61 protein-coding genes, 5 tRNA genes, 1 other RNA gene and 1 other annotated feature (1 of these 68 only partly in view) are annotated in these 56,581 nt (G+C 37.7%); of the genes, 8 read left to right on the forward strand and 59 right to left on the reverse strand.

Annotated elements, in window-relative coordinates; genetic code table 11:
- The 16 genes from tsaD to HFC68_RS06230 form a co-directional block, all read right to left on the reverse strand.
- Nucleotides 1–351 carry the 5' end (the start) of a tRNA (adenosine(37)-N6)-threonylcarbamoyltransferase complex transferase subunit TsaD gene (tsaD, locus tag HFC68_RS06155; protein WP_011673688.1) on the reverse strand. 687 nt of this gene lie to the left of the window's left edge, so 351 of the gene's 1,038 nt are visible here — the first part of the coding sequence; it begins with the start codon at nucleotides 349–351; the stop codon falls past the left edge of the window.
- Entirely contained in the window at nucleotides 338–934 is a 597-nt protein-coding gene (rimI, locus tag HFC68_RS06160; RefSeq protein WP_002833279.1) for a ribosomal protein S18-alanine N-acetyltransferase, read from the reverse strand. Before rimI ends, tsaD begins: the two co-directional genes overlap by 14 nt.
- Entirely contained in the window at nucleotides 915–1,643 is a 729-nt protein-coding gene (tsaB, locus tag HFC68_RS06165; protein WP_002833278.1) for a tRNA (adenosine(37)-N6)-threonylcarbamoyltransferase complex dimerization subunit type 1 TsaB, read from the reverse strand. Before tsaB ends, rimI begins: the two co-directional genes overlap by 20 nt.
- A gap of 162 nt (nucleotides 1,644–1,805) precedes the next feature.
- Nucleotides 1,806–2,798 (reverse strand): UDP-glucose 4-epimerase GalE, encoded by a 993-nt coding sequence (gene galE / locus HFC68_RS06170; RefSeq protein ID WP_011673690.1) that lies wholly within the window; start codon nucleotides 2,796–2,798, stop codon nucleotides 1,806–1,808.
- Nucleotides 2,799–2,843: 45 nt separating this feature from the next.
- Nucleotides 2,844–3,581: an acyl-[acyl-carrier-protein] thioesterase gene (locus HFC68_RS06175; RefSeq protein WP_002833276.1), complete on the reverse strand. Its 738-nt coding sequence runs from the start codon at nucleotides 3,579–3,581 to the stop codon at nucleotides 2,844–2,846.
- A gap of 9 nt (nucleotides 3,582–3,590) precedes the next feature.
- Nucleotides 3,591–4,469, reverse strand: a complete 879-nt coding sequence (gene rsmI / locus HFC68_RS06180) for a 16S rRNA (cytidine(1402)-2'-O)-methyltransferase (RefSeq protein ID WP_011673691.1) — start codon at nucleotides 4,467–4,469, stop codon at nucleotides 3,591–3,593.
- 1 nt (nucleotide 4,470) lies between these two features.
- Complete coding sequence (locus HFC68_RS06185; protein ID WP_002833274.1) at nucleotides 4,471–4,812, reverse strand: DNA replication initiation control protein YabA; 342 nt, start codon at nucleotides 4,810–4,812, stop codon at nucleotides 4,471–4,473.
- 1 nt (nucleotide 4,813) lies between these two features.
- Nucleotides 4,814–5,830: a DNA polymerase III subunit delta' gene (gene holB, locus HFC68_RS06190; RefSeq protein WP_011673692.1), complete on the reverse strand. Its 1,017-nt coding sequence runs from the start codon at nucleotides 5,828–5,830 to the stop codon at nucleotides 4,814–4,816.
- On the reverse strand, nucleotides 5,830–6,165 hold the full coding sequence (locus HFC68_RS06195; protein WP_002833272.1) for a cyclic-di-AMP receptor: 336 nt from the start codon (nucleotides 6,163–6,165) through the stop codon (nucleotides 5,830–5,832). Before HFC68_RS06195 ends, holB begins: the two co-directional genes overlap by 1 nt.
- A gap of 15 nt (nucleotides 6,166–6,180) precedes the next feature.
- Entirely contained in the window at nucleotides 6,181–6,810 is a 630-nt protein-coding gene (gene tmk, locus HFC68_RS06200; RefSeq protein ID WP_002833271.1) for a dTMP kinase, read from the reverse strand.
- A gap of 164 nt (nucleotides 6,811–6,974) precedes the next feature.
- The gene (gene recR, locus HFC68_RS06205) at nucleotides 6,975–7,574 is read right to left on the reverse strand and encodes a recombination mediator RecR (protein WP_002833270.1); all 600 of its coding nucleotides are present in this window, start codon (nucleotides 7,572–7,574) and stop codon (nucleotides 6,975–6,977) included.
- A 26-nt stretch (nucleotides 7,575–7,600) separates the two neighbouring features.
- Nucleotides 7,601–7,915, reverse strand: coding sequence for a YbaB/EbfC family nucleoid-associated protein (locus HFC68_RS06210; RefSeq protein WP_002833269.1), 315 nt, complete (start codon nucleotides 7,913–7,915; stop codon nucleotides 7,601–7,603).
- Nucleotides 7,916–7,930: 15 nt separating this feature from the next.
- The gene (gene dnaX, locus HFC68_RS06215; RefSeq protein ID WP_011673693.1) at nucleotides 7,931–9,676 is read right to left on the reverse strand and encodes a DNA polymerase III subunit gamma/tau; all 1,746 of its coding nucleotides are present in this window, start codon (nucleotides 9,674–9,676) and stop codon (nucleotides 7,931–7,933) included.
- Between the two features lie 76 nt (nucleotides 9,677–9,752).
- Nucleotides 9,753–9,839, reverse strand: an RNA gene (ffs, locus tag HFC68_RS06220) — signal recognition particle sRNA small type.
- 49 nt (nucleotides 9,840–9,888) lie between these two features.
- Nucleotides 9,889–10,374, reverse strand: coding sequence for a nucleoside deaminase (locus tag HFC68_RS06225; protein ID WP_011673694.1), 486 nt, complete (start codon nucleotides 10,372–10,374; stop codon nucleotides 9,889–9,891).
- The gene (locus tag HFC68_RS06230; RefSeq protein WP_011673695.1) at nucleotides 10,367–10,972 is read right to left on the reverse strand and encodes a class I SAM-dependent methyltransferase; all 606 of its coding nucleotides are present in this window, start codon (nucleotides 10,970–10,972) and stop codon (nucleotides 10,367–10,369) included. The genes HFC68_RS06225 and HFC68_RS06230 overlap by 8 nt, the downstream gene beginning before the upstream one ends.
- Before the next feature lie 211 nt (nucleotides 10,973–11,183).
- On the opposite strand from HFC68_RS06230, the gene nrdH reads away from it, so the two are divergent.
- The 3 genes from nrdH (at nucleotide 11,184) to nrdF (ending at nucleotide 14,654) form a co-directional block, all read left to right on the forward strand.
- Entirely contained in the window at nucleotides 11,184–11,414 is a 231-nt protein-coding gene (nrdH, locus tag HFC68_RS06235; RefSeq protein ID WP_011673696.1) for a glutaredoxin-like protein NrdH, read from the forward strand.
- Between the two features lie 101 nt (nucleotides 11,415–11,515).
- Nucleotides 11,516–13,681, forward strand: coding sequence for a class 1b ribonucleoside-diphosphate reductase subunit alpha (gene nrdE, locus HFC68_RS06240; protein WP_011673697.1), 2,166 nt, complete (start codon nucleotides 11,516–11,518; stop codon nucleotides 13,679–13,681).
- A 19-nt stretch (nucleotides 13,682–13,700) separates the two neighbouring features.
- Nucleotides 13,701–14,654: a class 1b ribonucleoside-diphosphate reductase subunit beta gene (nrdF, locus tag HFC68_RS06245; RefSeq protein ID WP_002833261.1), complete on the forward strand. Its 954-nt coding sequence runs from the start codon at nucleotides 13,701–13,703 to the stop codon at nucleotides 14,652–14,654.
- Nucleotides 14,655–14,816: 162 nt separating this feature from the next.
- On the opposite strand, the gene rplL is transcribed toward nrdF, so the two are convergent.
- From rplL to HFC68_RS06320, 16 genes are all read right to left on the reverse strand, one after another.
- Entirely contained in the window at nucleotides 14,817–15,182 is a 366-nt protein-coding gene (gene rplL, locus HFC68_RS06250) for a 50S ribosomal protein L7/L12 (protein WP_002833260.1), read from the reverse strand.
- A gap of 41 nt (nucleotides 15,183–15,223) precedes the next feature.
- Nucleotides 15,224–15,730 carry a 50S ribosomal protein L10 gene (gene rplJ, locus HFC68_RS06255; protein WP_002833259.1) on the reverse strand — a complete coding sequence of 169 codons (507 nt, stop codon included), beginning with the start codon at nucleotides 15,728–15,730 and terminating at the stop codon, nucleotides 15,224–15,226.
- 25 nt (nucleotides 15,731–15,755) lie between these two features.
- Nucleotides 15,756–15,882: a sequence feature (ribosomal protein L10 leader region), on the reverse strand.
- 47 nt (nucleotides 15,883–15,929) lie between these two features.
- Entirely contained in the window at nucleotides 15,930–16,619 is a 690-nt protein-coding gene (gene rplA / locus HFC68_RS06260; protein ID WP_002833258.1) for a 50S ribosomal protein L1, read from the reverse strand.
- A 92-nt stretch (nucleotides 16,620–16,711) separates the two neighbouring features.
- A complete protein-coding gene (rplK, locus tag HFC68_RS06265; RefSeq protein WP_002833257.1) occupies nucleotides 16,712–17,137 on the reverse strand; it encodes a 50S ribosomal protein L11 in 426 nt (141 codons plus the stop codon).
- 128 nt (nucleotides 17,138–17,265) lie between these two features.
- On the reverse strand, nucleotides 17,266–17,811 hold the full coding sequence (nusG, locus tag HFC68_RS06270) for a transcription termination/antitermination protein NusG (protein WP_002833256.1): 546 nt from the start codon (nucleotides 17,809–17,811) through the stop codon (nucleotides 17,266–17,268).
- Nucleotides 17,812–17,904: 93 nt separating this feature from the next.
- On the reverse strand, nucleotides 17,905–18,075 hold the full coding sequence (secE, locus tag HFC68_RS06275; protein WP_002833255.1) for a preprotein translocase subunit SecE: 171 nt from the start codon (nucleotides 18,073–18,075) through the stop codon (nucleotides 17,905–17,907).
- Nucleotides 18,076–18,087: 12 nt separating this feature from the next.
- Nucleotides 18,088–18,237 carry a 50S ribosomal protein L33 gene (rpmG, locus tag HFC68_RS06280; protein WP_011673699.1) on the reverse strand — a complete coding sequence of 50 codons (150 nt, stop codon included), beginning with the start codon at nucleotides 18,235–18,237 and terminating at the stop codon, nucleotides 18,088–18,090.
- 55 nt (nucleotides 18,238–18,292) lie between these two features.
- Nucleotides 18,293–18,595, reverse strand: coding sequence for a hypothetical protein (locus tag HFC68_RS09350; RefSeq protein ID WP_256677779.1), 303 nt, complete (start codon nucleotides 18,593–18,595; stop codon nucleotides 18,293–18,295).
- A gap of 37 nt (nucleotides 18,596–18,632) precedes the next feature.
- Nucleotides 18,633–18,887 (reverse strand): hypothetical protein, encoded by a 255-nt coding sequence (locus HFC68_RS09355; RefSeq protein WP_256677780.1) that lies wholly within the window; start codon nucleotides 18,885–18,887, stop codon nucleotides 18,633–18,635.
- A gap of 117 nt (nucleotides 18,888–19,004) precedes the next feature.
- The gene (rlmB, locus tag HFC68_RS06290) at nucleotides 19,005–19,763 is read right to left on the reverse strand and encodes a 23S rRNA (guanosine(2251)-2'-O)-methyltransferase RlmB (RefSeq protein ID WP_002833253.1); all 759 of its coding nucleotides are present in this window, start codon (nucleotides 19,761–19,763) and stop codon (nucleotides 19,005–19,007) included.
- Nucleotides 19,756–20,169 carry a Mini-ribonuclease 3 gene (locus tag HFC68_RS06295; protein WP_002833252.1) on the reverse strand — a complete coding sequence of 138 codons (414 nt, stop codon included), beginning with the start codon at nucleotides 20,167–20,169 and terminating at the stop codon, nucleotides 19,756–19,758. The genes rlmB and HFC68_RS06295 overlap by 8 nt, the downstream gene beginning before the upstream one ends.
- Nucleotides 20,162–21,574 (reverse strand): cysteine--tRNA ligase, encoded by a 1,413-nt coding sequence (cysS, locus tag HFC68_RS06300; protein ID WP_011673700.1) that lies wholly within the window; start codon nucleotides 21,572–21,574, stop codon nucleotides 20,162–20,164. Before cysS ends, HFC68_RS06295 begins: the two co-directional genes overlap by 8 nt.
- Before the next feature lie 180 nt (nucleotides 21,575–21,754).
- Nucleotides 21,755–23,242, reverse strand: coding sequence for a glutamate--tRNA ligase (gene gltX, locus HFC68_RS06305; RefSeq protein WP_002833250.1), 1,488 nt, complete (start codon nucleotides 23,240–23,242; stop codon nucleotides 21,755–21,757).
- Between the two features lie 69 nt (nucleotides 23,243–23,311).
- Nucleotides 23,312–24,442: a PIN/TRAM domain-containing protein gene (locus HFC68_RS06310; RefSeq protein WP_011673701.1), complete on the reverse strand. Its 1,131-nt coding sequence runs from the start codon at nucleotides 24,440–24,442 to the stop codon at nucleotides 23,312–23,314.
- A gap of 17 nt (nucleotides 24,443–24,459) precedes the next feature.
- Nucleotides 24,460–25,830: a DNA repair protein RadA gene (radA, locus tag HFC68_RS06315; protein ID WP_002833248.1), complete on the reverse strand. Its 1,371-nt coding sequence runs from the start codon at nucleotides 25,828–25,830 to the stop codon at nucleotides 24,460–24,462.
- Between the two features lie 99 nt (nucleotides 25,831–25,929).
- On the reverse strand, nucleotides 25,930–26,463 hold the full coding sequence (locus HFC68_RS06320; protein ID WP_002833247.1) for a dUTP diphosphatase: 534 nt from the start codon (nucleotides 26,461–26,463) through the stop codon (nucleotides 25,930–25,932).
- A gap of 136 nt (nucleotides 26,464–26,599) precedes the next feature.
- On the opposite strand from HFC68_RS06320, the gene HFC68_RS06325 reads away from it, so the two are divergent.
- The 3 genes from HFC68_RS06325 (at nucleotide 26,600) to HFC68_RS06335 (ending at nucleotide 29,035) form a co-directional block, all read left to right on the forward strand.
- Complete coding sequence (locus HFC68_RS06325) at nucleotides 26,600–26,929, forward strand: GNAT family N-acetyltransferase (protein WP_002833246.1); 330 nt, start codon at nucleotides 26,600–26,602, stop codon at nucleotides 26,927–26,929.
- Between the two features lie 3 nt (nucleotides 26,930–26,932).
- On the forward strand, nucleotides 26,933–27,619 hold the full coding sequence (gene rpiA, locus HFC68_RS06330; protein WP_002833245.1) for a ribose-5-phosphate isomerase RpiA: 687 nt from the start codon (nucleotides 26,933–26,935) through the stop codon (nucleotides 27,617–27,619).
- Between the two features lie 69 nt (nucleotides 27,620–27,688).
- Entirely contained in the window at nucleotides 27,689–29,035 is a 1,347-nt protein-coding gene (locus tag HFC68_RS06335; protein ID WP_011673702.1) for an aminopeptidase C, read from the forward strand.
- Nucleotides 29,036–29,110: 75 nt separating this feature from the next.
- Here HFC68_RS06335 and HFC68_RS06340 read toward each other — a convergent pair whose 3' ends face one another.
- The 4 genes from HFC68_RS06340 to HFC68_RS06355 all read right to left on the reverse strand — a co-directional run bounded on the left by HFC68_RS06340 (nucleotide 29,111) and on the right by HFC68_RS06355 (nucleotide 32,718).
- Nucleotides 29,111–29,491, reverse strand: a complete 381-nt coding sequence (locus HFC68_RS06340) for a helix-turn-helix domain-containing protein (RefSeq protein WP_167399725.1) — start codon at nucleotides 29,489–29,491, stop codon at nucleotides 29,111–29,113.
- A 63-nt stretch (nucleotides 29,492–29,554) separates the two neighbouring features.
- Nucleotides 29,555–30,742 (reverse strand): MFS transporter, encoded by a 1,188-nt coding sequence (locus HFC68_RS06345; protein WP_011673704.1) that lies wholly within the window; start codon nucleotides 30,740–30,742, stop codon nucleotides 29,555–29,557.
- 152 nt (nucleotides 30,743–30,894) lie between these two features.
- Nucleotides 30,895–31,575, reverse strand: coding sequence for a 2,3-diphosphoglycerate-dependent phosphoglycerate mutase (locus HFC68_RS06350; RefSeq protein ID WP_002833241.1), 681 nt, complete (start codon nucleotides 31,573–31,575; stop codon nucleotides 30,895–30,897).
- A gap of 171 nt (nucleotides 31,576–31,746) precedes the next feature.
- Nucleotides 31,747–32,718, reverse strand: a complete 972-nt coding sequence (locus HFC68_RS06355; RefSeq protein WP_002833240.1) for a beta-ketoacyl-ACP synthase III — start codon at nucleotides 32,716–32,718, stop codon at nucleotides 31,747–31,749.
- A gap of 241 nt (nucleotides 32,719–32,959) precedes the next feature.
- On the opposite strand from HFC68_RS06355, the gene HFC68_RS06360 reads away from it, so the two are divergent.
- Nucleotides 32,960–33,421 (forward strand): hypothetical protein, encoded by a 462-nt coding sequence (locus HFC68_RS06360; protein ID WP_011673705.1) that lies wholly within the window; start codon nucleotides 32,960–32,962, stop codon nucleotides 33,419–33,421.
- Between the two features lie 57 nt (nucleotides 33,422–33,478).
- On the opposite strand, the gene HFC68_RS06365 is transcribed toward HFC68_RS06360, so the two are convergent.
- The 13 genes from HFC68_RS06365 to HFC68_RS06425 form a co-directional block, all read right to left on the reverse strand.
- A complete protein-coding gene (locus HFC68_RS06365; RefSeq protein WP_002833237.1) occupies nucleotides 33,479–33,979 on the reverse strand; it encodes a PTS sugar transporter subunit IIB in 501 nt (166 codons plus the stop codon).
- 31 nt (nucleotides 33,980–34,010) lie between these two features.
- On the reverse strand, nucleotides 34,011–36,941 hold the full coding sequence (locus HFC68_RS06370; RefSeq protein ID WP_011673706.1) for a sigma-54-dependent transcriptional regulator: 2,931 nt from the start codon (nucleotides 36,939–36,941) through the stop codon (nucleotides 34,011–34,013).
- Nucleotides 36,942–37,136: 195 nt separating this feature from the next.
- Nucleotides 37,137–37,517, reverse strand: coding sequence for a DUF956 family protein (locus HFC68_RS06375; protein ID WP_002833235.1), 381 nt, complete (start codon nucleotides 37,515–37,517; stop codon nucleotides 37,137–37,139).
- Nucleotides 37,518–37,626: 109 nt separating this feature from the next.
- The gene (locus HFC68_RS06380) at nucleotides 37,627–38,538 is read right to left on the reverse strand and encodes a PTS system mannose/fructose/sorbose family transporter subunit IID (RefSeq protein WP_002833234.1); all 912 of its coding nucleotides are present in this window, start codon (nucleotides 38,536–38,538) and stop codon (nucleotides 37,627–37,629) included.
- A gap of 17 nt (nucleotides 38,539–38,555) precedes the next feature.
- Nucleotides 38,556–39,362: a PTS mannose/fructose/sorbose transporter subunit IIC gene (locus HFC68_RS06385; RefSeq protein ID WP_011673707.1), complete on the reverse strand. Its 807-nt coding sequence runs from the start codon at nucleotides 39,360–39,362 to the stop codon at nucleotides 38,556–38,558.
- A 27-nt stretch (nucleotides 39,363–39,389) separates the two neighbouring features.
- A complete protein-coding gene (locus HFC68_RS06390) occupies nucleotides 39,390–40,361 on the reverse strand; it encodes a mannose/fructose/sorbose PTS transporter subunit IIA (protein ID WP_002833231.1) in 972 nt (323 codons plus the stop codon).
- 488 nt (nucleotides 40,362–40,849) lie between these two features.
- Nucleotides 40,850–40,935 (reverse strand) — tRNA-Leu (locus HFC68_RS06395).
- Nucleotides 40,936–41,014: 79 nt separating this feature from the next.
- Nucleotides 41,015–41,461 carry a SprT family protein gene (locus tag HFC68_RS06400; RefSeq protein WP_011673708.1) on the reverse strand — a complete coding sequence of 149 codons (447 nt, stop codon included), beginning with the start codon at nucleotides 41,459–41,461 and terminating at the stop codon, nucleotides 41,015–41,017.
- 1 nt (nucleotide 41,462) lies between these two features.
- Nucleotides 41,463–43,631, reverse strand: coding sequence for a Tex family protein (locus tag HFC68_RS06405; RefSeq protein ID WP_011673709.1), 2,169 nt, complete (start codon nucleotides 43,629–43,631; stop codon nucleotides 41,463–41,465).
- A gap of 90 nt (nucleotides 43,632–43,721) precedes the next feature.
- Entirely contained in the window at nucleotides 43,722–44,156 is a 435-nt protein-coding gene (locus HFC68_RS06410; RefSeq protein ID WP_011673710.1) for a hypothetical protein, read from the reverse strand.
- 12 nt (nucleotides 44,157–44,168) lie between these two features.
- Nucleotides 44,169–46,820: a cation-translocating P-type ATPase gene (locus tag HFC68_RS06415; RefSeq protein WP_167399726.1), complete on the reverse strand. Its 2,652-nt coding sequence runs from the start codon at nucleotides 46,818–46,820 to the stop codon at nucleotides 44,169–44,171.
- 227 nt (nucleotides 46,821–47,047) lie between these two features.
- Entirely contained in the window at nucleotides 47,048–47,866 is an 819-nt protein-coding gene (nadE, locus tag HFC68_RS06420; RefSeq protein WP_011673712.1) for an ammonia-dependent NAD(+) synthetase, read from the reverse strand.
- Between the two features lie 17 nt (nucleotides 47,867–47,883).
- On the reverse strand, nucleotides 47,884–49,347 hold the full coding sequence (locus tag HFC68_RS06425) for a nicotinate phosphoribosyltransferase (protein WP_011673713.1): 1,464 nt from the start codon (nucleotides 49,345–49,347) through the stop codon (nucleotides 47,884–47,886).
- Between the two features lie 107 nt (nucleotides 49,348–49,454).
- Between HFC68_RS06425 and HFC68_RS06430 the strand changes: the two genes are divergently transcribed.
- Complete coding sequence (locus HFC68_RS06430) at nucleotides 49,455–50,186, forward strand: WecB/TagA/CpsF family glycosyltransferase (RefSeq protein WP_002833224.1); 732 nt, start codon at nucleotides 49,455–49,457, stop codon at nucleotides 50,184–50,186.
- 27 nt (nucleotides 50,187–50,213) lie between these two features.
- On the opposite strand, the gene HFC68_RS06435 is transcribed toward HFC68_RS06430, so the two are convergent.
- The 10 genes from HFC68_RS06435 to HFC68_RS06480 all read right to left on the reverse strand — a co-directional run bounded on the left by HFC68_RS06435 (nucleotide 50,214) and on the right by HFC68_RS06480 (nucleotide 56,579).
- Nucleotides 50,214–50,915, reverse strand: a complete 702-nt coding sequence (locus HFC68_RS06435; protein WP_002833223.1) for a GntR family transcriptional regulator — start codon at nucleotides 50,913–50,915, stop codon at nucleotides 50,214–50,216.
- A gap of 26 nt (nucleotides 50,916–50,941) precedes the next feature.
- Nucleotides 50,942–52,084, reverse strand: a complete 1,143-nt coding sequence (nagA, locus tag HFC68_RS06440) for an N-acetylglucosamine-6-phosphate deacetylase (RefSeq protein WP_002833222.1) — start codon at nucleotides 52,082–52,084, stop codon at nucleotides 50,942–50,944.
- Between the two features lie 65 nt (nucleotides 52,085–52,149).
- The gene (gene proC, locus HFC68_RS06445) at nucleotides 52,150–52,941 is read right to left on the reverse strand and encodes a pyrroline-5-carboxylate reductase (RefSeq protein WP_002833221.1); all 792 of its coding nucleotides are present in this window, start codon (nucleotides 52,939–52,941) and stop codon (nucleotides 52,150–52,152) included.
- A gap of 215 nt (nucleotides 52,942–53,156) precedes the next feature.
- Nucleotides 53,157–53,228: transfer RNA gene (locus tag HFC68_RS06450), tRNA-Gln, on the reverse strand.
- A 3-nt stretch (nucleotides 53,229–53,231) separates the two neighbouring features.
- A tRNA-Tyr gene (locus HFC68_RS06455) sits at nucleotides 53,232–53,317 on the reverse strand.
- An 88-nt stretch (nucleotides 53,318–53,405) separates the two neighbouring features.
- Nucleotides 53,406–54,221, reverse strand: coding sequence for a metallophosphoesterase (locus HFC68_RS06460; RefSeq protein ID WP_011673714.1), 816 nt, complete (start codon nucleotides 54,219–54,221; stop codon nucleotides 53,406–53,408).
- Between the two features lie 4 nt (nucleotides 54,222–54,225).
- Nucleotides 54,226–54,759, reverse strand: coding sequence for a dihydrofolate reductase family protein (locus HFC68_RS06465; RefSeq protein ID WP_011673715.1), 534 nt, complete (start codon nucleotides 54,757–54,759; stop codon nucleotides 54,226–54,228).
- 67 nt (nucleotides 54,760–54,826) lie between these two features.
- A complete protein-coding gene (locus tag HFC68_RS06470; protein ID WP_002834588.1) occupies nucleotides 54,827–56,293 on the reverse strand; it encodes a peptide MFS transporter in 1,467 nt (488 codons plus the stop codon).
- A gap of 92 nt (nucleotides 56,294–56,385) precedes the next feature.
- Nucleotides 56,386–56,458, reverse strand: a tRNA-Thr gene (locus HFC68_RS06475).
- A 48-nt stretch (nucleotides 56,459–56,506) separates the two neighbouring features.
- Nucleotides 56,507–56,579: transfer RNA gene (locus tag HFC68_RS06480), tRNA-Asn, on the reverse strand.
- Nucleotides 56,580–56,581 lie beyond the last annotated feature (2 nt).

A 56,581-nucleotide genomic window follows, 5' to 3' on the forward strand; every position in this document is an offset into this window, starting at 1 on the left:
AATCATGTGATTAACTGGGATTAATGGTAATTCATTTGCAAAAGCAAAAGCTTTAGCAGCTGAAACGCCCACTAAAAGTGCCCCAACTAATCCGGGTCCATACGTAACTGCTACAGCATCGAGGTCCTCTTTACGTACTTCAGCTTGCTTTAAGGCTTGTTCAATGCAGATGGTAATTTGCTCGATATGATGGCGACTGGCAACTTCCGGAACCACCCCGCCAAAGCGCTGATGGCTATTAATTTGTGTTGCAATTATGTTAGATAAAATAATGTCACCATTTTTAATAACTGCAACACTAGTTTCATCACAACTTGATTCGATTGCTAAAATTAAACTAGTTTGATCCACGATATCCTCCTCGCCACTTCGACAAATCTAATGTCATATCAATTGCATCTTCATGATCGCCGAAATAATACCTCTTCTTGATTCCTGTCTTTTCAAAACCAATCTTTAAATATAATGCTTGAGCTGTAATATTACTTTTTCTTACTTCTAAAGTGATTGATTTGTATTCAATAAATTGAGCTTTTTTAATAATCGACTCAATTAGAAACGATCCAATACCACGGTTTTGATATTCCGGTAAGATAGCTACATTAGTAATGTGCGCCATTTTACTACGATCATCAAAAGAAGCTCCGATAAAGCCCAACAGTTGGTCATTATGCCTAATAACTAAATATAATCGGTCTAATTTTCTTCGCAATTCGTTGGCAAAGGCCATTCGATCCCAAGGGGTTTGTCCGTCATACACAGCACGTTCAACCGTTAATATCTCCGGAATATCGGTATTAGTAGCCTGCGCTACAAAATATCTTTCACCTTCGATTACAACATTATGGTGTTTAATTTCAAAAGCCTCCTCACGCAAACGTCGTGTCCGATTAAAAAAAGTGTATTTAGCCCAATTAATTAATTTGTCTAACATATGATTCTTTGTTTTCATCGTTTGGATGCTTTTCCTTCCAATTTCTTTCTGCTTCTGTCACTCGTAAATAAGCTGGTACAAAAGTATAAACATTTTCAAGTTCTGTTTTTTGTAATCCTAAGATTCCTAATGCATGCGCATTTGGTAAACTGTTTAATTTTCCAGAATGTTCTGCAACAACAACCAACGTATTTTCTACCATTGTTTGAAATTGTTCAAATTGAGAAGATACAAAGTAAACTGGTCGACCTAACTCATTAATCTTAGCCAATAATTTTTCAAAACTAATATGTTGGTCTGCTAGTACGTTTACAACTTGTTCTCCATTTTTCTCATAAATTCCGGCGAATACATTTCCATTTCTAGCGTCAAAGAATGGGACTACTAAACCATTTTGAGGTGCGTTAGGAACCAACATTTCTAAACTAGATACTCCTACTAACTCAGCATTTAACGTTAATGCTAATGTTTTGGCCGTAGTAACGGCGATTCGTAACCCAGTATATGAGCCCGGTCCTTTGGCAACAACAATCCGGTCAATTTCGTTTAGTGCCATCCCTGCTTCTGCAAGAGTTTGCGAAATAATTGGCATCAGTTGTTTACTATGATTTCTTTTAATATTAGTGGTTTGCATAGCTAGTAATTGTTCTGAATCCAAAACCGCTACACTTAAAGTAACGTTGGACGTATCCATAGCTAAAATCTTCATTCAGTTCGCTCCCTTTTAATTCCTCTACATATTATCCTACAGAATAGTGATGACGACAACAAAGAATAAATTCGTCCTTTCAAGGTCATTTCTTTCAAAATTAAAGAGGTTATGACAAATTTTTATGTCATAACCTCAATTAAAATTATTTATACGTTTATTTTAGTGGTCTTCATAACCATTGGGATGTTTCTGAGTCCAATTCCACGCAGTTTTAATGATTTCTTTAACGTCATCATATTGAGGATTCCATTTTAAGATTTTGCGTGCTTTTTGACTTGCAGCAATTAATGAATCTGGATCTCCAGGACGACGAGCCGCAATTTTAGCTGGAATGGCTTCACCAGTTGCTTCACGTGCTGCTTCAACCATTTCTTTAACTGAGAAACCAGTTGATGAACCTAAATTGAAGACGTCGCTATCATTACCTGCTTTAAGATAATCGATTGCTAAAATATGAGCATCCGCAAGATCTAAAACGTGCACATAGTCACGTACGTTCGTACCATCTGGAGTATGATAGTCATCTCCAAAAATTTGTAATTGGTCACGTTTGCCTAAAGCCACTTGCAAGATAATTGGTGTTAAATGAGTTTCTGGTCCATGATCTTCGCCAATTGAACCATCTGGATAGGCTCCTGCTACGTTAAAGTAGCGGAGGGCTACAAATTTGATTCCATAAGCTTGATCCGCCCATTTAATGATTTTTTCCATCATTAATTTACTTTCACCGTAAGGATTGATAGGGGCTTGACGGTCGGTTTCTTCGATCGGAGACTTTTCAGGAACTCCATAAGTAGCAGCTGTAGATGAGAAAATAATGCGTTTTACATCGTGATCCCGCATTTCTTCAAGAAGAGCAACCATTCCTGCCGTATTATTATCAAAATACTTAAGCGGTTTTTCCATGGATTCAGGAACAATTGAAAATGCAGCAAAATGCACAACTGTGTCAATTGCTTCTTGATCAAAGACTTCCTTTAAAAAGGCATGATCTCGGATATCGCCCTCATAAAATTTTACGCCTTTATCCACTGCGCCACGATGACCAGTTGATAAGTTATCCACAACGACTACATCTCGATTTTGTTCGACTAATCGCTTAACCATATGTGAACCAATATATCCGGCTCCTCCAACTACAAGAATACTCATTCATTCATCCTCCAATGTAAAATTTAAACTACGCTCATTGTAACCTTAACGGTGATTCCATTCAACATTTGCTTCACAACACAAAGTGTCATTAGCAAAAATTTTATGATCACTTTTGAGTGTATCATGATCCATCGTAAAAGTGCTATGGGCAACCTGGTTAGGTTGGATTTCCACATGATAACGAATGTTAATCATCGCTGGATAATAGTTATTTAGAGTATCTTGATCAACCGTATTAAAAATCCATTCAAAATATTTAGCATTATTCACATGCCGATTTGGATCAATATCAAAATATTCTACACTGAAATCCTTAGCAACTGATGCTCCTTCAATGGTTTCCAGTTTAGGCAAACGAACAATACGTTTAACCTGGTCAGCTTCATAGGGTTCAATAATTTCAGGTAAGAGCTTGTGCATTCTTCGCGTTGTTCGATCCATCAATACAAAAATTGAAGTGTTTTCCACAATCACTTCACCTTTTTGATCTTTAACCCAAAAATCCCGTTGGCAGAAATAATCATTGTTATTAACTGCTCTAGTTCCTACTACAATTTGTTCTCCAACCCGTGGTAGTCGTTTGATTTTCAGCACGTATTGCGTAATTACCCAGCCTAATCCGGTTTTATCCACAACTGCATTTCCGACACCTAGTTGCTGACTTTGATTATCCGAAGTTAACAACATGGCGTTAATAATCATGGGAACTTTCATTGTTCCGGTCTGGTCACCTTCGTAATGCGTTACTAAATGTTGTTCTTCATGTATCTTTCCAGCCATTATTCTCTCCTATTGCTCTAACTGATGATAGATGTCATAAACTTCTTGTTTACTTAAACCTCGCAATTTAGCGACCTGTTTAATCGCAATTGTTGGTTTAACTTGTTCATCATCGATAATTTTTTGCACATGTTCATTAATCGTCATGCTTTCCCACTCGTTATTGGTAGTAACCTGTGGATGATCATTTCCTTCGACCATCACTACAAATTCGCCTCGTACTTCATTTTCAGCAATCCATTGCTGAACTTCTTCAATACTTCCACGAATAAACTCCTCATAGCGTTTGGTAAGTTCGCGTGCCAAAACCATTTTACGAGTCGTACCGAAACTACTACCAATTTGTTTGACGGTCTTAGCTAAACGATGCGGTGCTTCGTAAAAGATAACTGTATTAGGATTATTTTTTAAAACCTCAAGCTCTTCTTTTTGCTCTTTAGTTTTGCGTGATAGAAAACCATAAAAAGTAAAGGGTTGGGGAACTAATCCTGAAGCAATTAATGCTGTAATTCCGGCATTCGAGCCTGGTAAAGGTACGACGTTAAGGTGTTGTGATACTGCTACCTTTACTAACTCTTGACCAGGGTCACTAATTGACGGCATCCCCGCATCTGATACCTGAGCAATTTGTTGACCATCTTCTAACATTTTCAAAATTGTTGGAATGCGCTGCTGAGTATTGTGCTCATGGAAGCTCATCTGTTTGGTATCAATTTCAAAGTGATTAAGTAGTTTTTGAGTATTTCGTGTATCTTCAGCTAGGATTAAATCAACATCTTTCAAAATATTAATTGCTCTGAAAGTCATATCTTCTAAATTTCCAATCGGCGTTGGTACCAGATATAATCGTCCTTCATTCGATTGGCTGAAACTTTTTTGCGTTAACATATTAGCGATCTCCATAGATGACGGTTAAACAAAATGCGCACTCTTCTTCATCTTGACGATGCTTACCGTAAAATTCATTACAAACGTGATATCCGCTCGCATATAATTTTTCTAAGTTTTGAAGTGACTTTGATAAACCATATTTTGTGTTCTTAGTTCCTTCATTTTCAGCAGCGGTTGCTTGCTTTAGACGCTCTCTCAAATGTTGATTTTCAATTTGAAGTTCAGCATTTTCTTCCATGATTTCCACCATGGCACTTTGGGTTTCGTGTAGTTTATTTAACAAATCCTCAGTATTTCGCGTGACTTCTGTTATTTGATCAAATAAATCTTTTTTATCCACACTATCGCCCTCTCATTTTGAATATATTACATATTTTAATCGTTGCTTTTTCCACAACGCTTTGAAAATTTAAATTCTGACTTAACTGATGTTTTAAAGGCAGCAATACATCTGCAACAGCCAATAATTGACGGACGTTGGTCTGATCAGCTAACTCTTGTAACTGACGTCGATTAGCTTCATAAGTAATCGTTTCTTGATCAAATTTTAGTTCTAACAGGTCCATTGCATATAACATCATCAAGTCCAATATTTTTTCTTGATAAAATCGATCCTTAGCCAAAGCCATTACTCGAGTTTGAACATCCACAAATGCAGTTATGTCCCCAGTAGTGGCCGTTATAAACCACTTTTCTAACGCCTTATGGGCATCCAAAATCCAGTTGTTATCTACCAGTGTTTGAATTTCACTCATATCGTTGGTTAACCGGGTTAAAATTCTAGCATCCGTTTCAGCTATATTTTGCTCTGTCAATTCCTTAATCAATCGATCTTTAGGTAACGGTTTTAGTTCAATAATTTCGGTTCTCGACACAATAGTTGGTAGCATCAAACTTCTATTTTCAGCAAGTAAAAACGCCGTTACCTCTCCTGAAGGCTCTTCGATGAACTTCAGCAAACTATTGGCCGCACTCGTTGTCATTTTATTAGCTTGTTCAATAATAAAAACTTTCCGTGCGCCCTCTACCCCACTTTTAGAGAATTCGGATTTTAAAAAACGAACTTGTTCCACCTTGATTGATTGGCCATCTGGTGCAATTTCTACAACATCTGGATGTTGTCCTGACATGATTCGAGTACACTCTTCACATTCTCCACAAGGCATTGATCCCTGTAAGTCAATACAAAAAAGACGCATCGCTACCCATTGAGCGACGTCTTTTTTTCCAATCCCACCTGCTCCGGTTAACAGGTAGGCATGCGACAAATGCTGGCTATCAATCATTTCATTAAAGCGTTTAACAATTTCAGGTTGTTTTTCCACAGCCTGATTAGTTAAATTTTTCAGATCTTCCACTAGAAGCGCTCGAATTGATCTACCGGAAGAACAAGGACGGTTGCACCACCGACTTGAACCTTAATTGGATAGGCCGTAGTACCTTCCATATTAACGTCCATGTTAACAGATGGTGTCATAAATTCTTCTCTGGTATGACTAGCTTTCTTGATAATTTCAAGGACTTCTGGGACACGTTCTTCTTCAATCCCAATCATGAAAGTTGTATTACCTGATTGTAGAAAACCACCAGTTGTGGATAACTTAGTTGCTCGAACATTTTGATCAATAAACTGATCACTCAAATAGTTTGCATCTTTATCTTGTACAATTGCGATAACTAACTTAGTTGCCATAATAATATTCCTCCGCTAATTTAAAATTTGGTCTAACACTTCAATTACATCTCTCTTTACATCATCAAGTTCTTGACTCGCATCAATTACGACAATCCGATCTGGAAATTTCTTAGCTAAATCTAGATATGCCGAACGGACTCGCTGATGAAAATCTAATTGTTCTAAATCTAACCGATCAACATCTTCCGTCCGATGAGTCATAATGCGCTTTAGTCCAAGTTCTGATGGTACATCCAAGTAAATTGTTTTTTCTGGTAATGCTCCTTCAGTAGCAAAGAGATTCATTTGATAGACGGCATCGGTACCAATTTTTCTGCCTGCTCCTTGATATGCAATTGAGCTATCAACAAATCGGTCACAAAAAACCACATGATTTTTTTTCAAAGCTGGTAAAATCGTTTCCACCAAATGTTGTCGTCTAGCAGCCGCATAGAGTAAGGCCTCCGTTCGCTCATCCATCTCGGTGTTGTTTTTATCCAAAATAATAGTTCGAATTGCCTCTGAAATAGGATTTCCGCCGGGCTCCCTCGTTACTGTTAATTGGTCCTTCAAACGCTGTTGGTAATGTTCGACCATCGCTTGCAGAACCGTTGTTTTTCCAGCCCCATCTGGACCTTCAAATGATATAAAATGCCCGTTCACCAGTATTCCCCGCCTTACTTGTTTTAAATTATTTATTGTTTTTATTCTACTTTAGATTTTAAGGACTGTCTATTAACCTTAATTAAAATATCACCATATTAATTTAAAAAAATGAGCTAACGCGCTGGTAAAATCGCATTAACTCATCTTTTAATTATTTTGCTTTACATTTCTGTTCGGCCTTCAACCGCTTTATATAAAGTCATTTGATCCGCATATTCAATATCACTTCCGACCGATAACCCGTGAGCTAAACGAGTAACTTTAATGCCGGACGGTTTAACCAATCTTGAAATATACATCGCTGTCGCTTCCCCTTCTGGAGTTGCATTTGTAGCAATAATAACTTCTTTAATGGCCTCGTTCTTCTGTAAACGGGTAAGTAACGCAGCAATATTGATGTCTTCAGGGCCTTTACCATCCATGGGTGATAACACGCCATGTAACACATGATACAAGCCATGGTATTCTTTCATCTGTTCCATTGACATTACGTCCTTAGAATCTTCGACTACTAAAACCGCTTTTTGATCTCGTGAAGGGTCCTGACAAATATCACATGGATCATCTTCCGTAATATTTCCACAAATACTACAGAAACTTAGGTCCCGTTGTGCTGAAATCAGCGCCTTAGCAAATTCGGTTACATCATCTTTTTCCATATCTAACGTAAAAAATGCTAATCGGGTTGCCGTTTTATAACCAATACCTGGTAATTTCATGAAACTATCGATTAATTTCGCAATCGGTTCTGGATATTGCATAACGGTCTATCACCTACGATTCTTAATTACATTCCGGGGATGCCCTTAGTGTATTTTCCCATTGTTTTATTAGTTTCACTATCCACACGATTCATAGCGTCGTTTACAGCGGCTACAATTAAATCTTGTAACATGTCTGGATCATCTTCATCGATTGCTTCAGGATTAATCACGATGTCTTTCATTCTATGATCACCGGTGAATACAACTTTGACCATGTCATCTGGTGCCACACCCGTAAATTCAGTTTGATTTAATTTTTCTTGTTCTTCTGTTACCTTTTTTTGCATCTTTTGCATTTGACGCATCATGCTTTGCATGTTTCCCATTCCACCACGCATTTGTATTACCATCCTTTAATCATTTTTTATATTTACATTTTCAGAGCCAAATAATTCGACCGCTTTTTTAACAGCTTGATTATCTTCATCCGCTTTGGGTGTAGATTGCTCTGATGCCTCTGGTTCAGATTTTTCTTGATTCTTATCAAAATGATGAGTATTTAAGAAACCTGACCGCACCTCTGGCCACTCTTCAACTGTAACATAAACTACCTTAAAATCGGAACCAGTTAACTTAGCTAAATTTTGTTGAAGTTCAGTACGAAGCACTTCATTATCGACGGCCTTTTCAAACAGAAAGTCGTAATTGAACGCTACGACCACTCCTTCTTTACTAGCTGCAACTGGCTTAGAAACGTGCATTAAAGCCCGTTCTGTAACAGATAGCATATCCATTAGGTCGCGCCAGAGTTCCTGCATTGTATTTAAACTGGCCTTAGTAGCATTTTCCAAGATCGGATAAATCTTGGTTAAATTAGCAGGAGTTTTAACTTGTTTAGCCCCTACCGCTTTTTTCTTAGGTTTAGGCTGAGCTGATTGTGAATTACTTGGCGTATTTTTTACATTTTGTTGTAGCTTTTGAATTGCTTGTTTTAATTGACTGACTTCTGAACGTAACTGCTCCACTTCTTGGTTATCCACGGAACCGGTTGGGGCTTCGGTGGAAACTTTCGCAGTTTTTCGTTGTGATAGCTTAATCGTCAAAACTTCCAAATAGACATCTGGGTGAGTCGTGAAGCGCATTTGTTGTTGAATACTATTCAACGTATCAATCATCTGATATAGCTCCACGCCAGTCACCATAGCTGCTTCTTCAGTAAAAGCTTCCGATAGATCATTCAAGCTTTGTTCTTGCACCAACTGGGGATCTTCTTGGTATAAGAGTAAATTTCTTTGGACAGCAATTAAGTCTTCAATTAATCGTTGTCCATCTTTACCCTCATCTAAAATTTGATGCAAAGTTTCTAATGCCGCTGATGTTTCTTGCTTAAAAATTTGCGTTAAATACTGATCTAATAGTTTTTGGTTAACACTTCCTGTAACTAATAAGGCGTTATCTAAAGTTACTTCTTCGTTACCAAATGAGATCACTTGATCCAAAATACTTAACGCATCTCGCATCCCACCTTCAGCAGCCTTGGCGATAATTGCTAAAGCCTTTTGATCGTACTGGATTCCCTTTTGATCCAAAATATAGACCATGCGATCATAACTTTGAGCTGGTGTAATTCGTTTAAAATCAAAACGTTGTGTTCTTGAAATAATAGTTAATGGAATCTTTTGAGGTTCCGTCGTTGCTAAAATAAAAATTACATTAGCTGGTGGTTCTTCTAAAGTTTTCAACAACGCATTAAATGCTCCGGTTGATAGCATATGGACTTCATCAACAATGTAGACTTTGTAGTCTGCTTCAGTTGGAGCATACTTTGCCTTATCTCGAATATCGCGAATTTCTTCGACACCATTATTCGAGGCCGCATCAATTTCGATTACATCGTTTAAGGTTCCCTCAGTAATCGCTTTACAAGTCACACATTCATTACAAGGCTCACCATCTTTAAGATAGTGACAATTAACCGCCTTAGCAAAAATCTTAGCTGCCGATGTTTTTCCGGTTCCTCGTGGACCAGTAAATAGATACGCATGGCTGGTCTGCTCAGTTATTAATGCATTTTTTAAAGTCCTCGTGACGACGTCTTGACCGACCATATCATCAAACTTTTGAGGCCGCCAAACACGGTATAATGCTTGATAACTCATTTGATTTCCTTCCATATTTGCTTTTTTTAAGAAAAGAACCCTTAGCCCAATGGACTAAGAGTTCGTTAATTTACCCAATAACTTAAGGCACAAGCCAGAGCATACTTAGTGCTGCTTCCTTCCGGACCTGACACAATTCGTAAGTCCAACCTTGCCTCAAGGCCTTACGGCAATAACTATGATACTCGAATTTTAAAAAAATTTCCACTATTTTACTTAGTTTTTTTTCTTCTTTTTCGAATTTCTTTAAAAAACGTCTTCATTAACATCGATGCTCGGTCAGCTTCAATCCCTTCATGAACCGTCACTTGATGGTTTAAACGCGTATCTTCGAGTACGGTATACAGGCTTCGAACCGCTCCTGCTTTAGGATCTCGAGCACCAAAAAATACTTGAGGTAATTGTGAATTGATGATGGTTCCACTACACATTAAGCATGGTTCAATGGTCACAAAAAGCTGACAATCCCACAGCCGCCAGCTTTTTAAATAAGCGCAAGCTTCCGTAATAGCTAAGACTTCCGCATGAGTGGTTGAATCCTGTGAGTGTTCTCTTAAGTTATGACCACGACCGATAATTTTACCATCATGAACAACCACTGCTCCAATGGGGACCTCATCAATCATTTTGGCGAATTGGGCCTCTTTAATTGCTTCATTCATATAAAAATTAATTTCATGCTCTGTTAACTTATTCATGTGCACTTCTTAAAATATAATATCCTTTATTCTTTTTTAGGACTTCGACATTCCCAAAGGTTTCTTGCATTAATTTTTTAGCTGAGGGCGCCCCCTGTTTTTTCTGAAGAACAATTACCAGTTGGCCACCTGCTTTTAAATGAGATTTAGCCTCAACGATAATTGTCTCAACTACCGATTTTCCTGCACGGACTGGTGGATTAGAAATAATCGTGGTGAAATCCGTATCATCGATATTCTCATATGCATCTGATTTATAAATTTGAGTCTGTTTTTCGACGCTATTAGCAACTGCATTTCGTTTGGCGAGTCCCAACGCGCGTTCGTTAACATCTGTCATCTGTACTTGTATCTCTGGAAAACTTTTGGCAAGTGATATGCCAATTGGACCGTATCCACATCCCACGTCTAAAATCTTTTCAGCAGAACCTACAATTTGTATTGCTTCAAGCAACGTCCTAGTTCCAAAATCAATTGTGTTTTTTGAAAAAACACCGCGATCCGAAATAAAATTTAATTTATGACCCAAAAGCTCGTAGCTCCAATGCTTCTCGTCATGTTCGGCGTTGGGATTTTCAGTAAAATAATAATCTGTCATTGAAAAGTCCTCCATTCTCTATTAATATAATATCGTATTGTAAATTCAGTTACCAATTTAAAAAGAATAAAATTTAATAAACACCGCCAGCACAATATATAGTGGGATTATAAAAATATATCCTCTACATATTGTGCTTTTTTATTTCAAATTTAGTAATAAATGTTGTATACTTAGTTCCATGATAAATGAGACAAGGGGGATCAGTATTATGAGAAAAATAATTGTGTACACTAAAAATAACTGCATTCAATGCAAAATGACTAAACGCTTCTTATCCGAAAACGGGGTTACTTTTGAAGAACGTAATATCAATGCAAATCCAGAATATATCGACGCTTTAAAAGCTAAAGGCTTCCAAGCCGTACCAGTCGTTCAATTTTCTGAAGAAAAAGCTGTGGCTGGTTTTAGACCTGATTTACTAAAAAAATTAGCAATTTAGTTCTCCACCAACGCTAACTCAGATGTTCAAGACGCCCCATTCGTACATTGTAAATGCGGAGCGTTTTTTTATTTCACTTGATTGAAGAGAGGATTCGAATTATGACTTTAAAAGATCTAAAAGATGTTACTTACTATGATTTAAACAATGAAATTAACATCCCTGTTGATAACCAAATTCCCCTAAGCAAGGATCGTGAAGCTCTAGCTGCATTTCTAAAAGAGAATGTTCAAGCTAACACCATGCAATTTGATTCTCTACGTGAACGTTTCGATTACCTCCTCAAAGAAGACTATATCGAGGCTGCCCTTGTTGAAGAATATTCATTCGATTTTATCGAAAAACTGTACGACTTCTTAAAGCAACAAGACTTCCACTTTCAATCGTTTATGGCAGCTTATAAGTTTTACGCTCAATATGCCTTAAAAACGAATAATAACGAATATTATTTAGAAAACTTCATCGACCGCGTGGCTATGAACGCTCTCTACTTTGCTGATGGTAATGAAGAATTGGCCATGAATATTGCCGATGAAATCATTCACCAACGCTATCAACCAGCTACTCCTAGTTTTTTAAATGCCGGTCGTAAGCATCGGGGAGAGTTAGTTTCATGTTTCTTAATTCAAGCTAACGACGATATGAACTCGATTGGTCGTACGATTAATTCTGCTCTTCAACTTTCTAAATTAGGTGGCGGGGTCGGAATCAACCTCACTAACCTTCGTGAGGCGGGAGCACCAATCAAGGGGATTGAAGGCGCTGCTAGCGGTGTGGTTCCGGTTATGAAACTACTAGAAGATAGTTTTTCTTATGCCAATCAATTAGGACAACGTCAGGGAGCTGGTGTTGTATATCTAAACGTTTTCCATCCCGACATTGTATCTTTCCTTTCAGCTAAAAAGGAAAATGCCGACGAAAAGATACGGGTTAAAACCCTCTCACTTGGTGTAGTCGTTCCCGATAAATTTTATGACCTCATCAAACACGACGAAGATATGTATCTATTTAGTCCTTATAGTGTGGAAAAAGTTTACGGTGAACCTTACGCCTACGTCGATATTACTAAAGAATACGACAACATGGTCAAAAACCCTGCTATTAAGAAATTCAAAGTTAAAGCCCGTAACATCGAAAATGAAATTTCTAAACTTCAACAGGAATCTGGCTATCCTTACATTGTTAACGTTGATACGGCTAATCGAGAAAATCCAATTTATGGAAAAATTGTAATGAGTAATCTCTGCTCAGAAATTATGCAAGTACAAACTCCATCCGTAATTGATAACAAGCAAAACTATACGAAACTAGGAACTGATATCAGTTGTAACCTTGGTTCAACAAACATTGTTAATATGATGCAAACGCCCCACTTCGGTAAATCGGTCGAAACTATGGTTAGAGCGCTAACTTTTGTTACGGATCATTCTGATATTGACGTTGTTCCTTCTATCCAAAATGGAAATGCTCTTGCTCATACCATTGGTCTTGGAGCAATGGGACTCCATGGTTACTTAGCTAAGAACCACCTTTACTATGGTGAAGCAGATTCGATTGAATTCACTAGTGTTTACTTTATGCTGTTGAACTATTGGACTCTAAAAGCTTCTAACCAGATTGCCAAAGAAAAGAATCAAGTTTTCCACAACTTTGATAAAAGCAAATATGCTGATGGTTCTTACTTTGATAAATATGTAGAAAATGATTTTGGACCTAAATCCAATCGAGTTAAAGAGTTATTTAATGGAATTGAAATTCCAAGCGTTGAAGATTGGAAGCAACTTAAAGCTGATGTGATGGCTGACGGACTTTATCACCAAAATCGAATGGCAGTTGCTCCTACTGGTTCAATTTCTTATATCAACGATGCGACAGCTAGTCTTCAACCCATTGTTAACAAAATTGAAGAGCGTCAAGAAAAGAAAATTGGGAAAATTTACTTCCCAGCTCCATATCTTTCCAATGATACGTTAAAATATTACCAATCAGCTTACGACATTGATATGCGTAAAGTTATTGATATTTACGCTGCTGCCCAACAACATGTTGACCAAGGGATGAGTATGACCTTCTTCATGCGTTCAACAATTCCAGCTGGAATTTATGATTGGAAGGAAGGCCGCACTGATAAAATGACCACTCGTGATCTTAATATCCTTCGTAACTATGCCCATCATGAAGGTATCAAGTCCATCTACTACGTTCGTACCTTCACAGATAATGATGGTGAAGTTGGCGTAAATCAATGTGAAAGCTGTTCAATTTAAATAAGTGGAGGATTTTTTAATGGAAAACTATGAAGCAATCAACTGGAATGCCATTTCAGACCAAATTGATAAAGCTACTTGGGAAAAGTTGACTGAACAATTTTGGCTTGATACCCGTATTCCAATTTCAAATGATCTTAGTGACTGGCGTGAATTAGACGAAGACCACAAATGGGTCGTAGGTCACGTATTTGGCGGTCTAACTCTGTTAGATACTCTTCAATCACAAGATGGAATGGCAGCTCTCAGAAAGGATATTCGTACTCCTCACGAGACAGCAGTGTTAAATAACATTCAATTTATGGAATCGGTCCATGCTAAGAGTTATTCATCAATCTTTGAGACTTTAAATACTCCCTCTGAAATTGATGAAATTTTTGCTTGGAGTGATTCAGAAGAATTCCTTCAAAATAAAACTAAACGAATCTATGAGTTATATCATGATGATGAACATCCTTTGAAGAAAAAGATTTCGAGTGTATTTTTAGAAACTTTCTTATTCTACTCTGGCTTCTTCACTCCCCTTTATTACTTAGGTCATAATCAACTAAACAATGTGGCTGAGATTATTAAACTAATTCTTCGTGATGAATCAGTTCATGGAACTTATATTGGTTACAAATTCCAATTAGGCCTTAAAGAGCTTGGTGAAAATGAACAGCAAGAAATAAAGGATTGGATGTATAACTTCTTATACGATTTATATGATAACGAAGAAAAATATGTTCATACTTTGTATGACCAAGTTGGTTGGACTGATGAAGTTCTTACCTTCACGCGTTATAATGCTAACAAAGCCCTCATGAATTTAGGGCAAGACCCATTGTTCCCTGATACTGAAGCTGATGTTAATCCCATCGTAATGAATGGGATTTCAACTGGAACTTCTAACCATGACTTCTTCTCACAAGTTGGTAACGGTTATCGTTTGGGTAACGTGGAAACTATGAGTGATGAAGATTACAACATTTAAATCCAAATAAAAAAATCCAACTTCCATTTTAGAAGTTGGATTTTTTGTAACGCTCTGTCATCCTATTTATCAAAAAGTCTTTATTTGAATATTTTTTAAAACAAAAAAAGAGCTATTTCCATCCAAATGGAAATAGCTCTTTTAATAACTTAAGAAATTAAATTACTTAACTTCTACAGTTGCGCCAGCTTCTTCAAGCTTAGCTTTAAGTTCGTTTGCTTCGTCTTCAGAAACGTCTTCTTTAATTACAGAAGGAGCGTTGTCTACCATGTCCTTAGCGTCTTTCAAGCCAGCACCTGTGATTTCGCGAACTGCTTTGATAACTTTGATCTTAGCTGAACCACCTGAAGTAAGTTCAACGTTGAATGAAGTCTTAGCTTCAGCAGCGCCACCAGCAGCACCTGCTGCAGCAACTGGAGCAGCAGCTGAAACGCCGAATTCGTCTTCGATTGCTTTAACAAGATCGTTTAAATCAGTAATTGAAGCACCTTTTAAGTCTTCAATAAATTGGTCTTTATCTAATGCCATTTTTGTTTCCTCCAAATTAATTATAATTAAATGTTATTTGCTTATGCAGCGTCTTCTTCAGACTTCTTGTCAGCAACAGCTTTAAGTGCATATGCAACGTCACGTACAGGTGACATAAATTCATTAGCAAGCATTGCAAGCAAGTCTTCACGACTAGGCAATGTAGCGAATGTATTAATTGTATCGATATCAGCAACTTCACCTTCAATAATACCACCCTTAATTGAAAGGTTGTCATTACTGTCAGCAAAAGTCTTCAAAATCTTAGCAGGTGCAACAGCGTCTTCTTCTGAGAAAGCAACAGCTGAAGGACCAACGAACACGTCGTCCATACCTTCAAAACCAGCTTTTTCAGCAGCACGTGTCAACACTTTGTTTTTGATAACGCGTAGCTTGATACCAGCGTCACGAAGTTGTTTACGTAAGTCTGTTACTTCAGCAACAGTTAAACCACGTGAATCAACAACAATAGCAGAAACGGATTCCTTTAATTGTTCAGCAACTTCATCAACGATTGCAGCTTTTTGTGCGATAGCTTCTTTACTCAATGTATTTCACCTCCTGAATGATTGTTGAACCATAAAAAAATTCGTACCCCAGAAAGACTCTGAGACACGAATAGTTTCATACGTTCCTCGGCAGGCAATATATTAAGGCCAAACATGGCCACCTGAGTCTTAGGTAAATTATTCAGTTATAATTCACTCTTAGTAATATATCACAGCGTTTGGAACAAATCAAGAGATTTTAGAATTGAGAAAAGTCAACCTTAACTCCTGGTCCAAATGTTGATGCAACTGATACGTTTTGTACGTAAGCACCCTTAACAGATGCAGGACGTAAACGAACGATTGTATCGTTGATTGTTTGTAAGTTACCAAGTAATTGGTCAACATCAAATGATACTTTACCAATTGGCACATGAACATTACCGTCACGGTCTGTACGGTATGTAACCTTACCAGACTTAGAATCAGCAACAGCCTTTTCAACATCCATAGTAACTGTACCAGTCTTAGGGTTAGGCATTAAGTTCTTAGGTCCCAATACGCGACCTAAACGACCTACTTGTCCCATCATGTCTGGTGTTGCGATTGCAACGTCAAAGTCTAACCATCCGTCTTGGATGCGTTGTACTAAGTCGTCGTCACCAACAACATCTGCACCAGCTGCTTTAGCTGCTTCAGCCTTAGCACCTTTAGCAAATACAATAACTGTTTGCTCTTTACCAGTACCGTTTGGTAAAACAACGGCACCACGAAGTTGTTGGTCAGCTTGCTTTGTGTCAACGTTCAACTTGTATACTGTTTCAACAGTAGCGTCGAACTTTGCAAAATCAATTTTCTTAACTAATTCAAGCGCTTCTTTTGGAGCATAAGCCTTAAGAGCTTCTACTTGTTTTGCAGCGTCTTGAAACTTTTTACCTTTTTTAGCCATCTGTGTGTTTTCCTCCTAGCAAATGTGGTTATAGCGGATTTTCCTCCCACTTTGATACATCCACTTTAGTGGAGTATCCGACAGTGCGTGTATTAGCCTTCGACTACGAATCCCATACTACGTGCTGTACCTTCGATCATGCGCATAGCAGCTTCAACGTCTGCAGCGTTTAGATCTTGCATTTTTGTTTCAGCGATTTCCTTAACTTGAGCAGAAGTAACTGTTGCTACTTTGTTCGTGTTAGGTTCACCAGAACCGTGTTCTACACCAGCAGCTTTCTTCAAAAGAACTGAAGCAGGTGGTGTCTTTGTAACGAAGTCGAATGAACGGTCTTCGTAAACTGTGATTACAACAGGAATTAACAAGCCAGCTTGGTCAGCTGTACGTGCGTTAAAGTCCTTTGTAAATCCCATAATATTGATACCTGCTTGTCCAAGTGCTGGTCCAACCGGTGGAGCTGGAGTTGCTTTTCCTGCAGGAATTTGCAATTTAACAATGTTTGCTACTTTCTTTGCCACGAGACATACCTCCTTAAAATAAGTCCGTGTGTGGTCACGATGAAGATTTATATTTCTTCTCCCACATTGAGTATGCAAGGCATACTACGATATAATACCACACCCGAAATGTTTGTTCAAATTAAAATCTAGTCAATTTTATCAATTTGTTCGATATCTAGTTCTGTACTAGTTTCTCGACCGAACATATCGATGTTAACTTTAACCTTCATGTTATTATTATCGACTTCAGTAATCTTACCAGTCAAACCTTCAAAAGCGCCATCGACGATCTTAACTAATTCGCCTACTTCAACTTCGATATCAGCATGACGAGCAGTCATTCCTAAGCGACGAAGAATACGTTCAACTTCATCTGGTAAAAGTGGAGTTGGTTTACTACCAGAACCATGGGAACCAATAAATCCAGTAACTCCTGGTGTATTACGAACCACGTACCAAGAATCATCAGTCATAATCATTTCAACCAAAACATAGCCAGGGAATTCATTCTTCTTAACAATCTTGTCTTCCCCATTTTTAGTTTCAACTTCTTCTTCTTCGGGAACAACTACTCGGAAAATATATTCCGCCATCCCCATTGATTTAGCACGTGAATCCAAGTTATTTTTAACTTTATTTTCATATCCAGAATATGTATGTAACACATACCAGTTTTTTTCTTCAGTTTCCAAGTTAAGCGCTCCTTTTCCAAAATAAAAAAACTCCGTAAGCACGAAGTTTCTATCAACAAATTAAATTATAACAAAATAATCGACCTTATGCCATTATACAAATAGCTTAAGGAACAATTGAATTAGCCAATCGGCTAAAGCTAAGAAGGCTATAAAAAATACCGATGTTGAAATAACAGTGGAAGAGTCTTTTCTTAACTGTTTAAAATTAGGCCAGTCAACTTCTCGCATCTCTTGACCAATGCTCTTAAAAAATCGAAACATTTAATACGCCTCCTATCTTGTTTCACTGTGTAAAGTGTGTTTGTTACAACGTTTACAGTACTTATTAACCTCTAAACGGTCTGTTCTTTGCGGGTTAGCTGCTACTGTGTAGTTTCTTGAACCACAAACAGTACATGCTAAAGCTACTTTCTTTTGGGACATAAAAAATCCCTCCTTATCGAAATTAAACTTTAGCATGTGCAACCCTGATTGTCAATTAAGGGCGACCATACATTTGTTCACTTAATTTTTGTTTACACCGTACTATCGCATTTTGGATCTTAATCACCTCATAACCAAGTTTTTCCGCAATTTCTTCTGGGCAATTTCCTTTAAACAACAGCACTGAAACTTCTTTTTCAAATTTTGATAACAATGATTCATATTCCGCATAACTCTCCTTAATGACTAAATTACTATGCGGTGTAATCTTAGAAATTTTCTTAGTTGCTGTTTCTAAATCACCATCAACACTTTCTATCGATTGCGCCGTCAGACCCGCTTTTCTTTTATAGGCCATCTCAAATCTTAAGATACTATAAATTCGATTAGTAAAATTAGTTCGAAAAAAAAGCCCCCAAAGTAATTTTTAAATTTTCATCAAAATTAACTACCGAGTTGAAGAAAACGATGCGTCCTTCTTGCAACCAATCATCCCATTCTAGATTACGAATCGAATATCTTGTTCTTAATTTTTTAATAATTGGAATATATCGCTTAAATAGAATTTCAAAATTACTTGAATCATTGTTTTTTATTTGTTGAACTATTTCAAGCTCATCCAATTCTTCCAAACTACCTTGTTTCGCCATTACGCTTCCTCCCTGTTTCAATGGAAACGATCTTAGCAAGGTTGTTAAAATTTTCTAACCGCATTTTTCGTAAATAAAAAACGAATAATTGGCATTCCAATCATTCGTTTCTAATTTTTAAAGTTGATGTCTTGAATTATAGCCTTGGTAAATTAAAAGTCCGGCTGCTACACTTGCATTTAAACTTTGAATTTCACCAACCATCGGAATCGTTAACATTTCGTCCACATTATCCTTAGTTAGGCGGGCCATACCTTTTCCTTCGTTACCGATAATCAAACCTACCGCCCCTTTTGCATCCCAGCGGCGATAATCCGTTCCCTTCATATCAGTACCAAAAATCCAAAGTCCACGTTCTTTAAGTTCTTTAATCGCGTTAACTAAGTTGCTAACTTGGACGACAGGAACTCGTTCAATTGCTCCCGCAGAAGTTTTGGCTACGGTACTGGTTAAACCAACTGCCCGTCGTTTTGGAATAATTACTCCGTGAACGCCTGCTGCATCTGCCGTTCTTAAAATTGAACCTAAGTTATGCGGGTCTTCAATTCCATCTAAAATTAAAATGAAGGGTTCCTCTTCGCGTGCTTTAGCTAACTTGAAGATATCATCTAATTCAGCATATTCAAAGGATGCAACCGCTAATACCACCCCTTGGTGATTTTGTCCGTTCGATAATGTATCCAATTTCGACTTAGTAACTCGTTGAATTACCAGACCTTGTTTTTTTGCTTTAGCAATAATTTGTCCAATTCCATCCGATTTTAGCCCTTCTTGAATAAAAACCTTGTTAATTGAATGATCACTTTGCAAACTAGCCATTGCTGGATGGCGGCCAATGACAAAATCTGGTTGTTGCGTTTCATTTGAATTATTCAATACGTAAATTTCCTTCCTCGACTTTTTCAATACACCATTGAGCAAATTCAGCTAAACGTTCAGTTTGATTTGTCAATGACAGATATCCAACAATTGCCTCAAATCCCGTTGAAATTCGGTAAGTAAGGACTGATGTATTTTTTGCAGACGTATGACTTTTAGCATTACGCCCCTTTTTGAAAGCTTCGATTTCTTTTTCAGTAAGAAAATTTTCTGCTTCCATTGCGTTAATTAAAGCTGCTTGTGCTTTAGCAGATACATATCTGGTTGCAACGTGATGTAACCGATTAGGACGGGTAAGCCCTTGTTTAATTAGATGTCTTCTAATAAAAACTTCGTATTCCGCATCACCCAAATAAGCTAATGCAATTCCATTAATTGCTTGGTAATTAAACTCTTCACTCATCTTTTTTTCTCCAACGTGTTCCTTGTGGCGTATCCTCTAAGATAACACCCATTTCTTTTAATTGATTACGTAATCGATCACTAGTCTCAAAATCGCGGTCTGCACGAGCTTGATCGCGTTGTTTAACTAATTCATCAATTTCAGCATCATCATTTTCAATCTGTTTCAATTCAATCCCAAAAACAGCTGCCATTTTAGCATAGCTGGTTAATAATTGATTAATTTGCTCAGCATTCACGGCTGTTTTTTCACTATATACATTGATTAAGCGTGCAAACTCGTAAACAACGGTAATCCCATTTTGCGCATTAAAGTCATCATCCATCGCTGTAATAAAGTCTGTTTCTAATTGAGCAGCCTGTTCAGCAACCGTTGCGTCAGCTGCCCCTTGAGCACCTTGCAAACGATAATTCAAATTGATAAAAGCATTTTGCAGCTTTTCTAGATTGTTTTTAGCGTCTTGTAAACTTGCTTGTGTATATTGAATTGGACGTCGATATTGAGTAGTCGACATTAAGAAACGTAAGACTTGGGGATTTATTTTTTGAACTAAATCGTGCACCGTAACAAAGTTTCCCAAAGATTTACTCATCTTTTCATTATCATCACCGACTGTGACAAAACCATTATGCATCCAGTATCTAGCAAACTGTTTACCAGTTTTGGCTTCACTTTGAGCAATTTCATTTTCATGATGCGGAAATTGAAGGTCTTCTCCTCCACCATGAATATCAAAAGTATCTCCTAGATATTTGGTTGACATTACTGAACATTCAATATGCCATCCAGGGCGTCCGGTCCCCCATGGTGCTTTCCAAGCAATTTCATCACCCTTAGCTGCCTTCCACAACGCAAAATCAATTGGATCTTCTTTACGAGCTGTTTCTTCATCATCTACGTGTTGGCTCGCACCCTGTTCTAATTCATCAATATTTTGGTGCGAAAGGGCACCATACTTTGAAAACTTACGTGCCCGATAGTACACATCGCCATCTACCGCATAGGCAAAGCCCTTGTCCATCAAATCTGCAATAAATGCGATAATATCATCGATATTCTCAGTAGCCCGTGGATTAAGCGTCGCTGGTTCTACATTAACAGCTTGGACATCTTCTTTAAAAGCTCCAATATAACGATCCGCTAATTCTGGAACTGTAATACCTTGTTCACGAGCTGAATTAATCATTTTATCGTCAACATCAGTAAAATTTGAAACAAATTTCACTTCAAATCCGCGATATTCAAAATATCTCCTGATGGTATCAAAAGCGATAATACTACGCGCGTTGCCAATATGAATATAGTTGTATACTGTCGGTCCACAAACGTACATTGATACCTTATGATCCACTAAAGGCTTGAAAGTTTCTTTAGTTCTAGACATTGTATTATAAATTTTAATCATTTTTTCACTCCCTACGGGGATTTTTAGCTACCTCTAATGATAATTGAAAAGAGTATGCAACGCAAAGTGAATATAAAAAAGAAGAGCTTCAAAAAAGTTTTAGTCGCTGAGCCAAGCATCAACGTTTGGTAGCGGAGTCCATGTCTCCCACCTAACTTTATTGAAGTTCTTCTTTCATATTTAGCTTAATTCTTCAATCATTGCCCGTAAATGTTGCATTGATAATTCATAACCTAATAATTCCAAACTTTCTGGAAGTTCTGGTCCATGCATTTCATGGGTAATAGCAATTCGAATTGGCATCCAAAGTTTGCGACCCTTAATTCCAGTTTCCTTTTGAACCGCCTTAATAGCTGCCAAAATGTTAACTGTATCAAAGACTGGCAAATCACTGAATTGTTTTTCCAATGCTTTTAATACTGGAAGAGCATCATCCGTGGCCAATTCTTCTTTAGCCTCTTCATCGATATTTTCAGGACCATTAAAGAATAATTCTGTAAATTCAACAATTTGCGCTGTATAACTCATTTGACGCTTAAATAAGTTGATTAACTTACGTGCCCATTCTACCTTCATTGGTGCTGGGTTCTTTTCAATCTTACCGGCATTAATCAATTGAAGGAGTGCTGAGTGCATGATACGATCTTCATCAGCAGCTTTAACATATTGGTTGTTAATCCATTCCAATTTCTTAGCATCAAAAGCAGCAGGTGACTTACTCAAACGCTTTTCATCATACATCTTAACGAATTCACGTAGAGTAAAGATTTCACTTTCTCCCACTGGTGACCAGCCGAGCAAGATAATAAAGTTCAACATTGCTTCTGGTAGATATCCTAAACTACGATATTGTTCGATGAATTGAAGAATAGATTCATCACGTTTACTTAACTTCTTACCTGTTTCAGTATTGATAATTAAGCTCATGTGACCAAATTGGGGAGCATCCCATCCTAAAGCTTCATAAATCATCAATTGTTTAGGAGTATTTGCAACGTGGTCATCCCCACGGAAAACATGGCTAATTTCCATCATGTGATCATCAACAACTACCGCAAAGTTGTAAGTTGGCATTCCATCACGCTTTTGAATGACAAAATCGCCACCAATTGTTTCAGATTCAAATGAAATATGACCCTTAACCAAATCATCCCATTCGTAAGTAGTGTTGGTAGGCACCTTAAAACGAATTACAGGTTCAATTCCTGCTGCCTTAGCATCAGCAATTTTTTGTTCTTTTTGTTCAGGTGATAATCCAGCATATTCATCAACATAATGAGGCATTTCACCATTTGCCTTTTGCTCTTCACGTTGAGCAGCTAGTTCTTCTTCAGTCATATATGATTCATATGCTTTACCTTCAGCAACTAACTGATCAATTAGTGGTTGATATATACCTTTACGTTCAGATTGACGATATGGACCGTATTCTCCCGGTTTATCAGGACCTTCATCCCAATCCATTCCCAACCATTTTAGGTTATCGATCTGACTTTTTTCTCCGTCAGCGATATTCCGACTTTGGTCAGTATCTTCAATTCTAAGAATAAATTTACCTTTGTAATGACGAGCAAACAAATAATTAAATAAGGCTGTTCGTGCATTTCCGATATGCAGATGTCCCGTTGGACTTGGAGCATAACGTACTCGAATCTTTTGCTTTGCCAAAATTAACACCTCTCCAAAAATTATGTCACAATGTTTTCATTCTACATTGATATCAATAATAAATAAAGTCTATTCTGTCTTATCTTTGCTATGGGTAATTTCCTTAGTGGAGTGAACCGGTTTAGCAAAAATCATTCGACCCGCATCAGTTTGAATTGCACTCGTAACTACGACGTCAATTGTTTCACTGATATAAAACTTACCATCTTCCACAACAACCATCGTCCCGTCGTCCAAATAGGCAACCCCTTGTTGCCGTTCTGTACCATTCTTAACGACGTGTACTTTCATCGTTTCACCTGGAATTACTCGTGGTTTCAACGCATTAGCCAACTCGTTGATATTTAACACTTGGACATTCTGAAATTGACTAACTTTATTCAAGTTATAATCGTTCGTCACAATTACGGCGTCCTTGTCCTTAGCAAGTTGGATTAGTTTGCTATCGACTTCTTCAATTTCTTCATAATCGCCATCGTACATTTCAATTGGCATAATCTTTTCATTTTGAAGCTTGTTTAAGAAGTCTAAGCCTCGGCGTCCACGCACCCGCTTAATGCTATCAGCAGAATCGGCAATGTATTGTAGTTCGTATAAGACAAAGTTAGGAACTAATAAAGTTCCCTCTAACAATCCAGTTTTTACTAAATCGTATACTCGCCCATCAATTAAGATATTAGTATCTAAAATCTTGTAGTGATGGTAATTTTCACCTGCTCGACGCTCCAACACTTGATCTTGATTATTTAAATCACGTTTGCGAACTTGGAATAATTTTTTCCACTCGTTTAGCCGAGTTGTTCCAATTCGAAAACCTAAATAACCCAAAATCAACATTAAAATTAATGGAATCATCGTATTAATAAAGAAGACATCTGATCGATAAAATAAAGTGGAAATTAAAATAGCAATGACCAATCCAATGACCGTTCCAACACCACTAGTAATTAAATAGATTGGCGAAGATTTAGTTAACATTTTTTCTGCTTGTCTCATTAAACTCAATACATAACCAGCCAAAAAGATAGATAGAACCCAGAAAATAATTGCACCAATAACAAAGCCCGTTACGCGATTGTTTAATAAAATAAACTTATCCAAATTTGATAACGACCAAACAACTGGTAGATACGACATTCCTAAAGTACCACCAGCTAAAGCAAACACCGCTTGGACAATTCGTTTTTTAATATTTTTCATTTTAATTCACCTCCTTTCTAATTAAACGCCTTCCGAATTGCGTCCGTAATCGTTGTTACTCCTACTACTTCAATCCCTTTAGGTGGATTCCAACCCTTCAAATTATTCTTAGGAATTAAAATTCGTTGAAAACCTAGTTTTTGAGCTTCGGCAACCCGTTGTTCAATCCGATTAACCCGTCGGATTTCACCAGTTAAACCAATTTCGCCAACAAAGCTATCAGTCGGTCTCGTCCCTTGATTCTTAAAACTCGATACAATACTCATCGCAATTGCCAAATCAATTGCTGGCTCATCCAATTTCACTCCGCCAGCAGCCTTTAAGTAGGCGTCTTGGTTCTGCAACGTTAAATTAGCCCTTTTTTCTAAAACTGCCATAATCAATGAGACTCGGTTACGATCCAACCCGCTAGCAGTCCGCTGAGCATTCCCAAAAATGGTAGGCGTAATCAAAGCTTGAATTTCGACCAAAATTGGTCGAGTACCTTCCATCGAAACCACAATAGCGGAACCGTTAGCATCTTGCAGGCGTTCCTCTAAAAAGATTTCCGAAGGATTGGCTACTTCTCGAAGCCCTTCCTCTCGCATTTCGAAAATTCCCAATTCATTCGTAGAACCAAATCGATTTTTAACCGCTCGTAAAATTCGATACGTATGATGCAAATCGCCTTCAAAATAAAGTACTGTATCAACCATATGTTCTAAAATTTTAGGACCAGCAATGGCTCCGCCTTTAGTTACATGACCAACAATAAAAATAGTAATGTTATTTGTTTTAGCAATCTGCATTAATTCGGCTGTAATTTCTCGAATTTGCGATACACTACCTACTGCTGAATCAATGTCGGGCTCTTGCATGGTTTGAACAGAATCAATAATTACATACTGAGGATGTAGTTCCTCAATGACCGCACGAATATTGGACATATCAGTTTCAGGGTACAAGTAAAAACGTTCACTGTTAACCTGTAAACGTTCGGCGCGCATCTTGATCTGTGAAGCACTTTCTTCCCCAGACACGTATAAAACATCTCGATCAGTAGCAGCTAATTGCCCAGATAGTTGTAACAACAGGGTCGACTTTCCAATTCCTGGATCTCCACCAATTAGAACTAGTGAGCCATCCACTACTCCACCACCGAGCACTCGGTTCAGTTCTTCCATCCCTGTTTTAACCCGCGGTTCTTCGTGCATTTTAACTTCTGAAATTAGTTGTGGTTTACTACTTTTACCCTCAAAACTAACGCGACTCTTACGTTCATTTTTAGGTTCACTAATCCGCTCTTCAACCAGAGTGTTCCATCTTCCACAATTAGGACAACGTCCTAAGAATTTAGGTGAAACATACCCACATTCTGAACACAAAAACTGTGTTTTTACTTTAGCCAAGCTTTAAATTCCCCCTCAACTTTAAATTCGTACAATTAGGATAGCATTTATTTCTATAATTTAATCAAAATTAGTTTGACCTTTATTGATTTTTAATGACTACTTAGTCGAACCAAACCCACCAGTTCGCTTTTGTTCTGAGGCCGTTTCGTTGTCAGCTACTAAATATTTCATAAAAATTCCCTGACCAATTCGTTCGCCCTTTTTGATTTTTACATCTGTAATTCCATAATTTACAAGTTGGAGAAAAATAGCCCCTTCATTGCTTTCATTATTGTAGTAGTCCGCGTCCACAATTCCTACCCCATTAGGTAAAATTAAACTACGTTTTAGAGGGTTACTAGAACGATTGGCCAACATTAAATACTCATCATCTTCCATATATGCTTTAATACCCGTTGGTACTAAATATGGTTTTAATTCTGCTCGAGCCGCATCTAATACTTCGTCTGTTACATTTTCTTGATGACGTAGGGCCCACAAAACCTTCACAAAATTCAATTTCCAAATACTTGGTAACACAAAATCTTCTGCCGCTTCAAAGTCATATCCAGCGGCTGCTTTTGTTTGTCGTTGGGGTAAATGTAATCCTTGATTTTGATACTTACTAATAATTTCAAATCCTCTACTCATTACGGTTTCCCTCCTAATAATCATTTATTTTATTATCCTTTTATTGACCCACTTTGTAAACGGAAATCTGTTGAAGCAATTGACTTTATGCGCTTTCTTGGCGACAATGATTATTGTAGGAAAAGGAGGCTTATGTATGGAAAGAAATATCGAAGCAAACCGTCTTTTTTGGACTAATTCCGAAGGTGTGCAAGTAGGACATGTACTCTATTCTAAAATTCCCGATCTTGATACTTTAATCTGTGAAGAAGTCTTTGTTAATCCTGAAGTTCGAGGGCAAGGCTGGGGTGGCAAATTGATGAAAGACTTCATTAATTTTGCAATTGAAAATAACCAGAAAATTTATCCTCTTTGTCCCTTTGCAAGAAAATATTTTCTCAACCATCCGGAACTTTCCGAATGGAACATGCACGACCAAATTACAGCAACTAAAATACAAAGCTTAGTAAGTCGAAAGGAAGATTAAGAAATGGATCAAAACGAATTAAAAAAACTAGTTGGCGAAGAAGCCGTTAAATTTATTGAAGATGGGATGACTGTGGGTTTAGGTACCGGTTCTACTGTTAAATTTATGGTGGACGCTCTTGGTGAACGCGTTAAAAATGAAAATTTAAATATCGTTGGGGTCCCAACTTCCGATCGTACAGCTGAACAAGCCCGTTCATTGGGCATTAATGTTAAATCTGTTGACGAGGTTGATCATATTGATTTAACCATTGATGGAGCTGATGAAATCAGTTCTGACTTCCAAGGTATCAAAGGTGGCGGTGCCGCTCACTTGTTTGAAAAAATTGTTGCCACAAACTCAAAAAAAGTAATGTGGATTGTAGATGAATCTAAAATGGTTGATCACTTAGGGGCCTTCCCACTCCCTCTAGAAGTAATTCCATATGGTAGCAAACAAGTCTTCAAGAAGCTTGAAAAAGAAGGCCTTCATCCTGAATTTAGGAAAAATGATGCTGGCGAATATGTTTTAACCGATTCTAAAAACTACGTAATTGATCTTCATCTTGGTGAAATTAAACACCCGCATCAATTAGCAGATTATCTAATCAAACAAGTTGGTATTGTAGAACAAGGATTGTTCCTTGACATGGTTAATACTGTCATTGTTGGACGCCAAAATGGTCCAGAAGTTTTGACTGCTCGACCATAATTCTAATCATTTACTAATTTTTTTAATTAGCGTATAATCATCACCAATATTAGGATGGAGTTGAAGATATTGAGTAAAGAAATTTCACAAAATTTAATTGACCGTTTTAAACAAGAATATAACGGTCGTAAAGAAGCTAAAGTTATTGAACGCACAGTTACTAAAAATGGAATTCTTAATTCCAGTCGTAACCTTGCAGCTGATGTTCAAAGCACACCCGTTTTTTCAATTGATTTAGATACCGGTGATGTTGCGAATCAGAAACAAAGTGGTCGTTGTTGGATGTTTGCCGCTTTGAATACTATGCGTCATGACATGAAAAACCAATTCAAAGTTCCTGGCAATTTTGAATTATCCCAAAATTATACTTTTTTCTGGGATAAGTTTGAAAAATCAAATTGGTTCTACGAAAATATCATTAATACGGCCGAGCTTGATACTGATGACCGTAAAGTGGCCTTCTTATTAAATGAACCTCAAGGTGATGGTGGCCAATGGGATATGCTCTGCGCATTAATTGAAAAATACGGTGTAGTTCCTCAATCGGCCTACCCTGAAACTTATAATAGTTCAAAATCTCGTGAATTTGACACATTGCTAAATGAAAAGTTACGCAAAGATGCAGTTACATTACGTAATTTAGTTAATTCAGGAGCAAGTCGTACAGACATTGATGAACGTAAGCAACAAATGCTTAGTGAAGTCTATCGCATGGCTTCTTACAGTTTCGGAGAACCACCTGTTCAATTCGATTGGGAATATCGTGACGCCGATCAAAATTATCATCGTGAAGCAGGTATTACGCCTAAAGCATTTTATGATAAGTATGTAGGTTGGAACCTTTCCGAATATATTTCCATCATTAATGCGCCAACTGCTGACAAACCTTACAACCAAACATATACAATTGATATGCTTGGCAATGTCGTAAATGGACGCCAAGTTAAACATCTAAACCTTGCTATGGACGACTTCAAGCAGGCGGCCATCAACCAACTTAAAGCTGGACAATCAGTGTGGTTTGGTTGCGATGTTGGTCAACACTCTGAGGCTCGTGAAAAGGGACTTTTGGACCTAGATGTTTTTGCTGAAGATGAGTTGTTTGATATCGATCTTTCAATGTCTAAAGCTGAACGTTTAGACTACAAAGAGAGTTTAATGACTCACGCTATGGTACTTACTGGTGTCGATCTTGTCGCTGGTCAACCAACTAAATGGAAAGTTGAAAATAGTTGGGGTAAAAAAGTCGGTGAAAAAGGCTATATGGTAATGTCCGATGCTTGGATGGACGAATACTGTTACCAAGTAGTTGTTCAAAAACAATTCTTAACCGAAGCGCAACGTCAAGCGCAGGCTCAAACACCTACCGTCTTGAAACCTTGGGACCCAATGGGATCTTTGGCTTATCAAGATTAATAAATAATTTTATCAATAAAAAAGCGACTAGCTGTGGACCAAATGAAAATCGGTCCTTAACTAGTCGCTTTTTTACTACTCCATATTTGAAAAGGGATGCGGATCGTTATCAATAATTTCCACACTATTACCTTGTTTTTGCAGACGTTCGACCTTATCCTTACCCCAATTTGACATTGCTAATAAAATATTTCTTAGACTTTTTCCCTCTTTGGTTAAAGAATATTCAACCTTTGGCGGTACCTGGTGGTACACCTTACGTTGAACAATATTGTCGGCTTCTAGTTCGCGCAATTGCCTAGTTAATACTCTTTGTGAAACATCCGGCATTAACTGACATAACTCTCCCGTTCTTAGAGTACGACCTCCTAGATGACATAGAATGACGGGTTTCCATTTTCCTCCTATTACATCTAAAGTTGCTTCAACTGCTACATGATATATTTTTTCAGGCATCTAACCAAACCTCCTACTGGGTAATTTTAGCACGTCCTTTTGGAACGACAGCATTTTCTAAAACTATTTCTGACGTTTATTTTCAAATTTATTTTCTACCAACATCATTAAAACTGCTAATGCAACCATAGCTGCTGCTAGTAGCATTGTGCTTCTTAAGCCATAAGTATCAAGTGCAACTCCTCCTAAGAAAGACCCACCTACAATGCCAAAACTAAAAGCAGAAATATTCAAGGATGAGGCAACATCAACTGCTTTAGATGAATAACTTTTAGCTAAAATTAAAATATACGACTGTAGAACGGGAACGCTCATAAAAGCAACTAAACCTAAGAGCACGATATTTAAAGTACTTAAATATATATTAGTAACTGTAAAATAAAAAGCAAATAAAGCTAACCCTTGAACGATGAAGATCCCGAATAAAGCGTTAATCGGTTTAGCATTTCCTAGTTTACCACCAAGCGTATTTCCAATTGCGATAGCTATACCATAAATCACTAAGAATAAACTAACTTGATTCGCAGGGACATGGGTTATCTTTTGCAAAATTGATGATAAATACGTGAAGGTTGCAAAAGTACCACCATATCCTAAGATGGTAATTAGGAGCGTTAATAAAACATGTGGATGCAAAATCAACTTTACTTGATCTGCTATGCTGGATATTTCTACATTCTTTCTAGCTTGTTTAGGTAAAGCTACTCGATTTAAAATCCATGCTACTATTCCTAAAGTCGCAATCGCCAAAAAAGGTATCCGCCATCCCCAATAAGTACTAACCGCCGTCCCCAATGGAGCACCCAGTGCTGTCGCAATTGTGAAACCCGTAAAAATATAAGCAATTGCACTCGCTTGTCTGGATTCATCAACTAATTCGGCGGCTATTGTCGAACTGAGCGCAAACAATAACCCATGTGAAGCACCAGCTATTAACCTACCGAAAATGACTTCTCCAAAATTGGTAGCAAATCCAATAATTAAGTGACCGATTATAAAAATAATAATAGCCCCTAAAATAGTTCCTTTCCGCTGAAATTTAGCAGTTAAAATTGTTAAAATTGGAGCGCCTAATGCTACTCCTAAAGCATAAATAGTAGTTATTAGTCCGGCTGTTGAAGTCGTAATCATAAAACTTTTTGAAATCGCTGGTAGTACCCCCACGCTAATAAATTCTGTGACACCAACCGCAAAAAATATTACTGCCAAAGCAAATAAAGCAAAATTAGCTTTAGATTTTTGATTAATCATTATCTCACCTCATATTTTCTCTCTCAAACGATATAGATAATATAAGTGAATTATGACATTTATAGAAGTACGCACAATTTTGTCGCATAGAGACAAAATTGTCCCATTTTACTGAAATCAATACTTTATGCATAAAAAAAGAGCCTAAATAATTAGGCTTCTTTCAAGATAATTTTATTTTGGATAGATAAATCCGATTTTAATTCGTAAATGATGGGTTCTCCATTTTCAACTTCGACTCCATCAATACCCTGGTCAGAAATGTTCTCCAAATATTTAATTAATGCTCGCAAAGAACTTCCATGTGCGACTACCAATTGATTTTGTCCTTCCATTAATCTAGGAGCAATTTGATCAATCCAGTATGGTAGCAAGCGATTATAAGCCATATGTAAACTTTCACCCAGTGGTTCATTCAAAATTCCATTAACCGCATATCGTCGATCATCATCGGGATGCTCTAGCAGGGGTGGTACTGCATCAAAACTCCGACGCCATAAAGCAACCTGCTCCTTACCATAAATTTGGCGGGTCTCATCCTTATTTTGTCCCCTTAAAGCCCCATAATGGCGTTCATTTAATCGCCAAGTCTTATTAATCGGTAACCAATTTTGATTAAGATCATCTAAAACGATATTAGCAGTCACAATCGCGCGCTTCAGCATTGAAGTGTGAACCATATCAAAATTAATTCCTAATTTAGCAATTAATTTTCCTGCTCGTTGTGCTTGCTTAATACCAAGCGGAGTAAGCGGAACATCCGACCACCCTGTATAAATATTATCACGATTGGCGGTACTTTCCCCATGCCTAATTAAAACTAATTTAGCCAATTCTTTTCTCTCCCTGCTCAATATTAATTCAATCTTATCGTTCAACTCTACTTCATTGTTATTCATTTTCTAACTAGTTGCAAGTCTTAATCCCATTAAAACTTTTTACATGAAGATACTAAAAAACTGTGGTCCACATTACGAACCACAGTTTAGTTTTAATTCCAATGATTAAATTCTAATCAACATACTTCCATAGTCCAGACCCGCACCAAACCCAGTCATTAAAACAGTTTTAGGATTAGGATCTTTTTCTTGGAGTTGAGCCAATGCCATTGGAATTCCAGCTGATGAAGTATTTCCATATTGTTCAACATTCGTAACAAATTTTTCCATTGGAATGTTAATCGTTTCAGAAATCTTTTCAATAATTCTTAAGTTAGCTTGATGACAGATTACGTAATCAACCTTATCATGTAAATCATTTCGATTTAAAATTTCTACCATTTGAGGAGGAACTACTCCGGTAGCAAAACTAAAAACATCTCGTCCACTTTGGAAAAAAGCGTCGATTGTTGGAAAGTTATTAGCTTTCACAGCCGTTAAAGCCGGAATTCGGCCGCTATGAATATACTCATTTTTTTCCGCTAAGGTGGCTAATTCTTCGTCAATAAAGAAATCTTCTGTGTTATGCGCATCAGCAGAAATAATTACACCACCCGCTCCGTCACCAAAAAATACTGCGGAGGTCCGATCTTTAAAATCCATCATTTTAGAATTGGTTTCCGCACTAATCACCATCGCGTTTCGGTAACGTCCAGAACGCATAAATTTTTCAGCCGTACTTAGCCCAAAAACAAATCCAGCACAAGCAGCCGATATATCAAAAGCAATAGCATTTTTGGCACCTAACTTAGCTTGCACAATGGTTGCAGTAGCCGGAGTTAAAGCGTCTGGCGTAATCGTTGAAAGAATAATAACATCGATTTGATCAGCCGTTAAACCACTTTCGTTTAATAATTTTTGTCCCACTTCGACTGCTAAGCTTGATGTATTCTCTTCGCCCATGGCATAATGACGAGTTTGAATTCCTGTGTGGGATTGAATCCACTCATCATTTGTATCCATAATTTTGGATAACTCATCGTTATCAACCACCCGTTCGGGTACATAATGTGCTGTAGATAAAATTTTTAAACTCATTTTAAGCTTCTTCCTCACTTTGTTTATCATTCTATTCTACCAGTAAAATATTATTTGTGAAAATAGTGTGCGTGACAGATCACATCTAACAAACGTTTTCATTGTTGTAACAATCGGATTAATTAAGTTCTTATAATTATATTAAGAAATCTAATGGATCTCATGTAGAAAACTTGCCTTTTAATCGTTAAATAATTATGCTTAATTAATAAGACAATGGAACAATACTGGAGGAATATTAATGTTTAATTTTTCAATTAGCTGGCTTATTTTTTGGATGAAAGGTCGCGTCGAAGTGGACAACCAATCTGTTCGTAGTCGCATCCCTCGTCTATTACTATGGGTTTTCCCTTATGGTCTAATTTCTAAAGACATTGCACTAAGTGATATTAAATCTACCAGCATCAAAGGTAAAAATCAGTTTTTCCCGCTACTACTTGGTTTAATTTTAATTGTTTTAGGAGCTTTAAGTGCCATGAATAAAGGCTTAGCAATCGGAATTTTAGCCATCATTATCGGTTTAATTCTAGGTATTGCCGGATTCAAGGCCCGTTTAACAATCGAAACTGCCACTGGTCGTTTTAACATTGACGTTCCTGCTTCTCAAAAAGAAGCTTTGTTTAAAATAGAACGAGAAATTCAAAATCGTCAAAAACAACCCGAACCAAAGATTAAAGAAAATCAGGTACTTGAGGAACTTTAACATTTATTTGGACCATAAAAATAACCCATAACTATTAAAGTTGTGGGTTATTTTTTATTATAAATTATTTTTATCTAACATTTTTATCAAATCTTTACGGCTATCATTAGGAATTTTCTGAGCATACACTGTTAATCCACGTTCGTGTAGGGTTCGGATTGTAGCAATCTCTTCTTTACCAACCGCAATCGCATCTGTTAGCATCGTCATATCTACGGCGTATGCCAAACTGCCCACATCAATCCCTAAATCAGAGACATCGATACCGCCATCAACCAGCTTCAACATATCTTGTAGGGTTTCCGTTAAAAGTAACACTTTAAAAGAATCAAATTGCGAATCTTGATAAATTCGAATCATTTTTTCAACCGTAATCACGTTTACTAATATTCCAGGAGGCGCAGCTTGAGTAATCAACGTTTTACGTAAATTATCTTCTGCAACGCTATCTGAAACGACTAAAATCCGATTAGGTTTAACCTTTTTAGCCCAAGCAGTCGCTACTTGCCCATGCAAGAGCCGACTATCGACACGAGCCAGTAGAATGTCCATCGTCATATCACCGTGTCCTCCAAAATTAAGATTAGTTTTAATCTACCTCACTTAGGATTGTATCATTTTTTTCTTGCCATGTTTCCAACAATTTATAAACATAAAATTCTTCACTTGGAGTCATTTCAATTTGAATCCTTCTCAAATACTTATCATCCGCTTTTTGTATCAATTTAAACCACACTTCATCCTGAACCGCAGCCAATTCTTCCGGTGCTGTTTCCATCGGATTATTGGTAAGCATTCTTTCCACTGCTCCCGCAATATGCATAATTAAATTGATGCGGAAGGATTCACTAAATTCCACTTTCTTAGTTTCTGCCAAGTAATCCACATAATTCCATAAAATATCCGTGAACTTATCCGCATTCAAGAAAACAAAGTACTGTGATAAATATTGACGACAAACGCTACGCGTCAATTTAGAGTCTTGTTCATCAAGCACCCATGATACTTCGCTACGTTCTGCCAACTGTCGAACGAACTTTTCTCCTCCACCCTGTAAAAGTGTTTGAAGAGGCATAAATGGTACTCCAATTTGTGGATTCATTACTCCAGTCGCTGCGACAATCGTATATTTGGTGTTAATTTGTTGGATATGATCTTGCATGTTTACTATGGAGATCGGAAAAACTTTGATATCCTCAATTAAATTTTGAACTAAGAGTTGATCTAGTAAATCTTTAATTTTTTTGGCGGTTCCTTCACCTGTGGAGCATACCGCAACGATCGCTTTGGGTTTCCCAGAAATCATGGATAGATCTTCTGCTCTTTCTTCAACGTTACTTTCATCCGCAATTGCAACTCTGGAGTATCCGTGAAATTCACGTAGTTCAGCATAAATATCGTTCAAATCACTATCGATAAAAGAAGCTTTTCTGGTCGCTTCCAAGACCATCGCCGTCGTTACCATATCAATAACTTTAACCGGAATTTGAGTTTCTTCCGTGATTTTAGATCCAAAGGTACTTAGGGATCCCATATCAACTAGTAGAAGTACTCCTTCCCCCTGGTTAGCAGCTCGGACTCGCTCCACAATCCCCTTATACGCCGTTTGCGGATTCATGTCGAGCGGCATATCAAAAGCTTGAATCGAGTTGTCAGATAATAATTGAGAGACGACTTGTGTCATAGAACTAGCTGTACTACTTCCATGAGCTGCCACCACAATACCGACTTGACCATTACTAGTTGGGACCGTTCTTAGTGAAATTAAAAGGACTGCTAAATAGTAACTCTCTGATTCAGGAATTGGCATTCCATACCGCTGTTCTAGCATTTCCTTAATCGATTTAGCAACCGCCAACTCTTCTGGATAATCCTTAACCATTGCAACTAAATCATTGCCCATCAACCGCATCGGTTTTCCAGATTGAATTCGTTTAATAAATGAACTAATATGCAAACTCATTGCATATATAAAGTTCTCTTTAAAATGATAATCTAATTGATTTTCAATCTTAGGCTGAACCTGTTTAGCAAAATCAATAATCCCTTTATCCACAATTTCAGCTAGTTTACTTTCTGCTTGACGAGTGTCTGATTCATTCTTATAGAAAGATTTTAAATGTAGGTTAATATCCGTAGTAATAAAATTATTGATATTTTCTTGGTCAAGACCCTCTTCACGTAACATCATCGCTTTATCGCCAATGATTTCATACAAATTATAGGGCAGTTCATAGCTATCTTTACGGCTAACGGGAGTTGCATAAGTTGATCCCGGTTTAATTACCATGTAGGGTTCTAGTAACTTCGAAATTGCCCCAAGTTCAGCCCGGTTAGAGGCTAAATTTAGTAATCCATCCTTAATATTTGACGGCAAATCATCCGCTGTAATCATGATTTCGCCTTCATTCTCGATATTGTTCAAAAATCCCTTAGCGCACACTAATTGAATATTAGATTTTAATTGACCCACATTTCCATACGTAACACTACCTAATAAAGCTTGGACAACATCTTCGGTTAATGTAATTTCTTTGTTAGTTCGGTTGGCTTCAATTGTTACCAATGAACGTAGAAGGTCAATTCGTTCTTCCGGACTACGTTTATTAAATGCCGGAAGTTGAATGGTAATTGGAATTCGACGAACAAAAGTCTGTAGCAATGAACTTTCTGGATCTTCCGTTGTAGCACAAACTAAGCGAACGTCGGCATGATGGTTCTTGGAAGTTTCCCCCAACCGATTATAAGTACCATGATCCATAAAATAGAAAATCATTTCTTGACCTTCTGGTGGAAGTCGATGAACTTCATCCAAGAAGAGCATCCCACCATCGGCCTCTTGAATCAAGCCATCTTGCTCATCATTTGCCCCTGTAAATGCACCTTGAATGTAACCAAATAGATGGGACATCAATAATTCCGGATTGTGTGCATAATCAGCACAATTAAAGGTTACCAACTGTTGCTGACGATCAATTAAACCCTTGGTTTGGGCAAATTCAAACATCGCATTGGCAAAGTATGTTTTACCAGAACCAGTCGGGCCAATAATTAATGTGTTCAGTCCTCTTGGTGGATACAACATGGCTGCCTTGGCTTGTTCAATTTGGTTGTGCATGCTTCGACTCTTGCCAATCATTCGATCAAAAATATTAGTATTTTTATTTAAAGTAACCGGTCGAGTGGGTTCTTCAAGGGTACCTGCTAATTTCTTCTTCCCCAGGTCCATTCCACTAATACCATCTTCAATGTGATAGCTAGATGGATCTTGACTGGATTGTTTGGGAAGTTGTCCTTCTTTTGTCAAAGGTCGACAATAACGTACAGGCCGTCCACTAATCTTGGATAACTTATTCTTACGAACTAATTCATTTAGTTCCTTGCTAACATTGCTTCGAGCAATGTTCAAGTTCTCTGCGATTAAACTCGTCGTTAACGCAGCTTGCTCCTTTAATTCCGTATCGGAAACATTTTGCGTATTTTCAATAACATATTCATAAATTCTATCTTGTCTTTTCATTTTCTCACCGCAATCTGTATTAATACACTAATTAATACAATACAGTTTAACACAGTTTCAAAACAAACGCTTTCAAACAAAAAACTATGCTAAAAAACTCATCTTTCCGTCCCTCGTCCAAATATTTTTTAGACTTGCTTTAATCAGGTCGTCTCAAATCGCTTTTTAGCATAGTTTCAAATGATTATTTAATTATTATTTAGCTTTACGCTTGAAAATGCTCATTACTCCTCGTTTGATTACGTCCCAAACCCCTAACGAACGTACCATGCGGTCAGCATCAACATGTTTTCTAATTTCTCTTAAAACTTCATGGGTTTTTTTAGAAGCGAAACTATAGGTTCCACTTCGTTTAGTTTTAATGGCAAATCTTGGAATCCATCTACCCCCAAAGACCAAGGAAGCAATCACTGTATCAACTTCTTCCCAAGGAATTTGAATGAAGTTTTCAACATTACGATTGTCAAAAAATTCAAAACCGTGATCGCCAATCATAATTTTTCCGTAATCACCCATCCCCAAAAATGAGGTAGCATCGATTACCAAATCTGCTTTTGTATTAATTGATTGAGCCATTCAAATTACTCCATTCTTCTTTTTATCCAATTATAATACTTAAGGTACATTTCACCAAAAATTTTAATAAAAAAAGCCTAGGCCATAGCCCAGACTTAATTTAAGTTTATTACATAACGTGGAGTACGTGAAGTACAACACCAACGATGAATAAACCAAAGATAACAACGATAGGAGAAACACCCTTCTTAAGTAACCACATGCAAAGAAGTGTTAGAAGTAATCCAGCAAGTCCTGGAATTAATTGATCCAAGTTATCTTGCAATGTTGTAACTTTTTCTGGAGTTAATGAAAGACCAGCAGCTTGTTGTTGCAATGCTTCTTGAATTCCTTTAGCACCACTTGGAAGGTTTGCCCAGTCGATGTAAGCACCTTTACTTTGTTTAACAGTTGAAACAACTGGTGTGAACTTAACAGTAACCCAACGGTTAATCAATGAACCAAGGATAAACATACCCAAGATTGAAGCACCTTTAGTAACGTCTTGTAGTAAACCACCAGACATGTCTTCTGTAATCTTTGAACCAGCTTTATAACCAAATTCTTGTGTATACCATGTGAATCCCATACGAATAGCATTCCAAAGTACGAAGTAAAGAATTGGTCCAAGGATGTTACCACCCAAAGCAAGTGAAGCAGCTAAAGCACCAATAATTGGCTTAACTGTAAACCAGAATACCGGATCACCAACACCGGCAAGAGGTCCCATCATACCAACTTTAACCCCTTGAATCGCAACGTCATCAATAGGAGCACCATTAGCACGTTCTTCTTCAAGAGACATTGTTACACCAAGGATAGGTGCAGCTAAGTATGGATGAGTATTAAAGAATTCCATGTGACGTGTCAAAGCTGCGGCACGGTCTTCTTTTGTCTTGTATAACTTTTTAAGAGCTGGGATTAATGTATATGCCCAACCACCATTTTGCATACGTTCGTAGTTCCATGAACCTTGAAGGAATGTTGAACGTAACCAAACATGAATACGATCTTTTTTAGTTAATTGAACTTTTTCTTGCATTTTCTGTTGGCCTCCTTTTAGTATTTATCAATTATATCGCCGAGCGGATCACCGGAACCTGAGTTGCCTCCGTTACTTGAACCACCCATTTTTGAAAGGGTTAAGTAGATAAGAGCCAAAGCAATACCGATTGTACCTAAAGCGATAAGTGTCAAATCAGGGATAGTTGCTAAAACGAAACCAAGCGCGAAGAAAGGCCAAACTTCTTTAGTAGCCATCATGTTGATAACCATTGCATAACCAACGGCAACAACCATACCACCACCAACTGATAGACCGTCTGTCAACCAAGCAGGCATAGCAGCAAGTAAACTACGTACGGGACCAGCACCGATTGCAAGAATCAATCCAGCTGGGATAGCGATACGTAAACCTTGCATACAGATAGCAACATAGTGCCATGCTTCAAGTTTACCGAAGCTACCTTCTTTAGCAGCAGCATCCATAACGTGAACGATAAGAGTTGCAAGTGTACGAGCAATGATTGTTAATAATAGTCCAGCTACAGCTAAAGGAACAGCAAGAGCGATAGCTGATGAAACACCAGCTTTACCTTGGCCACCTAAAACTAAAATAATAGCAGAAGCTACAGAAGCCAAAGCAGCATCAGGAGCTACAGCAGCCCCAACGTTAGCCCAACCAAGAGCGATCATTTGAAGTGAACCACCTAAGATAAGGCAAGGTACTAAGTTACCAGTTACTAAGCCGATTAAAGTACATGCGATTACTGGTTGATGGAAATGGAATTGATCCAAGATACCTTCCACACCAGCTAAAAACGCTACGATAACGACTAAAATCATTTGAATTGCATTCAATGCCATGATTATTAATCCTCCGTTATAATTAAATTATTTTTTTGCGTTAAGCTCATCTTGAGCTTTCTTCATAATTGCATCCATATTGTCTTTTGAATCGGTTGGAACTTTACGAACATCAAGTTCAACGTTCATGTCTTCCAACTTCTTGTAAGTATCAATATCATTTTGGTCAAAAGCCAATACCTTATTAGGTTGAACTTTACCAGGTGAATGTGCCATTGAACCAACGTTTAATGACTTAAGTGGAACGCCACCTTCGATTGCTCTCAAAGCATCTTGTGGTGTTTCAAATAATAGCATGGCACGGGTTCCACCAAAATGTTGATCATCCTTAGCAAGTTTAATCATTTGATCAATAGGAACGATATGAGCCTTAACTCCTGATGGAGCAGCTTGCTTGATCATTGAAGAACGAAGTTCATCTTTAGCAACGTTATCAGAAACAACGATGATTCGATCTGGTTTAGTCGTCTTTGTCCAAGCTGTAGCAACTTGTCCATGAAGTAAACGAGTATCGATACGAGCTAAGACATAATCGAAGTGTCCTGGACGACCAGAAGCAACTTGTGCGCTTTCTGCTGCCTTTGGAGCTTCTTCTGGTTGAAGAGCTTCGGGACGAACCTTAACCCCTTCTTTAGCAGTTTCAATGATATGAGCAGCAATTTCTTGTGCTGATTCCATTGATAAACGTGAAGCATAAGCTTCGATTAGCATTGGCAAGTTCAAACCGGCAACGATTGCCCATTTGTCCTTGTGTTCTTCAAACAAGTTGTTAACTTGATTAAATGGAGTGCCTCCCCATAGGTCGACTAAGAATAATACTTCGTCTTGGTTACTAAAAGAAGCAACTGCTTCTTGAAGTTTTGCTCTGATATCGTCAGGGCCTTCACTTGGCATTAATGTAACAGCTTTAACGTCTTCTTGTTCACCGAAGATCATTGAACCTGATTGCAAAATACCTTTAGCAAATTCGCCGTGACTAGCAATGATAATTCCAACCATCTGTCTGTATACCTCCCATATTATATTGTTACAGCTTAATCAAAAAATAAATAAAATAAGTTCTAAAACCTGTAACTTAAATCTAAATTGAACGTTTATTCGTTTGGAAACCAACTTAAATTAAAATTTTCAAAAAACGCTTTCAATTATCTAGGATAAAAGATGGGACTGATTAATCCCATCGTGTTTTTCAAAGTTTAAGTTTTAATTTAAAATGGCTTCTCCTCAGATAAACATCCATCCATCAAAGTGGTTAAACCCGCTTCGATGTGCGAAACACATTGATAATTCAACATATTTTGCATTCACCTATATATAAGCAAATACCGTGCCAAAATACACTAATGATTAAATACCGTAGAATCAGCATTCTTATTAATACACATCGATACTAATACACTAATTGTGTATTAAAAAGTGTGTCAATATTGAAACAGTTCTTAGAAACACAAAAAGGACTCCTATTTCTAGGAGTCCTTTTTTATTGATGCGGCCAAGAGGGTTCGAACCTCCACCCGAGTAAATTCGGACAGGATCCTTAATCCTGCGCGTCTGCCAGTTCCGCCATGGCCGCAAAAGCTTACTAGATAATAGTATCAAATCTACCTACTGCTAGCAAGACTTTTTTTACGTTTTATTTTAAAAAATCTAATTTATAATAATTTGAGTCGTCCGCGACACTTGCTACACACATACTTGCGTGTATTAATCCGCCTTTGTCGGGGGTATTGTAATCCACAACCTTGGCATTGATATAGTAACTTGGGAGGAGTTCGCCGACGCTTAGAGGTGGTTGGAGCATACCTTAATCCTCCCACCGCTCGTAACAACTGCTGAAAATGTGGGTTTCGATGATCTGGTTTCTCGTTTAACATATGCACAAAATAATGCACTAGTTCATGTTTAATAACCCCGATCAAGGTCGCTTCATCGAATTCTTCCAGCATCAACGGATTAATATCAATATGATGATCATTTAGATGATAGCGACCACCAGTGGTTTTTAAACGTTGATTAAAGACCACCTTATACGGAAAACTTTTGCCAAAGGACTCTTGAGCAATGCGTTGAGTTAATTGTTGCAATTCTAAATCTGTCATTTTAATCCTTAGGAATCATTGTTAATTGAATTCGGTGGCGTTCAACGTCTACACTTTCAACCCAAACTTTAACAATATCCCCGACCGCAACCACATCGCTGGGTTGCTTTACAAAACCTTTCTTTAGTTTTGAGATGTGGACTAAACCGTCCTGTTTAACCCCAATATCTACAAATGCTCCGAAATCAATTACATTTCGTACTGTCCCTTGAAGTTCCATCCCTGGTTTAAGGTCCTCTAGCGTTAGAACATCTGATCGAAGTAATGGCGCCGGCATTTCATCTCGCAAATCACGTCCCGGTTTCTGTAATTCGGCGATAATATCAGCTAAAGTTTCCCAGCCAACGTTAAGCTGTTCAGCGACTGCTTTAACCTGCACTCCCTGTAGTTTTTCGTTAACTTCCGCTTTACCAATGTCTTGCAATTTTAGTCCCAATAACTGCACTAATTGTTTAACAACTGCATAACTTTCAGGATGGATTCCGGTATTATCCAAAATATCATCTCCATCAACAATTCTCAAAAAACCAATTGCTTGTTCATAGGCTTTAGGTCCTAAGCGAGGGACTTTTTTTAATTGTTTGCGAGAATGATAGCTTCCATTTTCCTCTCGAAAATTAACAATATTTTTAGCGGTTGTTTTAGTTAACCCCGAAATATGGGTTAGCAACTCTGGGCTAGCAGTATTTAAATTAACTCCAACTTGGTTAACGGCCGTTTCAACGACGTTATCAAGTTGTTCATGTAAATCTTTTTGCGCAACATCATGTTGATATTGACCGACTCCAACTGCTTGAGGATCGATCTTAATCAATTCTGCTAAAGGATCTTGTAAGCGTCGTCCAATACTAATCGCACTTCTTTCTTCAACTTGAAGATCTGGAAATGCCTCTCGGGCTTCGTTACTAGCAGAATAAACTGACGCTCCTGCTTCATTGACAATTACATAATAGATGGGACGCTTAATTTCTTTAATTAAATTAGCTACAAATTCTTCTGATTCGCGACTTGCTGTTCCGTTTCCAATTGCAATCATTTCAACTTGGTACTTCTCAATGAAATCTTTTAATTGTTTTCCGGCTTTAGCTCGTTTTTCCATTGAAGCTGGTTTATGTGGATAAATCACTAATTTATCTAAAAATTTACCGTTCTCATCAATAACCGCCAACTTACAACCGGTCCGATAAGCTGGGTCAAAACCTAAGACTACTTTTCCCTTTAGAGGAGCTTGCATCAAGAGATGGTATAAGTTTTCACCAAACACCTTAATAGCCTGTTGGTCGCCCATAGCAGTCAGTTCTGCACGTAATTCACGTTCAATTGCTGGGCCAATAAAACGTTTATAAGCATCTTGATATGCATCTTCGACTATACCAACTGCTTCGCCGGTCTTTTTACCAATCAAACGAAAGTGAAGGTATCGTTCGATTCCTTGAGGATCAACCTCAATTTTAGCTCGTAGGACCTTTTCTTTTTCGCCTCGGTTAATCGCTAAAATTTGGTGGGAGGCCACTTGATTCAGTTTTTCACTGAAGTCATAGTAAATCCCATAAACACCGTTCTCATCAATTGCTTGGCCCTTGGGCTTTATTTCTGCCGTTAATCGTCCATTTTTTTTGGTATAACTTCGCACCCATTCACGGATATCAGCCTGGTCCGAGAAGGCTTCGGCTAATATTTCGTGAACTCCTGCTAAAACATCGTCAACACTATTAAGATCCTGTTCTGGATTAATCGCACTTTGAAGTTGCTTAGCTAAAGTTCCTTGTGGAAAACCCAAAATCCAGGTTGCAATCGGTTCTAAACCTGCTTCCTTAGCAATTGTCGCTTTCGTCCGCCGTTTTTGTTTGTAGGGTAAATACAAGTCTTCTACCGTTTGTAGGGCGTCGGCTGTACGAATCTTTTGCGCCAATTCTGGAGTTAATTTTTGTTGATCTTCAATATTTTTTAAAACATCGGCTTTTCTTTTTTCAAGTGTTTCAGTCTGATGGTACGTTGCTTGAATTTCCCGAATTTGAACTTCATCTAAACTTTGAGTTCGTTCTTTTCGATACCGAGCGATAAAGGGAACTGTATTTCCATCCTCTAGCATTTCTAGTGTAGCTTTAATTTGATTTGCTCGATAATCTTTTAACTTAGTTCCGACAATTTTTAAAATTTTTTCTTCCAAAATCATTTTCTCCCATTATCTTAATAATCTAACAAGAAGAGGCTGAGGAACCAACTTCTCCCTCAACCTCTCATGTTGCTATATTAAACATTATGCAAGCAGCATATTCATAATTCTAGTTAACGTCTTGGTAATTTGGCCCATAATTTCTGCTTGAGCCTTTTCAGAAGCATTAAAATCTTCAGCATTAACTTTTTTAGCTTCTGGATTAATCGTATCCACCATTTTTTGACATTCTTCAATATATCGAAGATAATCATGTTTCAAATTTTGGTGTTTCCCGATAAATTTGATAGGAGCTTGCATTTCTGTAAGTTCTTTTTCAATTGAACGGTAGTTATCTGTAGCCAGCTGAAATTGATTCTTAATTTCTGCTAATTTAACTTGATCTAGATCAGCAACTTGTCCCAACTGCATCCATTTTTTTAGTTCTTGAAAGAATGGATCGACCTGGTCTCCTGTTTGTTCAAGTATTTCAGTTAATTTGGAAATTGTACCAGCATAAGTTTGAATATTAGCTCTCATTTAATCTCTCCACTATTTTTTTAAAGTACGTTGTATTAATTTTACCACTTCGACAATCACAATCATCGATAATGATGCAAAAATTACAATCATCCATTGGTGGAGATTTAGGTTGCTAACATGGAATAAATCATTTAATCCTGGCACCACAATTGTTGCGGCTAATAGCACAAACGAAATTACAATTGACCAATTGAAGAACTTATTTTTTAGCGTTGTTGCACTAAAAATAGAACCATGAACTGATTTTGAGTTAAACGCATGAAATAGTTGGATTAAGCCTAATGTTGCAAAGGCCATTGTTAACGCATCTGCGTGAATTTGAGTAGCCGTAGCATGATCTGGAAAACGGAGTGCCATCGCATAAACAAATAAAGTAATAGCCCCTTCTAAAATTCCTTGGTAAATCACATTACTAGCCACGCCTCCTGATAGGAAGCTTGTATTTTTACCACGCGGTTTTTGTTTCATCGCGTCTTTTTCAGCTGGTTCAAGTCCTAACGCAATAGCAGGGAACGTATCAGTGACCAGATTAATCCACAAAATATGAACCGGCGCTAGAATTTGCCATCCCATCATGGTCATTACGAACAAAGTTAATACTTCACCTAAATTAGCCGACAAAAGATACTGAATTGCCTTTTGGATATTAGCAAAAACTTTTCGTCCTTCCTCTACAGCAACTACGATGGTGGCAAAGTTATCATCTGCAAGGACCATATCACTGGCCCCCTTGGAAACTTCAGTACCAGTGATTCCCATTGCCACTCCAATATCTGCCTGTTTCAGGGATGGGGCATCATTAACTCCATCACCAGTCATGGCGACAATCTTCCCCTTTTTTTGCCAAGCATTTACAATTCTAACTTTATGTTCTGGTGCCACTCGTGCGTATACAGCATATTTATCTACATTTCGAGCTAGTTCTTCATCCGTTTGTTGATCAAGTTCGGCTCCCGTGATTACAGCTGTATCAACTTCATCTTCATCAATCATTCCTAAACGTTTGGCAATCGCTCCCGCTGTATCACGATGATCACCAGTAATCATTAAGGTCCGGATTCCTGCTTGTTGGGCTTCTTTAACAGCTTGTGCAACTTCGGTCCGTTCTGGATCAATCATTCCAATTAAACCAGCAAAAATTAAATCTTTTTCCACAGTTTCACTATCTAAGGCTGTAGGAATTTCGTCTAAAATCTGGTAAGCAAATCCTAATACTCGAATAGCTTGTGTAGCTAGTTTGTGATTTGTCGCCCGAATTAGTTTGATTTCAGCATCATTCATTGGGAGAATTTGGTTCTTTTCCACATATTGAGTAGTTCGTTTCAACAACTCATCTGGAGCACCCTTCACTGTTAAAAGATATCTTCCATCTTCCAAAGCATTAATAGTAGACATCAATTTTCTTTCGGAGTCAAATGGAACCTCAGCCACCCGTGGATAACTTTTAATAACTTCGTCCGCTTGATAATTTTTGGAATCATTGAATGCAATCAAGGCGGTTTCCGTAGGATCACCGATCAATTCTCCCTCAATTTTTTTAGTATCATTATTTAAAATCATTAAATCGTATAGCTTTTGTTTAGTATCTGGAATAACCTCTTCGGCATTCAGGAGTTGGTTATCCACAAATACTTTTTCCACAGTCATTTTATTTTGGGTCAATGTCCCTGTCTTATCTGAAGCAATAATTTCAGTACTTCCCAAAGTTTCGACTGCTGGTAATTTTCGAATAATAGCATGTCTTTTAGCCATCCGCTGCGTTCCCAGTGCTAGAGTAATCGTAACAATAGCTGGTAATCCTTCTGGGATAGCCGCTACAGCTAAAGAAATTGCTGTTAATAACATGTCAATTAAGGTTTCTTGTCCACGTAACATCCCTACTATGAATACTACCACCGCAATACCTAAAATTAGCCAAGTTAAAGTTTTACTCAACTTAATCAGGTTCCGTTGCAACGGAGTAATGGTTTCTTCGGCATTATTAATTAAGTCGGCAATTCGCCCAACTTCAGTTTGCATTCCCGTTCCAGTAACCACACCTAGTCCACGACCAAACGTTACATTACTATTCATAAATGCCATGTTTTTACGATCACCTAGTGCCGGATTTTCTCCCTCAATGGGAGCAACTGCTTTATTTACTGGTACAGATTCACCCGTTAGTGCAGCTTCCTCCATCTTAATTGAAGCAGATTCAATTAATCTTAAATCTGCTGGAACGATATCACCAGCTTCGAGCAGAACGATATCGCCCGGGACTAAATCCTCACTTTTTATCGTTTGTACTCTTCCATCTCGGCGAACATGCGCTTGAGGAGCAGCTAAACTTTTCAGTGCGTCAATCGCTTCCTCAGCCTTGGCTTCTTGGAATACTCCAAAAACCGCATTTAAAATAACTACTAGCATGATGATCATTGCATCCACTCCTTCGCCAACAAAGACGGAGATCAGGGCTGCAATCATCAATACGATAATCATCAAATCTTTAAACTGTTCAATAAACTTCTGTAAAAGAGTGGTTTTCTTTTTGGTTGCTAAAACATTTTTTCCGTATTGTTCAGTTCTTTTTTGAACCTCACTAGCAGATAAACCACGCTCTTTATTACTTTGTTCCTGCTTCAAAACCTCTTCTACCGTTAACTGCCATTGCTCTTTGTGCATAATTCCCTTTCCTCCTAGCTATTTTTTAATGCTGGGTATGAAAAAAGACCCATGTGCGCAAGGAATCTTTTCCCACACACATGAGTCTCACTAAATTAAGATAATACCAGATTTATTCTTGTTGGTGATATTATCGCAGATAGTCTGCAAGTTACTCCCTCATGTCTACAATTTGATTATAACCGACCATTCAAACTAATTACAAGCTAAACCCCTTCTCTTAATAATTAGTTGTCGAAAACCGTATAAGGTAAAACTCGTTTATGAGCCGTCCGTTTATACCAACCTTCAATTTTGTCAGCCGCTTCAGAACTAATTTCGCGACCTTCCAGATAGTTGTCAATATCGTCGTAAGTAACCCCTAAGGCCACTTCGTCAGGCAACGCTGGACGCTCCTCTTCTAAATCAGCCGTTGGGGTCTTTTCATAAAGTTCAACCGGTGCGTTGAGCTCTTTTAGCATTGCCTTTCCTTGTCGCTTATCCAAGCGCCAAAGAGGGATAATATCAGCTCCGCCATCACCAAATTTAGTATAAAATCCCGTAACAGATTCTGCAGCATGATCGGTTCCAATTACAATTCCAGCATTACTTCCCGCAATACCATATTGAGCAATCATCCGTTCACGAGCTTTGATATTCCCTTTGTTAAAATCAGAAATTTTTAAATCATTAGCTTCCAACGCAGCAACCATGGCATCTGCCGCTGGTTTGATATCAATTCGAACTACTTCATCGGCTTGCATAAATTCGATTGCTTTCATTGCATCGGATTCATCCGCTTGCACACCATAGGGCAAGCGAACTGCAATGAACCGGTAGTCTTGAATACCCGTTTCTTCCCGTAATTCACGAACCGCAATTTCAGCTAACGCACCGGCAAGGGTTGAATCCTGTCCACCTGAGATTCCGAGCACTAAGGAACGTAAACTAGGAACTTTTTTTAGATAATTTTTCATAAAATCTACACTACGACGAATTTCCTGTTTTGGGTCAATCGTCGGTTGAACCTTTAAAGTTTCAATAATCTCTTTTTGTAATTCTCGCAATTTTATCACCTAGTTTGTTAAAATTTTAGTTTCCCAACATATTCACGGACTCGCTTGATAATAGCAACTTTATTGTCGTAGCAATCTTGTGAAAGATCCACCGGATAATCTTGTGGATTTAAATCCCGTTTGTACTCATCCCACAGAGAATCCAAACTACGACGAGCAAATTCTTTAATCTCAGCCAAACTTGGTCGATCATAAACTAATTTACCATCTTCAAAAATGGTTTGTAAAACTGGACGAGCTTTAAAATCAGTGACCGTTTTATTAATATACGTGTAGTTCGGATGGAACATGTATAGAGACTCTTCTACTCGAGGATCTTCATCCCAAAGAGTAATATAGTCACCTTCCGATTTTCCATCTGAGTTTCTTGAAATACGCCAAACTTGTTTTTTACCTGGAGTAGAAACTTTCTCAGCATTATTTGATAATTTGATGGTATCCACCATTTTACCGTCACGTTCAATTGACACCATCTTATAAACTGCACCTAGCGCTGGTTGATCATATGCCGTAATCAACTTAGTACCAACGCCCCAAACTTCAATCTTAGCTCCCTGCATCTTCAAGTTTTGGATTGTTTTTTCATCTAAATCATTCGATGCAAAAATTTTAGCATTAGGGAAACCTGCTTCATCTAATTGTTCACGAACACGTTTCGATAAATAGGCCATGTCACCACTGTCAATTCGAACTCCTAAGAAATTAATCTTATCGCCCATTTCTTTTGCTACGCGAATAGCATTAGGTACCCCACTTTTTAATGTATCAAATGTATCTACTAGAAAAACACAATCACGGTGAGTTGTCGCATACGCTTTGAAAGCATCATAATCATTCATGTAATATTGAACCAATGCATGCGCGTGTGTCCCACTTACTGGAATTCCAAATTTCTTACCGGCCCGTACATTACTGGTAGCATCGAAGCCACCAATGTAAGCAGCGCGAGTTCCCCAAAGGGCAGCATCCATTTCTTGCGCACGCCGAGTACCAAATTCAAGTAACTTGTCTGAACCAACTACCGACTTAATGCGAGCCGCTTTTGTAGCAATTAAGGTTTGGTAATTGACAATATTCAATAACGCTGTTTCAATTAATTGACAGTCGGCAAGTGGCCCTTCGACTTGTAAAATAGGTTCGTTGTTGAAAACTAGGTCGCCTTCAACTGCAGAACGAATTGTACCTCTAAAATGAAAATCTTTAAGGTAAGCTAAAAAATCGTCTGGATAACCAGCCACATCCTTTAAATATTCAATATCGCTCTCTGAAAAATGTAAGTTACTGATATAATCAATAATGCGGTCTAATCCAGCAAAAACAGCATACCCATTATCAAATGGCATATTTCTGAAAAACACTTCAAAGATCGCCGTCTTGTTGTGAATTCCTTTATTCCAATAGGTTTGGATCATATTGATTTGATACGCATCTGTATGCAAAGTTAATGTGTCATCTGGAAACTCTTTTACCATGATGATTATGCTCCTACTCTTTTATGTTTTTATTTAATCTAACAATACAGTTGTTTTAATTTTATCATTTATACATTAAATCGCAATTTTTAATCTAGGAGACCCTTATGAAATATAATTTTGTTAATATTCTCGGATTTAATTTTCTGAATGTCACTAAATCACAGTTTTTAAAACAAGTTGAAGAAGATCTTCTTCAACATCAAAATCGTTTTATCATCACTGCTAATCCGGAAATCATCATGTTTGCTCGCAAAAATCCTAATTACGCAAAAATTGTGCGTTCTGCTGATTATTTAGTTCCTGATGGGATTGGAATCGTTAAAGCATCCAAGTTCACGAAAACGCCGTTGACAGAGCGAGTAACTGGATATGATGTCTTTACTGAACTCATGCAGTGGGCCAATGAACATCATTCCAAAGCCTACTTCTTAGGTGGGAAACCTGCCGTAATCAAAAAAGTTGTTCATAAAGTTCATCATGAACATCCTGGTATTAATTTGGTTGGTTATCACGACGGCTATTTCAAAGATTCCCTTCCGATTATTGACGAAATTAAAGAACTTCAACCTGAAATAGTTTTTGTAGCTACAGGTTTTCCAAAACAAGAGGAATTTATTGCTAAATATCGTCATTTTACCCCAGCAATCTGGATGGGAATCGGTGGTAGCTTTGACGTCTACGCCGGAACTGTTAAACGGGCTCCTGAATTTTGGCAAAAACATAACGTTGAGTGGTTATATCGTTTATTAAGTGACCCTAAACGAATCAAACGCCAAATAGTATTACCGATTTTTATGATGGAAGCCTTTAAAGCAAATAAAAAGAAGGAAAAATAGGATTAGCCTATTCTTCCTTCTTTTTTATTAACGATTTAAATAAAATTCAAAACGTTCGCCTACATACTGAGTACGTACATATTCAAACGGTGTACCATCTTGAGCATACGATAATTGATGTAAACGTAGAATTGCATCGCCACGTTTAATATCTAAATACTCTGACACTTTTTCAGAAGCCAACATCGCCGAGACGGTTTGTTCCGCACGTCCAATCATCAACCCTGCTTTTTCTTCCAGAGTTTTATAAAGTGATTTAGTCACTTCAGATTTACTAAAATCACTAACTAGCTTTTCTGGAATAGTTGCCGTTTCATAACAAATTGGAACAGCGTCAGCAAATCGAATACGCTCCATCCGCAATACTAGATCACCATCATTTAACTGTAATTTTTCAATTTCACTTAAAGAAGGTTCACTAGTATGGTACGAAATTGTCCGACTAGACGGCTTTTTACCTTGAGCCTCCGTTAATTCCGTAAAACTAGTAACTCCTGAAACCTTTTCTTGAACTTTCTGACTAGCAACATAGGTTCCCGAACCCACCTTACGTTCCAAAATTCCCTCATCAACCAAAGTTGAAATAGCTTGGCGAAGAGTCATTCGACTTACACTAAATTCTGTAGAAAGTTCACGTTCAGCTGGAATTCGCTCTCCCACTTTCCATTTCCCGGCTTCAATCGCCTTTTTGATTTCATTATGAATTTGAATATATACCGGTGAATTCATTCTTGTACCCCTATAATGTTTGACTATTAGTCTTCTTTAGAAAACTTTTTCCCGTAACTATATGTTTCCAATTTGTTAAGGTTGCTATCAAAGACGTTGATATCTGCATCCTTACCAACTTCAAGTGTTCCCTTTGAATCCAAACCAAATTCGCGAGCTTGGTTAACTGAGCTCATTTGTACAGCTTCAGCAATTCCGCAATTAAAGAAACGCATTGCATTTCTAAATGCATCATCAAATGCAAGTACAGAACCAGCTAATGTACCATCTTCCAAACGTGCTTGTTTGTCTTTAACGTAAACTTTTTGTCCACCAAGTTCACTTTCACCTTCAGCAAATCCTTTAGCCCGCATTGAATCTGTAACTAGGTCAATTCGTTCTGGTCCCTTAACTTCGTATGCTAATTTAAGCATATCAGGAACGATATGGAAGCCATCACAAATTAATTCAGCGTAAATGTTGTCTTCTAACATAACGTGTCCAGTTACACCTGGTTCGCGATGCTTAAACTCACGTTGAGCATTGTAAAGATGAGTTGCATGAGTAACAGTACTATTTAGTAGTTCCGCACGAGTTGCGTCTGAATGACCCACTGAAGGCACAATTCCATGGTCTAAACAGTAAGCTTCAAAAGCATCAGATCCCTTATGTTCAGGTGCAATTGTAATCAACTTAACACGACCACCAGATAATTCATTCCATTTACCCAAAAGTTCTGCATCTGGATCCTTGATGTACTCTTCAGGTTGAGCACCCTTATACTTAGTAGAAATAAATGGTCCTTCCAAATGAACCCCTTGGATAACTGGGTTATCTTCAGCAGCTTTCGCAACCCCACGCATTGCTTTTTCAATGTTGGCATTTGATTGGGTCATTGTTGTACAAAAGAAGCTGGTAACCCCTTCGTTAACAACGGCTTTATTTACCATTTCATTGATTTGATCTGGATCACCATCCATGGCATCAAATCCGTATCCACCGTGTGTATGTACATCAATGAATCCTGGAACAATAATCTTTTCTCCAGCATAGAAAACTTGATCATCACCTTGGGCTTTGTATTCGCTCATTGGACCAACGGCTTCAATTTTTTTACCAAATCGAATGTAACCATCTTCAATTTTTTCTAAACCAGTATAAATAGTAGCATGACGCAAAACTGTACTCATGAATTTTCCTCCTAAATTTTTAATCTAAATCCATTATATATCGGTATAGACCAAAAAACAAGATTCTAATGATTGATTTCTTTTGCTACCGTAGCATCGATTCCCTTAACAACCGCTGGTGAAAAGCCTGCTTCTTCCATTGCTAGGAGTCCCGCTACTGTTGTACCACCTGGAGAAGATACTTTATCAATTAAGGCATACGGTATCTCATCGGATTTCAGAACCATTTCTGCGCTACCTTTGACCATTTGAGCAGCGATCTTTGTAGCAGAAGCCTTAGTTAATCCATGTTTAACTCCCGCCCGTGAAAGAGCATCAATAAACAAGTAAGCATAGGCAGGTGCACTACCAGCAATTGCTGAAAAAATTGGAAAGTCTTTTTCAGCAAGTTCCATTGTACTTCCAACAGTTTCAAAGATTTTAACCCCAGACTGAAATGGTTCCATTTTAAGATCACCATTAGCAACGACCGCTGTCATTCCTTCGCCAATTTCAACGTTAACATTCGGCATAATGCGTAAGATAGGTTGTTGCTCATCTAAGCTGGTCTGTAGATCTTCTATACTAATTCCTGATGCCAGTGAGACAACTAACTGATGATGATTTAAATCATCTCTGACTTCGTCTATAACCGTTTTTACTACGTATGGTTTAACCGCTATGACAATGATATCCGAATTTCTAACAAGTTCTTGGTTAGATTTTGTCGCTATTAGTTGATTCTTTTCTGCGAAAGGTCCATAACTTGATTGATGCGCACTGTGTACCAGTATATCTGTGCTTTCAAAATTATTTTTTAACAAACCCTTGATAATCGCTTTGGCCATATTACCTACACCAATAAATCCAATTTTCATAAAAAAAGCCCCCCATTGGTTATTTCATTTTGTTCTCCTTATCCTATCATTAACTAGGCCAATATTGAAAGCCTCCAATTAAAAATTTAAGCTATAAACCTCCAACTAATTACTAATACCATTCTAAAAACGAAACATATTAAAACTACCTGTGATTTATTGATTTAGATACAAAAAAACATCATATCATTGATATGATGTTTCTGAAAACTAGATTGGGCTAGCTGGGATCGAACCAGCGCATGACAGGATCAAAACCTGTTGCCTTACCGCTTGGCTATAGCCCAATATGGTGGAAGGGAGTGGATTCGAACCACCGAACCCGAAGGAGCGGATTTACAGTCCGCCGCGTTTAGCCAGACTTCGCTACCCTTCCATATAAGTTGTCGTCTTATCTATCCGACTTAATAATAATACCCAATCTCGAATAATTTTGCAAGCTTTTTTTTAAACTTTTTTCAAAATTATTTGAGATCGGTTATAAGCAATCGCTGAGTCCATTCAGTGAAGAAATCATCTGAACTCCACTCGTTGATTCGGTTGTTATGATAACCGACTGAATTATTATAATATATTCCATTAGACTTTGCAAGTGGTTTAAAATGATGATGTAAATGTCCTGATATCACCAATTCAGGCTGGTATGTTTCCAACAACTTTTCCATTCTTCTGCTCCCCGCCATTCCATTAATCATGTTCCAAAAGCGGGCATCTTCGGAATAATGAATATACTCATGTCTTACTGCAAAGTGAGTCATAAATAACACTTTTCTCCGACTGGCCTGCTGCATTTGTTGTTCAGTTTGCTTCAACACAATATTCATTCGTTCAATATCTGACATAGGCTGTTCAATTCCAGTATCAATCCAGAAAGACTTTTTCCAACGCCAAAACTGTTCGGTGGTTTTATCAACATTATCTGCAAACGTATAGTCGTACCACCCATTATTTCCAATAATACGCCATTTAGTCCCAGGAACGTCATAGAACTGGTTATGTAAGTATAATGGGCTTAAATTTGATTCTAATTGATTATAGTCGATATCGTTCAACATATCATGATTTCCGGCTATGAAAAAAACTTTAGTGTGTTCTCCCACTAATTCCTGTAGCTTTTCCACGTACTGCATGCTTCGATTAAATTTATTAAATAGGTCTCCTGCTATTAAATATACTCCCACATGTTGTTTTAAAAGATACTCGGCTTGTTTTTGAGCCATTTGATTTTCATCTATTTTGTTCACATCGAAATGATTGTCGCTAGTTGCTGCAATTTTCAAACTATTAACCTCTCTGATAAATCGAATATACTAATTCGTTTTTTTGATATACATCTATAAGACGGACCGGGACTTGCTCCTCTAATCGATCAAAAAGTCGAATACCTGATCCTAAAAAAATCGGGACCGTTGTTAAAATATATGTATCAATTAAATTGGCTTGCACGAGCGGATCAATAAGCTTAGCTCCTCCCACAATCCAAACGTCTTTTCCCTTCTCCTTTTGGATCCTTTTAACTAATTCTACTGGCGACTGTTTCCAGTATTTAATCTTATCTGTATCTTCCCCTAGGTGAGACGTAACAATATACGTCTGCCGATCTGCGTAAACATATTTTTCCGGAGATAATTTTTGTGTTACTTGTTCATAGGTAGTTCTTCCCATAATAACCGTATCTATTTTGGAATACATTTTCTCATAACTGTCATCACTTTCGGTACCATGGACATTTTTCTCCAACCAATCAACGGCACCTTGATCGTCAGCAATGTAATTATCAATACTCATTGCAATAAAAAGTATTACTTTTCTAGCCATAAATCCCTCCAAAATAAAAAGATGAACTAAGCATAACCTAGTTCATCTCTTGAATTCAAATATTTAATTATCTAATCCCTTGCATCTTCTTAGTAATCCATGGTGAACAAATTAATAGTACGAGTGCAAAGACTAGTGTTACAAGACCTAATACAATAAAGTAAGCTACTTCATGTCCTGGGTAGAAGCGAACTAACTGAGCGTTAATTGCTTGTCCAGCAGCATCGGCTAAGAACCACATACTCATCATTTGAGAAGCAAATGCAGCAGGTGCCAATTTGGTTGTTACAGATAAACCAATTGGTGAGATTAACATTTCACCAATTTCAACAATTGCCCAGCTACCAACTAACCAAAGAGCATTAACCTTACCATCAGTACCAAACATCAAACCAGGTAAAGCAATAAATAAGTATGATAGACCCGTAAATACAAGTCCATACGTAAATTTCTTAGGTGATGAAGGTTGCTTCTTACCTAACTTAGTCCATAGCCATGCAAAAATTGGTGTATAAAGCATGATGAATAATGGATTAAGGGACTGGAAGTTAGCGGGCGTAATATGCATCCAACCGTAGTTTAATTGAGTACGATCAGCAGCAAATAATGCTAAAACAACTGAACCTTGTTCTTCAATTGCCCAGAATAACGTTGCAGCGATAAATAATGGCACATAAGCCCATAAACGTGAACGTTCTGTTTTAGAAACCTTACTACTTGAAAACATGATGATAAAGTAAACAATTGGAGCAATAACAGCAATAATACTAATTAATAGAACAACATTATCAATTGTTAATGCATTAGCAACAAACATAACCACTAAAATTAATGCTAATACAATCACACCCATTAAAACTCGAAGACTAAATTTTTTGACTTCATCGGGTTGAATTGGATCTGATGGATATAAACTATCTTTATTTAAATATTTTTTACCATCAATATAATATTGGACTAATCCAAAGAACATACCAATTGCAGCTAATGAGAATCCAGCATGGAAACTCATATTAAAACCAACCCACGAAACAATTATGGGAGCTAATAAAGCACCTAGATTAATACCGAAAACAAAAATACTAAATCCGGCATCACGTCTCGTATCCTCCACGGAATATAGTGATCCAACCATTTCAGAAACATTTGGTTTTAACATACCAGTACCAGCAACAATTAAAGCAATTGATACTAGTAGGGCCGCCCCACCGAAAGGAAGTGAAAGTGCAATATGACCAAACATGATCAATACACCACCGTAAAATACGGTTTTTCGACTACCTAAAATTCGGTCACTGATAAACCCACCAGCAACACTAGCTAGATAAACCAGTGAACCATAAATGGCCATTACTGAAGCAGCAGTGGCTTGACTAAAGCCTAAACCACCCTTGGTTACAGCGTAATACATGTAATAAATTAAAATTGCACGCATACCGTAGTAACTGAAACGTTCCCACATTTCCGTGAAGAACAACGTCATTAATCCACGTGGTTGACCAAGAAATGCTGTATCCTTATCTTGTGTATTCAATTGTATATTTCCTCCATAATTTTCGCCTTAAAAACAAAGACTGTATATGAAAAAATGCGCCTTAACTTAACATTAAGGCGCATCCAAACAAATGCCGGCTAGGTGAGTCGAACACCTGACCTACGGTTTACGATACCGCCGCTCTACCAACTGAGCTAAGCCGGCATATAACAAAAGGATGCTAACTTTCCAGTTAACATCCATACAGCCTAACTCCGGCAGGCGGACTCGAACCGTCGACACCCTGATTAACAGTCAGATGCTCTACCAACTGAGCTATGCCGGAAT

The sequence above is a fragment of the Pediococcus sp. EKM201D genome, from assembly GCF_011800215.1.
Classification (GTDB): domain Bacteria; phylum Bacillota; class Bacilli; order Lactobacillales; family Lactobacillaceae; genus Pediococcus; species Pediococcus pentosaceus.

Coding starts and splice junctions, on each gene's coding strand:
- HFC68_RS06320 (WP_002833247.1), bottom strand. CDS start 26,463: ATGAGTAGAGGATTTGAAATTATTAGTAAGTATCAAAATCAAGGATTA.
- HFC68_RS06210 (WP_002833269.1), bottom strand. CDS start 7,915: ATGCGTGGTGGAATGGGAAACATGCAAAGCATGATGCGTCAAATGCAA.
- HFC68_RS06355 (WP_002833240.1), bottom strand. CDS start 32,718: ATGAGTTTAAAAATTTTATCTACAGCACATTATGTACCCGAACGGGTG.
- tsaB (WP_002833278.1), bottom strand. CDS start 1,643: ATGAAGATTTTAGCTATGGATACGTCCAACGTTACTTTAAGTGTAGCG.
- HFC68_RS06345 (WP_011673704.1), bottom strand. CDS start 30,742: ATGATTAATCAAAAATCTAAAGCTAATTTTGCTTTATTTGCTTTGGCA.
- cysS (WP_011673700.1), bottom strand. CDS start 21,574: ATGATTAAAATTTATAATACAATGTCTAGAACTAAAGAAACTTTCAAG.
- HFC68_RS06295 (WP_002833252.1), bottom strand. CDS start 20,169: ATGAGTGAAGAGTTTAATTACCAAGCAATTAATGGAATTGCATTAGCT.
- rsmI (WP_011673691.1), bottom strand. CDS start 4,469: ATGTTAACGCAAAAAAGTTTCAGCCAATCGAATGAAGGACGATTATAT.
- HFC68_RS06225 (WP_011673694.1), bottom strand. CDS start 10,374: ATGAATAAGTTAACAGAGCATGAAATTAATTTTTATATGAATGAAGCA.
- proC (WP_002833221.1), bottom strand. CDS start 52,941: ATGAAAATTGGATTTATTGGTGTAGGTAATATGGCCAAAGCGATTATC.
- HFC68_RS06385 (WP_011673707.1), bottom strand. CDS start 39,362: ATGGCATTGAATGCAATTCAAATGATTTTAGTCGTTATCGTAGCGTTT.
- HFC68_RS06310 (WP_011673701.1), bottom strand. CDS start 24,442: ATGAAAAATATTAAAAAACGAATTGTCCAAGCGGTGTTTGCTTTAGCT.
- nagA (WP_002833222.1), bottom strand. CDS start 52,084: ATGAGTACAGTTTTGCGTCATGCTACTATTTATACTGGTTTAGAAAAA.
- HFC68_RS06375 (WP_002833235.1), bottom strand. CDS start 37,517: ATGGCTCAATCAATTAATACAAAAGCAGATTTGGTAATCGATGCTACC.
- HFC68_RS06400 (WP_011673708.1), bottom strand. CDS start 41,461: ATGACAGATTTAGAATTGCAACAATTAACTCAACGCATTGCTCAAGAG.
- dnaX (WP_011673693.1), bottom strand. CDS start 9,676: ATGAGTTATCAAGCATTATACCGTGTTTGGCGGCCTCAAAAGTTTGAT.
- HFC68_RS06365 (WP_002833237.1), bottom strand. CDS start 33,979: ATGACGATGGACATTCTACTGGCTCGTGTCGATAGTCGGCTCTTGCAT.
- rpmG (WP_011673699.1), bottom strand. CDS start 18,237: ATGTCCCAAAAGAAAGTAGCTTTAGCATGTACTGTTTGTGGTTCAAGA.
- HFC68_RS06415 (WP_167399726.1), bottom strand. CDS start 46,820: ATGCACAAAGAGCAATGGCAGTTAACGGTAGAAGAGGTTTTGAAGCAG.
- HFC68_RS06370 (WP_011673706.1), bottom strand. CDS start 36,941: ATGAAAAGACAAGATAGAATTTATGAATATGTTATTGAAAATACGCAA.
- HFC68_RS06430 (WP_002833224.1), top strand. CDS start 49,455: ATGAAATATAATTTTGTTAATATTCTCGGATTTAATTTTCTGAATGTC.
- rimI (WP_002833279.1), bottom strand. CDS start 934: ATGTTAGACAAATTAATTAATTGGGCTAAATACACTTTTTTTAATCGG.
- HFC68_RS06410 (WP_011673710.1), bottom strand. CDS start 44,156: ATGAGAGCTAATATTCAAACTTATGCTGGTACAATTTCCAAATTAACT.
- recR (WP_002833270.1), bottom strand. CDS start 7,574: ATGCAATATCCAGAACCGATTGCGAAATTAATCGATAGTTTCATGAAA.
- nrdF (WP_002833261.1), top strand. CDS start 13,701: ATGGAAAACTATGAAGCAATCAACTGGAATGCCATTTCAGACCAAATT.
- HFC68_RS06340 (WP_167399725.1), bottom strand. CDS start 29,491: ATGCCTGAAAAAATATATCATGTAGCAGTTGAAGCAACTTTAGATGTA.
- HFC68_RS06425 (WP_011673713.1), bottom strand. CDS start 49,347: ATGGTAAAAGAGTTTCCAGATGACACATTAACTTTGCATACAGATGCG.
- nrdE (WP_011673697.1), top strand. CDS start 11,516: ATGACTTTAAAAGATCTAAAAGATGTTACTTACTATGATTTAAACAAT.
- galE (WP_011673690.1), bottom strand. CDS start 2,798: ATGAGTATTCTTGTAGTTGGAGGAGCCGGATATATTGGTTCACATATG.
- secE (WP_002833255.1), bottom strand. CDS start 18,075: ATGTTTCGATTTTTTAAGAGCATTGGTCAAGAGATGCGAGAAGTTGAC.
- HFC68_RS06465 (WP_011673715.1), bottom strand. CDS start 54,759: ATGGCTAGAAAAGTAATACTTTTTATTGCAATGAGTATTGATAATTAC.
- rpiA (WP_002833245.1), top strand. CDS start 26,933: ATGGATCAAAACGAATTAAAAAAACTAGTTGGCGAAGAAGCCGTTAAA.
- HFC68_RS06195 (WP_002833272.1), bottom strand. CDS start 6,165: ATGGCAACTAAGTTAGTTATCGCAATTGTACAAGATAAAGATGCAAAC.
- HFC68_RS09355 (WP_256677780.1), bottom strand. CDS start 18,887: ATGGCGAAACAAGGTAGTTTGGAAGAATTGGATGAGCTTGAAATAGTT.
- HFC68_RS06325 (WP_002833246.1), top strand. CDS start 26,600: ATGGAAAGAAATATCGAAGCAAACCGTCTTTTTTGGACTAATTCCGAA.
- nrdH (WP_011673696.1), top strand. CDS start 11,184: ATGAGAAAAATAATTGTGTACACTAAAAATAACTGCATTCAATGCAAA.
- HFC68_RS06390 (WP_002833231.1), bottom strand. CDS start 40,361: ATGGTTGGAATTATCATTGCTAGTCACGGCGAATTTGCTAAAGGTATT.
- HFC68_RS06230 (WP_011673695.1), bottom strand. CDS start 10,972: ATGACAGATTATTATTTTACTGAAAATCCCAACGCCGAACATGACGAG.
- rplA (WP_002833258.1), bottom strand. CDS start 16,619: ATGGCTAAAAAAGGTAAAAAGTTTCAAGACGCTGCAAAACAAGTAGAA.
- HFC68_RS06380 (WP_002833234.1), bottom strand. CDS start 38,538: ATGCAAGAAAAAGTTCAATTAACTAAAAAAGATCGTATTCATGTTTGG.
- HFC68_RS06360 (WP_011673705.1), top strand. CDS start 32,960: ATGTTTAATTTTTCAATTAGCTGGCTTATTTTTTGGATGAAAGGTCGC.
- HFC68_RS06435 (WP_002833223.1), bottom strand. CDS start 50,915: ATGAATTCACCGGTATATATTCAAATTCATAATGAAATCAAAAAGGCG.
- HFC68_RS09350 (WP_256677779.1), bottom strand. CDS start 18,595: ATGGCCTATAAAAGAAAAGCGGGTCTGACGGCGCAATCGATAGAAAGT.
- HFC68_RS06175 (WP_002833276.1), bottom strand. CDS start 3,581: ATGGCTGGAAAGATACATGAAGAACAACATTTAGTAACGCATTACGAA.
- rplL (WP_002833260.1), bottom strand. CDS start 15,182: ATGGCATTAGATAAAGACCAATTTATTGAAGACTTAAAAGGTGCTTCA.